This window comes from Enterococcus sp. C63 (assembly GCF_040887215.1).
GTDB lineage: Bacteria > Bacillota > Bacilli > Lactobacillales > Enterococcaceae > Enterococcus_B > Enterococcus_B hirae.
Map to the genome: position 1 here is coordinate 115,344 of NZ_JBFOFI010000001.1, position 57,671 is coordinate 173,014.

Here is a 57,671-nt window from a genome sequence, read left to right on the forward strand (position 1 = left end):
TGATCACCTTGATGGAATATTAAACGATTTTTTGCTTAATAAACATTAAAAATAAATGTAAAAAGAAGTGGGACGTTAATCAGATTTTTTCTGACTAATTGTCCCACTCTCTTTTTTGTCAAGCAATCCCAAGTACGCTTGCTCACTATTTTTAGTTTGTGCAGGTGTATTTTTAAAAGTAGTCAATTGTTTTTTGATGGGGGGAACAATCGACTACTTTTTTGTGCATGAGCCGTTTTCTGACTCTTACATATGTGTTTTTTTTTATTTCGTTATTCAGGATTCTTTATGGGTCAAGATCAAGAGTGTCTCGATCGATAATAGGAGTCTGGATAAAAAGTGTCATCATGAATCCGACGCCGTTCAGACTGACGGTATTTCTTTTCATCCCACAACATAAACCATAAAGCAAACAACGGAACAAAGATCAACAATGCTGTACGCATACCAAAATTACCAATAATAATGCCTAAAAATAATACCATTAATACTAAGCCAAGACGTCTCATTGATTTCATGATTTCTCACCTCATTATTTTATGCGAACAAAAGTTCGTATAATTAGTATACGAACTTTTGTTCGTTTTGTAAAGAGGAAAGAACAAAAAAGATCGAAATCTATGTGTGTAATACTCAGAATTTTTTTAAACCAGCACGGGTCATTTGCTTATTCACCGTATTCAAAGTAGTTAGCGGTATTTGATCTAAATCATGCCACAGATCATGGTAGGTAAATGACGATTGTAGTGGTACCAAATGAAAAAAATCGAAATGGAAATACGACAAAGATCGACAAAAAAGTAGGAAATCGGTGCATTTTATTTAAGGAGTGAGGAAAGCACAAGAGAAAAAAATCAGGCCGTTTATGGACACTTAATCACCGTTTATCCATCTTAATGCCCATTAAAGAACCCGAGACACTTTGCCCCGGGTTTTTCAGTCTTTATTGATAGATATAGCAGTTACTGCAAATAAATGAGTATGCGAGTAAGACCTTCACTTAAGTCTAGTCAAAAAAATCGTCTTTAATAGATATGACTGCGGTAGAGCCCAACGACTCGACCTAAAATAGAGACTTGATCTAAAATGATCGGTTCAAGAAGATCGTTTTCCGGTTGTAAACGAAAATGATTTTTTTCTTTATAGAATCGTTTACAAGTCGCTTCATCTTCTGCGGTCATTGCAATCACGATATCCCCGTTTTGGGCAGTTTCTTGTTTACGGACAATTACATTATCTCCGTCTAAAATCCCTGCATTGATCATACTTTCTCCGCGGATCGTCAACATGAACAAGCTTCCATCTTCAGAAGAAAGGTTAGGAGGGATCGGAAAGAAATCGGACGCATCTTCAACTGCTAAAATCGGTTCACCTGCAGTGACCACACCAAGCACTGGAATCGTGGAAGGTTTTACCCCTATTTTGGCTAATCCTTGTTTTGTTAATTCGATTGCACGTGGTTTCGTAGGGTCACGTTGAATAAATCCTTTTTTTTCCAATCGTGCAAGATGACCGTGAACTGTGGAGGTAGAAGAAAGCTGAACCGCTTCTCCGATCTCCCGAACAGTTGGTGGGTAGCCTTTTTGGGAAACTTGCTCGTGGATATATCGTAAGACTTCGATTTGTCTGGTTTCGGTTTGTCGGGCCACAGAGTACACCTTCTTTCAATTAATAATTAAATAGTACCACATAAAACTACTTCTTTCAAACAAATGTTCGTATTTAAAATATTTTATACTAGTTGTTTTTTTCGTGATTTTTATATAATATGAAGTAGAGTAAAAAGGAGGACTTGCTATGTTATCACCGGAAAAAATTACCCGCATCAACGAACTGGCCCAAAAAAAGAAAACAGAAGGCTTAACAGCTGACGAAGAAAAAGAACAATTGGCGTTAAGAGAAGAGTATCTGTCTGCTTTTCGTTCTGGGATGCGACACCATATCGAAGGGATGAAAATCGTTGATCCAGAAGGTAACGATGTCACTCCAGAAAAATTGAAAGAAATCCAACGTGAAAAAGGCTTACATCGTCGAGGAAATAAGTTTCAGTAATAATTACTAAAAAACATTGCTTTTTCTAGACGTATCTAATAAAATTAGTAAGTAAGAAATAAAGGTAAAAAAAACCTAAATTAATAGGAGGGGTTATTTTGTTCGACAAAATCGACCAACTTGGCGTTAACACGATCCGTACATTAAGTATTGAAGCAGTTCAAAAGGCAAATTCTGGACACCCAGGGTTACCAATGGGGGCAGCCCCAATGGCATATGCACTCTGGACGAAACATTTGAAAGTGAACCCAACGACTTCAAAAAATTGGGTTGACCGTGACCGTTTTGTCTTATCCGCAGGACATGGTTCGGCAATGTTATACAGCTTACTACATTTATCAGGTTATCAAGTCACAATCGATGACTTAAAACAATTCCGTCAATGGGATTCAAAAACACCTGGACATCCAGAGGTCAATCATACTGACGGAGTAGAAGCAACAACTGGACCGTTAGGACAAGGAATCGCTATGGCTGTAGGTATGGCAATGGCAGAAGCTCACTTGGCAGCAACCTATAACAGAGAAAACTTCAAAGTGGTAGATCACTATACTTATTCTCTTTGTGGCGACGGCGACTTGATGGAAGGCGTTTCGCAAGAAGCAAGTTCAATGGCTGCTCACATGAAATTAGGTAAATTGATCGTATTGTATGATTCAAATGATATTTCATTAGATGGTCCTACTTCAAAAGCTTTCACTGAAAATGTAGGAGCTCGTTATGAAGCTTATGGCTGGCAACATATTTTGGTTAAAGATGGAAATGATTTAGAAGCCATCAATCAAGCGATCGAAGAAGCAAAAGCTGAAACTGAAAAACCAACATTGATCGAAGTCAAAACAGTGATCGGCTACGGAGCTCCTAAAGAAGGAACTTCTGCTGTCCATGGGGCACCAATTGGCGATGATGGAATTAAAATGGCTAAAGGAGTGTATGGTTGGGAGTATCCTGATTTCACAGTTCCAGAAGAAGTAGCTGAAAGATTCCACCAAACAATGGTTGAAGAAGGGCAAAAAGCTGAAAATGAATGGAAAGAAATGTTTGAAAACTATAAACATGCTTATCCAGAATTAGCTCAACAATTTGAAGATGCGTTTGCTGGAAAACTTCCAGCTGACTGGGATGCTGAATTACCTTCTTATGAAGTAGGCGAAAGTCAAGCTAGCCGGGTTTCAAGCAAAGAAGTGATTCAAGAGTTATCAAAAGCAATCCCAAGTTTCTGGGGCGGATCAGCGGACTTATCAGGTTCGAATAATACGATGGTCACTGCGGACAAAGACTTTACTCCAGAACATTATGAAGGTCGTAATATTTGGTTTGGCGTTCGTGAGTTTGCGATGGCAGCTGCGATGAACGGTATCCAGCTTCATGGCGGAACTCGTATCTATGGCGGCACATTCTTTGTTTTCGTTGATTACTTACGTCCAGCAGTCCGTTTAGCAGCTATTCAAAATACACCGGTCATCTACGTGTTGACACATGATTCAGTGGCGGTTGGTGAAGATGGACCAACGCATGAGCCAATCGAACAATTAGCGTCTGTAAGATGTATGCCAGGTGTTCACGTGATTCGTCCAGCCGATGGGAATGAAACACGCGCTGCTTGGAAAGTAGCAATGGAATCGACTGATACACCAACGATCTTGGTTTTAAGTCGTCAAAATCTTCCAGTTCTGCCATCAACGAAAGAAGTGGCAGACGAAATGGTGAAAAAAGGAGCTTATGTACTATCACCAGCTCAAGGAGAAACACCAGAAGGTATCTTGATCGCGACTGGTTCTGAAGTGGATCTAGCAGTCAAAGCACAAAAAGAATTGGCAGCAGCTGGAAAAGATGTTTCAGTCGTTTCAATGCCAAGTTTCGATTTATTTGAAAAACAATCTGCAGAATACAAAGAAAGCGTCTTACCAAAAGCCGTAACAAAACGAGTAGCTATTGAAGCAGCAGCTTCATTTGGTTGGGAACGCTATGTTGGGACAGAAGGAACAACTATCACGATCGATCATTTTGGTGCTTCTGCTCCAGGAAATAAAATTCTTGAAGAATTTGGTTTCACTGTGGAAAATGTTGTAGCAACTTTCAACCAATTATAAAATGAGTTAAAGAAGTTTTACGACAAACGTTTAAGAACATCTGAAAAAGGAGACTATTTTCAGATGTTCTTTTTTTGTAGTAGAAAATTAGAATAATGATTCGTGTTTAATATTACTTAATGTTTCTTTAACATTACGTTCGTGTTACAAAAAGAAAAATAGTAAAGATTGATTTGAGTTTCCCATAAATTAAAAGTATAATTTAATTAATTAAGATTGTTTAAAGATGGAAACTTTATCAAGAGTTTTTTATTTTTTTGAGGAGGAATTCGAATGCAAGAGCTGAAAACCCGCAGTGCCCGACACCAAAAGAATAAAAGAACCATGGTGATCAATAAAAAAGCGATTGCTCCTTTGATGGGGACAACTCTTTTAGTGGGGCCAATGATGGTTACAGCAGCACCGCAAAATGTACGAGCAGATGAGCAGGTCACACAAACGACTGCAGATCCACAAGCTTTCATCAATCAAATCGGTTGGGCAGCTTCTGAAGTGGCTGCAAACAATGATTTATATGCATCGGTCATGATTGCCCAAGCTTTATTAGAAAGTGCTTATGGCACATCTAGCCTGGCAAGTGCGCCAAACTATAATTTATTCGGAGTTAAAGGAAGTTATAGTGGTCAAGTCGTTTATATGGCTACAAAGGAATATCTTAATGGACAATGGGTCACGATGAATGAACCTTTCCGTAAATATTCTTCTTATTGGGAATCTCTGCAAGATCATGCCAACGTTTTGCGTTCAACTAGTTTTTCAACTGGAGACTATCATTATGCTGGTGTCTGGAAAAGTAATACCACGAGTTTTTATGATGCGACAGCATATCTAACTGGTCGTTATGCAACAGATCCGGGTTACGGAGCAAAATTGAACTCATTGATTAATACGTATAATTTAACCCGATTTGATACGCCTTCTTCTGGTACCACAACGACGACAAGTACTACCACAACGACTACTACGTCAACTACCTCTTCATCAAGTGGTAGCCAGACCTATAAAGTGGTTTCAGGCGATACTTTATGGGATATCGCACAGAAATTTGGTTTGTCAGTTGACGACTTAATGGCTAAAAATGGGATGACGATGTCTAACTATTCCTTATTAGTCGGACAAGAAATAAACGTTTAGTTAAATTAAGTGATAAAAACGGGAAAGGCTCTTCGCAGCTTTCCTGTTTTTTTACGTTGAAAAGGCGAATTATTCGCCAGAAGTTTCTTAGTTGTATTATCATTGAATAGAAGAAAATATTAAGGAGGAACTTAAAATGACACAAATTTATCATTCGATTACAGAATTGATTGGTCAGACACCGATCGTTAAGCTTAATCATTTGGTTCCAGAAGATTCAGCGGAAGTTTATGTGAAATTGGAATTTTTTAATCCTGGTGGTAGCGTAAAAGACCGGATTGCATTAAGTATGATTGAAAAAGCAGAACGGGATGGCCTTCTTAAGCCAGGAGACACAATCATCGAGCCGACTTCGGGAAATACAGGGATCGGATTAGCCATGGTTGGGGTAGCTAAAGGGTATAAAGTGATCATCGTGATGCCAGAAACGATGAGTATCGAACGACGCTTATTGATGAAAGGTTATGGTGCTGAATTACTGCTCACGCCAGGTAAGGATGGAATCAGTGGCTCAATCAAAGAAGCGAAACGTTTAGCAGCGGAAAATGACTACTTCTTGCCGCTTCAGTTTGAAAATCCAGCCAATCCTTCTATCCATGAGAAAACAACTGGACATGAGATTCAAGAGGCGTTTGGTGTGAATGGGTTAGATGCTTTTGTAGCAGGGATTGGCACTGGAGGAACGATTTCTGGTGCTGGTAAAGAGTTGAAGCGAGTCTATCCAGCAATTGAAATCATTGGAGTTGAACCAGCCGAATCAGCGATTTTAGAAGGGAAAGAAGCAGGACCACATAAAATTCAAGGAATTGGGACAGGGTTTGTGCCAGATACTTTGGATACGAGCGTCTATGATCGGGTAGTTTCTGTAACAGGGGATCAAGCGTTAGCCACTGCTAGAGAAGTTGGAAAAAAAGAAGGAATCTTAGTAGGCATTTCATCAGGCGCAGCGATTGCTGCTGCTTTGGCAGAGGCGAAAGTGTTAGGTAAAGGGAAAAAAGTCTTAGCGGTTGTCCCAGATAACGGAGAACGTTATTTGTCAACAGCGCTTTATCAAGAAATGTAAAGAATTCTTACCACAACATTTAGACGTAATTAAGGAGATTTTTTCCTTAATTGCGTCTTTTTTCGCAATATTATGATTAATTTGAAATTTCTTTTCATGAAAAGTAGATTTTAAAAAGTAAAAATAGTATGATAGGACGAGAATAACAACGCGGGGTGTTAAAAATGGAGAATAAACTATTAGTTGAAGAAACAATCGAAAAATTGAAAAAGGAAAATATACGGATCACACCTCAGAGGTATGCAGTTTTAGAGTATCTGATTGAACATCATTCACATCCAACTGCTGACGAAATTTATCGTGCTCTGGAAGATCGTTTTCCAAATATGAGTGTGGCAACAGTTTATAACAATTTAAGATTGTTTACTTCAATTGGCTTTGTACAAGAGATGAAATTTGGGGATTCATCTAGTCGATTCGATTTTAGTTCAAAACGTCACTATCATGTGATATGCGAAAATTGTGGAAAGATCGTCGATTTTCATTATCCTGATTTAGCGGACATCGAAATGGCAGCTGGTCGATTGACGAACTTTGAGATCAATGAGCATCGTTTGGAATTACATGGTCGCTGTCCTGAGTGTCAAAAAGAACAAGCGATTTAGTTTGCTGAAATTATTGATAAAAATATAAAAAAATAAAAAATTAGTCAGTTTGATAAACAAATCACTGACTTTTTTTTATTTTTTTCTCTTTCTTTCACAAAGGTTATAGTGTATGTTTTTGTTTTCACAAGTAAAGCGTGGAGTAATCAGCAATTGCGCAGGAGAATGAACAGAAAACAACAAGGTTGAATTTGTGAATTCACAAGCATTAAACTGTTGTATCCGTTTTATTTTTGCTATATTTAAACTTGTCGAAGGACAAATCGTTAATCGGAGGGATTCACATATGAAAGTTGTAGTAATTGGCTGCACGCATGCGGGTACAGCAGCTGTTAAAAGTATCTTAAAAAATCACCCAGAAGCGGATGTTACTGTGTACGAGCGAAATGATAATATTTCCTTTTTATCATGTGGGATCGCATTATACGTGGGTGGTGTAGTAAAAGACCCAGCCGGTTTATTCTATTCTAATCCTGAAGAACTACATTCTTTAGGTGCAACTGTAAAAATGGAACATGATGTAACTGACGTGGATACTGAAAAGAAAACTGTGACAGCCAAAGATCTAAAAACTGGTGAAGTTGAAACAGTTTCTTATGATAAATTGGTAATGACTACTGGCTCTTGGCCAATCATTCCGCCAATCAAAGGAATTGAATCAAAAAATATTTTGTTATGTAAAAACTATAACCAAGCAAATGAAATTATTGCACAAGCAGAAGATGCCAAACGGGTGGTCATCGTAGGTGGCGGTTATATCGGTATCGAATTAGTCGAAGCTTTTGTTGAATCTGGTAAACAAGTTACATTGATTGATGGTTTAGATCGTATTTTAAATAAATATCTTGATAAACCATTCACAGATGTATTAGAAAAAGAACTTGTCGACCGTGGAGTTACTCTAGCATTAGGTGAAAATGTTTCTGAGTTTATTGCGGATGAAGAGGGTAAAGTGAAACAAGTAGCAACTGCTAAAGAAACTTTTGACGCGGACATGGTCATCTTATGTGTTGGTTTTAGACCAAATACGACATTAGTTGATGGAAAAGTTGATACGTTACCTAATGGAGCCATCAAAGTTAATGAATACATGCAAACAAGTGATCCAGATATCTTTGCTGCAGGGGATTCTGCTGTAGTAAGTTATAACCCAAGTGGTACCCAAAATTATATTCCTTTGGCAACTAACGCAGTTCGTCAAGGATTGTTAGTAGGAAATAACTTGACTGAACATAAAATGGCGTATCGTGGAACGCAAGGGACGTCTGGACTTTACCTATTTGGTTGGACGATTGGTTCAACAGGGGTGACAAAAGAGAGCGCACCTATGAATAATTTAGAAGTCCAAGCAACGGTCTTTGAAGACAATTATCGTCCAGAATTCATGCCGACAAATGAAAAAGTGATGATGGAATTGGTTTATGAAAAAGGGACAAACCGCATTGTCGGTGCCCAATTCATGTCGAAATATGATATCACTCAATCAGCAAATACGATGTCACTGGCTGTTCAAAATAAAATGACCGTTGAAGATCTAGCGCTATCTGATTTCTTCTTCCAACCTCATTTTGACCGTCCATGGAACTACTTGAACCTATTGGCACAAGCTGCATTGGGCGAAATCGAAACTGCGCAATAAGCAATCAGCGAATAGTTAAACATTGTTTATTCGCTTTATAGCTATCAACGAGTCTAAGACGAATTTTCGTCTTGGACTCTTTTTTTTACATAAAGGTATCAACGGGTATTATCGAAACAAAAGAATCTTTTTTTCTAATAATAAGAAAAAGAGATTCTTTTGTTTCTTTTTTATATGATAAAATTCAACTATTCTAATCAGGAGTGATGTTATGAACTTGTTTGAACGATCTTATATGTTGTTGGCACTCGCTTATGGGTTGGCTGATGCAGGAGATTTTAAAGCAGTCGGTGAAGAAGGAAAAAAAAATTATCAATTGTTATTCTCAACTTTTATTAAAATGCTTGAAAATGATGAACAGGAAGCATTGATTGACCGAGAGAAAAAACCAGCAATCATTGATTCCTTGAAAAGAACGATTAAATTTTATGAAATGAAAAATCCCAAAGAGTTACAGCAAATGATGGAAAACATGAAAAAAGATGATCCAACAGATTTTATAATTTTTCCAGCATATATCACTAAAAAAATTCAGGATCATGTATTTGGATTAATCCTTTATAGAAAAGAAGGACATTATTTAGTAGCGATGATTGATAAATTGGAAGATACGAACAGTGATCGTCCATCAGGTGTATTCACAACGATTCTTCCAGAAAAATTAAGTACTTTAAGTAAAATCATTTTCCAGACAAAATTTGAACATCACAAAGATAGTCGTTGCAATACAGCAAAAGTTATTCAGCAATTAGGCGAAGAAAAAATAGACCCTACATACCTCAACCTTAGTATGAGGGGATATAATGGAATGGCAAATTGTACGGTTAAAGAACTTTTTGGGACTTTTAGAGTCGTTCTCTACAACAGTCAGAAATCTATTTTTCAAGAGACAATAGCTACTGGGTTAAAAAAACTACCAGTAGAATTAAAAAGTAGAACAATTAAGCCAAAGGTAGGAAATACCAGAGATAATCGTAAGATGTTACTTGAAGCTTTTATAAAAGAAGCGAGATTTAATAAAAAACAAGTCAGTGCGTTGACTCATCTATATAACGTTTATTTAGAGCTTAAAGAACAACGAGAAAAAAGAATTGCTGAAAACCCCTATTATTTTTTGGAATATTCTCAGGGAGAATTTACAGCAAGTTTTACCAATAGTATAATCAACGACTCAAGTTCGCCGCTTACTTTCAAAAAAAGTCAATCGTTTGATAATTTTAAGGTGTTCACCTCGTCAAAAAGGCAATTACCAAACTTGGGGGAGATTTTAAAAGGAATACTTGATGAAGAAAATATCCGTAAGAATCTTCATCATTTAACAAGAAATGCTAGTATAAATGCTAGTGTGAAAAATGAATTACATACAAGAAAACAACTGACATCAGATGATAAAAATCTGAGCGTCAGTAATAACAAAAAAAACGATTGTATTGATTATTACAGTAAAATGGATGTCAAATCCAAGTGAAAGTATATAGATAGTCAAGTCTATCAATTGAATGAAATAATTTGAAAAATTACTGTTTTCTATATTTAAAAAATAGCGTCTTTTTAATATGCCTAGGTTTGTAAGGGGATAAGTGAGGAAGTAGTTTGAAAAAATTTAGGTCTAAATAAGCACATAGATAACAAAGTAGACAAAATTTAATATTATTTTGAGATAAAGTATTCTTTTAATTCTTAGACATAAAAGCTATAAGTTGTCTTTCAATTCGTTTTCTGACAAAATAAATATAGGATGATGAAAATCATGTCAAACGATAACGAAGGAGCAATCAAATAATGGAAAAAGAATATTTTGTACAACAAGCAGCATTTCTGGATGATTATAAAAAAGAAGCAAAAGATGAAACGATCAATGTCGATCAATTAGCTGATCAAGTAATCAACCAATTGAATGAAACACAAGAGGATTATTATCTAATGAGTGGGGAAGTAGCGAAAGATGGCAATTCCCATCGTTTCCCATTCAGTCGTCGCGTTTATTCAGATGAAAACGATGGAACAATCAATACGGAGTATACTTATGAAGGAGAACCTTACGTCTTGCAAACGGAAGAAGATAAATAAGCAGTTCTCTAATCATTTAAAAAAAGTTCAGGTTTTTCAATCGCCTGATGATTGGGAAACCTGGCTTTTTTGCGACGGCACATGTTCCTTGATAGAGCGAATAGCTTATTTATTCCGAAAAGTGAAAAAGTGAAACAAAAAATAAAAAACATATAGAAGTAAAGGAAAGCTACCTTGCCTCGAACAAGCTTTTTCCGTATACTGGATTTGAAGTGAGGGAAAAATCATGTTGAACTTAGAAAATTACTTAAAAGCAGGACAAACAACGATATCGAACTTGTTGTTAAAAAATTATCATCGTATCGGATTACAAGCAGAAGAGTTTTTATTTATTTTGCAATTGCAAAGGGCGCAACTCGAAGGAGACTTTTTCCCAGATTTACACTCGATTGCGTTGGATATGGGTGTCAAACAAGAGCGTATCTATCAAATTTTAAATCACTTGATCAGTAATGGGTTTATTAAAATTGAAACAGCAACAATTGATGGTAAGCAAGCTGATCGTTACAATCTATATCCTATATATGAAATTTTAGGGAATTTTTTGGAAAGTCAAAATCAAAAACAAGCTGATTTAAGTCAAGAAAAAATGGTGCAGTCTGTTTATCAGTTATTTGAACAGGAATTTGGTCGCCCATTGTCAGCCATCGAATTTCAACGGATCGGTCAATGGTTAGAAGAAGATCATTATCAACCGGAAATTCTGAAACTTGCTTTACGTGAGGCTGTTTTGAATCAAGCGTATAGTTTTAACTATGTGGATCGAATCTTGTTGTCTTGGGAACGTAAAAATTTAAAGACGAAGCAACAAGTAGAAGAAGATCAAAAAAGACGAAAACAACAAATGTTACAAAAAGAAGTGGAAACCACTAACGCACAACCAGAAGCCTTGCCAAAAGTTACGTTGAAAAATTGGCTGGAGGAATAATATGTTAAGTAAACAAAAAACAATGGAAGCCTTGACAAAAATGTACGACATGTTCCCAGAAGCACATGGTGAATTAAAACATCGAAACCCTTATGAACTGTTGATTGCTGTCATACTCAGTGCTCAAGCAACCGATGTCTCAGTTAATAAAGCGACCCCAGCTCTTTTTGAAGCTTTTCCAACTCCTGAAAAGTTGGCTGCGGCTCCGATTGATGACATTATCCCTAAGATCAAAACGATTGGTCTTTACCGCAATAAAGCAAAAAATATCAAAGCATGTGCCCAACAATTGATGGATCGCTTTTCAGGTCAAGTTCCTCAAACTAGAGAAGAATTGATTTCTCTTCCAGGAGTTGGACGAAAGACAGCGAATGTCGTTTTAGGTGATGCTTTTGGTATACCAGCAATTGCTGTGGATACTCATGTCGAGAGAGTAACAAAACGTTTAAGGATTTGTAAGTTGAATGCCTCAGTGTTGGAAGTAGAAGAAACGCTGATGCGCAAAGTACCAAAAGAATTATGGGTCAAGACTCACCACACTTTAATATTTTTTGGTCGTTATCATTGCACGGCAAGAAGTCCACGGTGTGAAGTTTGCCCCTTGTTAGACATGTGTCAAGATGGAAAAAACAGAATGAAAGAAAAAACATTGAACGTAAAACAAAAGATAAAAAAAGGAAGTTGAGGTTTTTCTCAACTTCCTTTTTTGTTATGTGCCAGAAGACGTTGAACGACTAGAGGACTGTCCGGACTGTGCATTGTTCTCCGGAGGTGTTTGCGCTGGTGGTGTCGTGGATGACTCAGGAGTTGCCGAAGATGAAGAGCTTTGACTACTGCTGCTATTTTCTGGCGTTTCAGCTGAACTACTTGAATCATTTTTGTCACTTGAACTATCTACCGATGTCGAAGATTCGGCAGATGACTCAGTTGTTGAAGTTTCTGTCGATTCCGACGAAGAAGATACCGGTGTCGAACTTTCAGGTACCAGTGTCACTGATGAAGATGGCACCGTTGTTGAAGGGATCGTCGTACTTGGTGTTTTCTTGAGTTGATCGGTAAAGTATAATTCACCGCCAGATCTTACCAGTCCGCTAGGCATTTGCCAATCGCTATTTGTGACGCTGGATGATACATATTTCATTAATTCTCGATAAACATCAGAAGCAACATGAGACGAAGCAGAGGTGACAGGTGTCATTTTGTTGTTATAACCGGTCCATACTGAGATGGCGTAGTTTGGTGTATAACCAGCAAATAAAATATCAGGATACACACCGCTAGAAGTTCCTAATTTTGCGTACTCATCATCCGTATAGTTGGAAGTCCCGGTTTTTCCAGCTTGGTATAATCCAGGAATCAACGCATTCGTCCCAGTTCCTTTTGTTAATGTATCTTTTAAAATATCTGTGACCATATAGGCTGTTTCTGGAGACATAGCTGTATTACCATCGGGATCGAACGTTTCTTCTGTGCCGTCTTGGAAGACGATCTTATTGACATATTGTGGTTTATAATACGTTCCTCCGTTAGCGAAAGCAGCATAGGCAGCCGCCATTTTCAAGGAAGAAGCGCCATATTTTGTGCCGTCTTGTTTTTCTGTGTTACTTGAAATCGCATTTGATTGATGGATCGTACTATATTCGATTCCAAGATCTTTTAAAAAGGTGCTGACTTTATCTGCGCCGACTTCATTGAACAATTTGACAGCTGGAACGTTCCTGGAAAGATACAAGGCTTGTCTTAAGGTGATCGTCCCCATAAAACGGTTATCCCAGTTGCCTACTGGTGTTGAGGTTCCTTCATAGTTATAAGGAGCATCACTGATCGTTTTTCCTGTAGAGTATTTTAGATATTCAAAAGCTGGGCCATAATCTGTGACTGGTTTCATTGTCGAACCGAAGTCACGAGAAGTATTAACAGCTAAGTTCATACCTAGTGTGACATCTTCTGCAATATGGCGACCGCCAATTTGTGCTTTTACTTGACCAGTATTGACATCGATCAACGTAGAAGCAACTTGCATTTCATCATCAGGATAGTTGACATAGTCATCAGTGTTGACAATATCATAAAGATGTTTTTGTGCGTCTAGATCTAAGTTAGTATAGATATCCAATCCATCAGTAAATACATTTTTATCCGTTTTTTCTTGAACTTCATTGATGACTTCTTTGACATAATTATCAACGATTTTTGAATTATCATCTTCTTTTTTCATCTCTTGAAGACCATCATCGATTGGTGTATTCACTGCAGCATCATATTCTGATTGAGAGATTTTCTTGTTTTGTAACATGGTATATAAAACAGTATCTCGCCGTTTTTTGGCTTGTTCTGGATATTGGTATGGGTCATAGGCAGAAGGCGCTTGTGGCATTCCAGCTAACAAAGCAGTCTGTGGTAATGAAAGTTCTGGTAATCTTTTACCAAAATAATTTTCTGCTGCCGTTTCCATTCCGTATAATCCGTTGGACATATAGACTTTGTTCACATAGTAAGTCAATATTTCTTGTTTTGATTTTTGTTGTTCTAATTTTACAGCTAACCAAGCTTCTTGTGCTTTTCGTTTCAAGGTTTGATCTGAAGCGTTGGTAGAGAAGTAGGAGAGCTTAATCAATTGTTGGGTCAATGTACTACCACCTTGAAGTCCTCCAGAAGTAAAGTTAGAAAGTGCAGAGCCGACGATCCGAACTGGGTCGATCCCGATATGTTTATAGAAACGACGATCTTCAACAGAAACGATGGCGTTTTCTAACGTTTTCGGCAATTCGTTTGCGGTAATCTTTTCTCTTTTTTCTGCTCCTAAATCTTCAAATAATTCGCCATTTTGTGTGTAAAGTTTAGAAGAAACAGTCGCATCTAATGCAGTGTCCGTTAATTTTGGAGCATCTTTTGCATAAAACCAAAATAATCCGACACCGGCTAGGAAAGCGATACAAATCAAAGAAAATAAAATCAAGATGATACGGATGAAAAGCCCACGCTTCTTATGCCCGGAACCTTTGCCAGAAGTTTTATTTCTTGTTTGACTCGTCTTTTTAGAAGAAGAGGGACTGTTTCGTCTGGAAGTTCTTGTTTGCTCATTTGCCATTCTTGCGATCTCCTTCGATAGTTAATGTTGATAAGTATTGATCTACCGCTTTTAGATAAGGGATACGTGGCGAAAAACCTGTTTGGATCTCGATCCCTATTTTTTCGATCAATGAAAGCGGAAGCGACTTTTTCCCCTGATCATTTTGCGCATGCCAATAATCGATCAGATAAGTACTATCTAAATAAAAGCAACGCTTCAACGTAGAAAACCATAATAGGACAAAACAAATTCCTTGTTGCTTTAGACAAGCTTCCATATGGTCAATTTGATGCGCATGGAAATTTTTGAAGGGAAAAGATGTCTTATTCTTTGTTTCTTTCGCTTCAAAATCCAAATAGAAACCTCGATATACACCGTTATAATCTGTTGTGGAGGCCTGTGAGAAATAAGCTTCCTTAATAACAGCGGCGCTACGTCGAGGATAATCTACTTTAACAATTTGAATGGGGGTTGGTTTTTTATGGATAACAGCTACTTGGTGCGCTAAGTAATACTGGTTACTTTCGTTAATTGCTTCTTCAAAACGCATCCCTCGATTGCCAAATTCAATGGCTGATTCTCTTTTTTCTTGAACTTTTTCCTTTAAAGAGGCATTCTTATGATAGGGTTGGCCGTTTGGATAGCGTAAAACCATTTTAATCACACTCCTAGCCAACATTATAGCAAAAAAGAATCAAGAAAGAAAAGGAAACTCAAATGGACCGATTAAAAGTGATGTATATTTCCGGTTATCGAAGTTTTGAACTTGGGGTTTTTAAGGAAAATGACCCTAAAATAACGGTTATTAAAAAAGTCTTAAAAAAAGAGATACAGCAATTAGTCGAAGAAGGACTTGAATGGGTTCTTACTAGTGGAAACTTGGGTATAGAAACATGGGTCACGGAAGTAGTTGCTGAATTAAAGCAGGAATACCCTGAGTTAAAGTTGGGGATCATCTATCCATTCAAAGAGTTTGGAAATAATTGGAATGAGAATAATCAAGAAAAGTTAAGAATGGCAGAACAGTTAGCAGACTACGTTGAAGCAGTTAGCCATCAAGCCTATCAGTCGCCTAGCCAATTAAGAAACCACACGCGTTTTTTACTTGACCATACCGATGGCTGTCTATTAATTTATGATCCTGAGTTTCCAGGGAAAACCCAGTATTTTCTGAAAGAGGCGCAAACCTATCAACAGGATCATTCTTATGAAATTCGGCTAGTCAGTATGGATGATTTACAAAATTTCAGTGAATAATTCAGATAGTGTTTGATTTATCAAGTTATTTCCGATACAATGATATAGGTAGAAACTGTTATTATGTAAATGAAAACTAGAGGTGTAAATATGGCGGAATTGGTTTATAGTCCTAAAGACATTTTACAACAAGAATTCAAAACAAAGATGCGTGGCTATGATCCCATCGAAGTGGATGAATTCTTAGACAATATCATCAAAGATTATGAAACTTACAGCAAAAAACTCCTTGCTTTACAAGAAGAAAATGATAAATTAAGTGCCAAAGTAGCACAATTATCAAAAACACAAGGAGCAGCACAAACGCGTGTTCAACAAGTTGAAACACCGAAAAGTGCAGCAGTCACAAATTTCGATATCTTGAAACGTTTGTCAAATCTTGAACGTGAAGTATTTGGAAAAAAATTGGATCAACAATCATCAACAGTGAATGTTTCCCAACCTAACCCAAACAACTACACAAATGCAAGTGACGATGGTAACGAAAAGACACGTCAATTCTAAGATTGATGATACATTGCGGTTTTTGGGTAATCGCGGTCTGACATGATCAGGCTGAGGAAAGTCCATGCTCGCACAGGCTGTGATGCCTGTAGTGTTCGTGCTTAGCGAAACAATAAGCTAAGGTGCTCTATTAGAGTAACGGCAGGAAAACAAGCTAAGGTTTTTAACTATGCTTAAGTATCCTTGAAAGTGCCACAGTGACGAAGCGGATAGGGAAACTTATTCGGTGGAACGCGGTAAACCCCTCGAGCGAGCAACCCAAACAATGGTAGGGGCGCTTTTTGTTGGGAATTAAGAACGAGACAAAAAGGCAGGTTAACTGCAGATAGATGGTTACCACATTGCTTTTTCTCCCTGGAAAAGTAGTGTACAGAACATGGCTTACAGAAAACCGCAATATAACAGGGAATACCTTCCAACCATGTTGTGAAGGTTTTTTTTAACATTAGAGTGTCACCACTGATTTATACCATTCAATAAATGGCTTGTTTGTTCAGGAACACAAAAATGAACGAGTGAAGAATGGCAATTTAGAGACAAGTATGAAAAAAATACTGATTTATTTTTCGGTTTGATTTTGCAAAAAGCTGGACGACCACGTTCAGCTTTTCTTATAAGGAGATAAGTATGGATACGACTAGAGAATTTAATCTTGTGGCAACGGCTGCAAGTGGGTTAGAAGCCCTTGTTGGAAAAGAACTACGTGACTTAGGCATTGATTGTCAAGTTGAAAATGGACGGGCACGTTTCAAAGGAACGATGGAAACGATCGCTACAGCAAATTTATGGTTACGAACAGCTGACAGGGTAAAGATCGTTGTTGGGGAATTTGATGCGTTTACCTTTGATGAACTATTTGAGAAAGTTAAAGCATTACCTTGGGAAGACTTTCTACCTTTAGATGCTGAATTTCCGGTTGCAGGAAAATCAATCAAGTCTAAGCTTTATAGTACACCTGATTGTCAGGCAATCACTAAAAAAGCGATCGTTGAACGATTGCGTAAGTATTATCACCGTCCAGCATCTGTTCCATTAACGGAGACAGGCGCACATTTTCAATTAGAAGTCGCTTTACTAAAAGATCATGTCATGATCACACTAGACACAACTGGTCCTAGTTTGTTCAAACGGGGATATCGTTTGGAAAAAGGTGGCGCACCGTTGAAAGAAAACATGGCAGCCGCTTTAGTGATGTTGACAAATTGGCGAAAAGATCGTCCGTTTTATGATCCAGTGTGTGGTTCTGGTACGATCTGCATCGAAGCTGCCTTGATTGGACACAACATTGCACCAGGATTTAATCGTGAATTTGCTTGTGAATCATGGGATTGGTTTAGTAAAGATGTTATGGAAAATGTTCGAGCATTGGCAGAAGAGCAAGCAGACTATGATATTGAACTCGATATCACAGGTTCTGATATCAATGGGCGGATGATCGAAATTGCTAAAGCGAATGCGGAAGAAATTGGCTTAGGCTCTTCAATCACGTTTAAACAACAAGCAGTCAAAGATTTCAAAACGGATAAAGAATACGGCGTAATCGTCGCGAATCCGCCTTATGGAGAGCGTTTAGGTGAAGAAGAAACGGTTCGTCGCTTGTATGAAGAAATGGGCGATGTTTTCCGTCCATTAAAGACATGGAGTAAATACATTTTGACAAGTGATCTTACTTTTGAAGAGTATTATGGGCAAAAAGCTACTAAAAAACGTAAACTGTATAACGGAGCTTTACGGACTGATCTCTTCCAATACTGGGGAACGCGGCCACCAAGAAAAGACAAAACGATTTAAAATTATATGGGATGGATGGAGGAATAAATGATGAATGAAAAAGAATTTATGAAAGAACTAAAAGAAATCAATCTCTTGCAACAAACCTTGGGCATTTTAGATTGGGATATCCAAACAGGTATGCCAGAAAAAGCGAGTGAGGATCGTAGTGAAGTCAATAGTTATCTTTATAGTCTTTATTTCTCAAAGAAAATTGGACCTAAGATCAAAGAAGCCATCCAATATTTTTCTGAACATCCCAATGAATTATCTGAAACGGGAAAAATCGTGTTCGAGAAGGTCAAAGAAGACTATGAACTTGAATATAAAGTTCCTGAAGAATTGATGACTGCATTGACAGCAGCAACTTCTACCGCACAGGTGCAATGGCAGCAATCTCGTGAAACGAAAAATTTTGCGGATTTTCAAGAAGCATTGACTAAAAATATTGAGTTAACAAAACAGTTGATCCCCTATTGGAAAAAAGACGAAGCAACTGATTATGATGTGTTACTCAACCAATATGAACCAGGGATGTCTGTTGAAATCTTAGATCGTGTTTTCCAACAAGTAAAAGAAGGGATCATGGAAATTAGAAAAACCTTAGCAGAAAAAGGTCATGAACCAGATACCTCTTTTCTTTCTCGAAAAATGACTAAAGCCCAACAAAAAAGGTTTGTCACAGGCGTGATTGAACAGTTAGGTTATGATTTCTCAAGAGGACGTTTAGATGACACAATCCATCCTTTTATGATCGGGATCAATCATAATGATGCACGTATTACGACTCGTTGGAATGAACATGACTTTAAAATGGCAGTCTTTGGCGTGATCCATGAAGCTGGTCATGGAATGTATGAGCAAGATATTGACGAAAAATTTGCTTATACTCCGATTTACCAAGGTACTTCGATGGGAATCCACGAATCTCAATCACTGTTCAATGAGATCATCATTGGTAGCAATCGAAGTTTCTGGGAAAAACAATATCCATTTTTCCAACAATGTGCAGAAGGAACATTCGATGATATTTCATTTACTGACTTTTATCGCTCGCTGAAACAAACCCAAGCAAGCTTGATTCGAATTGAAGCAGATAGTTTAACCTATCCATTGCATATCATTATTCGTTATGAAATTGAGAAAATGATTTTCAATGAAGGCGTAGACGTGGCTCAGTTACCAACTATTTGGAATCAAAAGTATGAAGAATATCTAGGAGTACGACCTGCGAATGATTTAGAAGGAATCTTGCAAGATGTCCACTGGTCAGGAGCTAGTTTTGGTTACTTCCCATCTTATGCTTTAGGATATATGTATGCTGCGCAACTGCTTCACGCATTAGAAAAAGAGCTTTCGATCGATGAAGTGTTAGCATCCGATGATTATCGACCAATCAAAGAATGGATGAAAGAAAAGATCCATCAATATGGTGCATCTAGAAAACCAACGCAATTGATTCAGGATGCAACCGGTGAGGTGCTAAATCCGCAATATTTGATCGATTACATGAAAAAAATCTATTTTTCGGTCTATCAAGTAGCTGAATTCAGTAGCGAGAAAGAAGGAAAATAAATGGAGAAACTGCAGGAAATTGCTGATTACAGTTTCAAGCAATTAGCAATGGATCAAACTGGACACGGGATTGATCATACGGTACGAGTCGTTAAATTAGCAGAGAAAATTTTAGCAACTGAACCGCAAGCTGATCCATTGATTACCCTTGCTTCTGCTTATTTGCATGATACGATCGATGATAAAGTAGTAGCCGATGAAACGAAAGCAAAAGCAGAGTTACATCAATTTTTGCAACATTTAGAGTTATCAGATGCAACCATTGAATCAATCTTTTTGATTATTGATAACCTGTCTTTTTCAAAAGGATTGTCAGGTGAAGGGATGGCATTACCTATTGAAGGAAAAATTGTTCAAGATGCAGATCGTCTTGAAGCCTTAGGAGCAATTGGTATTTTACGTACGGCTTATTTTGGTGGTGGACATGGTCATCCCATTTTTGATGAAAGTCGGCAACCAATCACTTATCAAAATAAAAAAGATTATCGCAAAGGGTCCACTGTGATCAATCATTTTTACGAAAAATTGTTCTTATTACCAGATAGGATGAACACCCCATACGGTATAAAGGAAGCAAAACGACGAGAAGCCTTTATGCGGGAATTTATTGATGAATTCTTCAATGAATGGTCAGTAGGAGACCCTGATTTTACTCCCGAAAGCTGGTTGGCAACAGGAGGTTGAGACAAAAGTGTGTAGCATCAAGAAATAAGAAGGAATTTCCGAAAATTGACAAGAAACACAAAAACTAGTTTTTGATGTTGATTGTTACCTACTTGGTGCTTCTCAAATTTTTGGTAAATTTCGGCAAATTTTCCGAAGATGCTACTTTTGTCTCACCGTGAACAAGAGGTCGTGAAAAGAGTGTTTTGACCTGAGCGCTCACCAAGTAAAAACTGCGACGAGTAATCGCAGGAGCATTAAGGATGAAAATCTCGAAACAGCTCCCCATGTTTTGAGATTTTTTGACTTATCGCCGAAGGTCAGCTCTTTGAACACCGTTTAGCAAGAGGCTGTGAAAGAAGCGTTTAGCTCCGAGCGAATAAGAGAGGATTTTTTAAAATAGCTCCTCATATTTTAGAAAATCATCGCTTATTGTTGAGGAGTTGCTTCTTGAACGCCGTTTATCCGTTTTTAGAGAGACCAGAAGAGACTGAGGCAAGGTTTGTCTCAGTCTCTTCTTGTGGTCATGAGTAGTAACTGACGACTATAGGGAACGTTTTTTGTGTTGGGAGAAAGACTTCTTAAAATAGCTACAGGTAAGCGCCTTGGACCAAGTAATATATAGCTAGAGAAGCAAACATTAAAAGAATTTAATATACAAATAGAATATTCGTTTTTTTATTTCATAACAAAAAACAAGAATAACTAATGGCGGAAAATTCAGAATATATGGAATATTTATTGGAAAGTTGATTAAGTTAAGGGTTGATATTAGCTAGAGGTGATCCTCTTAAAAATAACGACAGTTACTAAAATAAGTAAAAAAATATTTCGTTAGTGGAGTACCGATTGATTTGTTATGTAAGAAAATACTCAGTTAAATAACTCTCATAATTTGTGTAAGCGTTATCAGAAAAGGTATACTTATAAACAGGAATGAAAGGCTGCATATTCGTTCCTCAACCTTGAAGGTTAGAAAAATGGGGGTGGAGACATGTCTTCTGAAGTATTGTCAACTTATTTAGAACAGGAACTGGCTTTATTGAAGGAAAAGGGACTATACAACACGATTGATATCCTTGAAGGTGCAAATGATGCAATCATTGAGGTAGCAGGGAAAAATTTGATCAATCTAGCATCGAATAATTATTTGGGGTTTGCTGATCGAGTGGAGCTGAAACAAGCGTGTATCGACGCAACGAATCGCTATGGTGTCGGCGCAGGTGCTGTCCGAACAATTAATGGCACATTACGTATCCATCAAGAATTAGAGAATAAAATTGCAGAATTTAAAGGTACAGAAGCAGCGATTGCTTTTCAATCAGGCTTCAATTGTAATATGGGAGCTATTTCAGCCATTATGACTAAGGAGGATGCGATCTTATCAGATGAATTGAATCATGCGTCGATCATCGATGGATGTCGCCTCTCTGGTGCCAAAATCATTCGTGTTAAGCATCAAGATATGAACGATCTAGAAGAAAAAGCAAAAGAAGCGGTAAATAGTGGGAAATATAACAAAATCATGTATATCACAGATGGTGTTTTTTCAATGGATGGCGATGTAGCTAATTTACCCGATATGATCCCAATTGCCGAAAAATACGGGTTGATTACTTATGTGGATGATGCCCATGGTTCTGGAGTGATGGGAAAAGGAGCCGGCACAGTGAAGCATTTTGGTCTCCAACAGAAAATTGACATGCAAATGGGTACATTGTCTAAAGCAATCGGTGTCGTTGGTGGCTATGTCGCAGGATCTAAATCGTTGATCGACTGGTTAAAATCACGAGGACGTCCTTTCTTGTTTTCAACATCACTTACACCAGGTGCTGCTGGCGCTGCTCTAGCATCGATTCAACTGATGCAAGATCATCCAGAATTAGTCGAAAAAGTTTGGGAAAATGCCATTTATTTCAAAGAAGAACTGAAAAAAATCGGGTATGACATCGGCGTGTCGGAAACACCAATCACTCCAGTGATACTTGGCGATGAGAGTCTAACACAACAATTTTCTAAAAAGTTGATTGAAAATGGACTATATGTGAAACCAATCGTTTATCCAACCGTACCATTGGGAACAGGTCGTGTTCGTAATATGCCAACTGCAGCTCATACCAAAGAAATGCTTGATCATGCTGTAGCGATTTACCAAAAAGTCGGAAATGAAATGGGCATCATTTGATTTAGTAGAAACGATCTCGCCTGAAATCTAAGAGAAAGACGATCACAGGATAGAGCGTTTCGGTTGTATTTCTGTGAAAATCAAAAAATTTACTTTTTTTTATATTTTGATCGTCGAGGAATGGTCGATGGAATGTAGGTAGCATTTATTTTTAATAGATAGTGAAAATGAACTAAAAAGGAGAGTTTGTATGAAAAAAGTATTAGTTACTGGCTGCCTTGGACAAATCGGATCGGAATTAGTTTTACGTTTAAGGAAAGATTTGGGTAATGAAAATGTTATCGCAACGGATATTCGTATGCCTGAAAAGCTAGAAGATGGGGAACTATTTGAAATTTTAGACGTCATGGATTACGAAAAAATGCGAGCGTTAGTCGAAAAATATCAAGTAGATACTTTGATTCATTTAGCAGCGCTTTTATCAGCTGTCGCTGAAGCAAAACCAAAGTTCGCTTGGGACCTCAATATGGTTGGGTTAGTCAATGCGCTGGAAGTCGCAAGAGAATTTAAGTTAAAATTCTTCACGCCAAGTTCAATCGGCGCTTTTGGACCTAATACACCAAAAGATGAGACTCCTCAAGATACACTCCAACGACCAACAACAATGTATGGCGTGACAAAAGTCGCAGGCGAGCTTTTGTGTGACTACTATTATACAAAGTATGGCGTAGATACACGAGGTGTACGCTTCCCAGGATTGATTTCTTATAAAACTTTACCTGGTGGTGGGACGACGGACTATGCAGTGGATATTTATTATTCAGCTATCAAAGAAGGAAAATACACGTGCTTTATTGATCGTGGTACAGCTATGGACATGATGTACATGCCAGATGCCATTGAGGCGATTGTTCAGTTGATGAATGCTGATCCTAAAAATTTAGTTCATCGCAATGCATTCAATATCTCTGCGATGTCTTTTGAACCAGAAGAAATCAAAGCGTCAATCAAAAAAGTGTTTCCTGATTTTGAAATGGACTATGCAGTTGATCCAGTGCGACAATCGATCGCAGACTCTTGGCCAAATTCATTAGATATTAGTTGTGCGCAAAAAGAATGGGGCTTTCAACCACGTTACGACCTAGATAAAATGACTCAAGATATGTTGACCAAGTTGCAAGAGAAATTGACAGCAACAGTCTAATTACTATAGTTTATCGTAAACTTCCGATCGAGTGGTGGGGAGTTTACGATAAAGGGAGGATAAGCGATGGAACGTAACCAAGTATCGGTTGAAAAAAACAAAGTCGAACTAAAGCGAACGATGGGCTTTTTTACTGCTTTATCGACTGTGATGGGAACAGTGATTGGAGCGGGAGTATTCTTTAAAGCAGCGAGTGTCGCAGAAGTTACAGGATCAGTTAGTTTACATATGCTTTCTTGGTTTTTGGGAGGTATCATCTCCGTCTGTGCAGGTTTAACTGGTGCAGAACTTGCCGCAGCGATCCCCGAAACAGGTGGTATGGTCAAATATATCGAACGAACCTATGGTCAAACGGCTGCTTTTTTGTTAGGTTGGGCACAAGTTGTGATTTACTTTCCTGCAAATGTAGCGGCACTATCAATCATCTTTGGGACACAATTTGTGAACTTATTTGCCTTAGAACAGCAATGGATTGTCCCTATCGCTATTATAGCCGCTGTGACGATCATGCTGATCAATTTTTTAGGATCAAAAGTTGGTGGAACTTTTCAATCCATTACCTTAATCTGTAAATTGATCCCACTGGCAGTCATCGTCTTGTTTGGCTTATTTCGCAGCGGTGGAGTAGAGTTTCAGCTGTTTCCCATAGAATCAGGAAAAGATCTGCCATTGTTTTCAGCATTAGGTGCGGGCTTGTTAGCGACAATGTTTGCTTATGATGGTTGGATTCACGTTGGAAACATTGCAGGAGAATTAAAAAAACCGGCAAAAGATTTACCGAAAACTATTTCTATAGGAATCATCGGGATTATGGTTGTTTATTTATTCGTTAATACCGTCTTTTTAAAAACAGCTTCGATTGGAGGAATCAGTGGCAACAGTAATGCTGCTAGCGAAGTGGCTACCATGATTTTTGGTGGCGTAGGTGGGAAACTTGTAACTGTCGGGATTTTGATTTCAGTCTATGGAACAATCAATGGCTATACACTTACTGGGATGCGCCTGCCCTATGTGATGGCCCAAGAAAAACGGTTACCTTTCAGTCACCACTTAGGAAAATTGAACGATCGAACGAAGATTCCAGTGGTTGCTGGTGTTTTGGAACTAGTGATTGCGATCGGTATGATGATGGTCGGTGGATTTGATATGCTGACGGATATGCTTGTTTTTGTGATTTGGATTTTTTATACGATGGTATTTGTAGGTGTAATTATATTGAGAAAAACAGCTCCAAAACTTGAAAGGCCTTATAAAGTTCCGCTATACCCAATCATTCCGCTAATCGCCATTCTTGGTGGTGCTTTTATCGTGGTTAGTACGTTACTGACACAAACACTTTTAGCATTTAGCGGAATCGCTTTGACATTAGTCGGAATCCCTGTTTATTTATATTTGAAAAATAAATATCCTGTAGTTTAACATATAAATGATAGTTAAACATGCATTCTGTTGTAGCGTGTCAAGTTAAGCAATGCTAACTTTTCCAACCAGCTACAAGAGAATGCACGTTTTTATCCTGTTTTTTTTCTTAACTGTTTTAGTCGGCGCCAAGCACGAAAAAGGTTTAATAAGACGAGAAAACCAGCAACAGTAATGGGAATCCAAATCAAGTAGATCGGATAACCTAATTGATCTGATAAAGATCGAGAGGAAGCTTGCTCCATTTCAAGTAGTGCTTGTTGCCATGTCTGTAAGTTAAACACGAGCATGAAACTAGCAATAATTAACAAGATAAATCCAAGATAGCGGATGGTCGTTTTTTTACGTATATACGCAAAAATGAGATAGAGAATCAATAAAAAAGCGGGTACGCCAAACACAAAATAAATATTAAGCACGCTAATCGCCTCCTTTTGTTAATGATACTTCAATTAATATAAATTTGAAAATAATTACCCCATAACTTGCATAGTTTACAAGAGTACTGATAAGATGAAACCGTTAGTTAAGATGAAAAAGGGGGATGTTTATGGCTAGTTATATTGAACCGATTCGCTTTGCACTTATTGTTTTTCCATTTTTGGCATTAGCGATTTCTTCGGTTTTTTTCATTTATGAATATCGAAAGTATGGAACGTTTATTTTTTCGAGAGCGGTTATCTTATATTCGTTTGTTTTTTATTTGTTATGTGCTTATTTTTTGATCATTTTACCGTTGCCTTCAAAGGAAGCCGTTGCTCAAATGACCGGACCTAAAATGGAATTACATTTATTTGCATCATGGGTCCATTTCCGAGAGAATACCGTCTTGGTTTTATCTGATCCAAGTACGTATTTACCAGCGATGCGACAAAGCGTTTTTTTAGAACCGGTATTTAATGTTTTGCTTTTATTACCTTTCGGGATCTATTTAAGATATTATTTTCGATTATCTTTTGTGAAAACCATCATTGCAAGTTTTTGTCTTTCCTTATTTTTTGAATTGACACAGTTAAGTGGGTTGTATTTTATTTATCCTCGACCTTATCGGCTATTTGATGTCAATGACTTATTGACGAATACGATCGGAGGAACGTTAGGGTACATTATGACACCAATCTTTACCTTCATGTTGCCTACGAGAGCAAGAATGGATGAAGTGTCATACGAAAAAGGGAAAACAGTTTCTCTAACGAGACGATTAGTTGCCTATTTCATTGATTGGGCTTTCTTATCGGTTTTATCCGTGCTGATTGCTGTGACTCTTCAATTGTCTTTGAAAATAGGTGATATCACTTCAAGTAGTTGGTGGGTATTTTTAGAAGTCTTGCTTTATTTCATGGTCATACCATATGTAACAAACGGTCTCACTTTAGGTAAAAAAATCGTACGCATTCGTGTGGTTTCGGATAACGGAAAACGACTTTCTTTTAAAGCCCTGTTTATCCGTTATGGGTATCTTTACTTTTTATTTTATGGGTTAGCTTGGCTTAGTCAGACGATCCAACATATCACTGACCATACGACAGGTGTATTACAGGTAAGCGGGATTTTTATTGTGTTGGGTGTTGCATTTGCACAGTTTATCTTCATGCTGAATCTTTTCTTGTCATTCCTTCGTAAGAAAAGAGTGCTGTTCTATGAAAAAGCCAGTCAAACACATACGATTAGTACCATTCAACCAAAAGGGAACTAGTGGATCGTGAGCGACTTTGAAAAGGATCAAGCAAATTGCTTGAGGATGTGGTATAATGCGAAAGTCGTGTAAAAAAGAAAGAGAAGAGGTGCTTACTTAAATGAGTAATTTTGAACAATTTCATTTTAAACCATATATAAATGAGGCGTTAGCAGAAAAAGGTTTTGCTCAACCAACTGAAGTACAAGAGCGTTTGATTCCTTTGATCGCTAAAGGAAAAAATATCATTGGTCAATCACAAACTGGTTCGGGCAAAACGCATACATTTTTATTGCCTTTATTTCAAAAAATCAATGCGGAAAAAGCCGAAGTACAAGTAGTAATCACTGCACCAAGTCGTGAACTAGCTACTCAAATTTATGATGCTGCTAGTCAGATCGCTAAATTTTCCGATCCAGAGATCCGAGTGACGAATTTTGTAGGTGGAACGGATAAGCAACGCCAATTGAGCCGCTTGAAACATCAACAACCACAGATCGTAGTGGGAACGCCAGGTAGAATCTTGGATATGATGAATGAACAAGCATTAAAAATCCATACAGCATTTGCATTTGTTGTAGATGAAGCAGATATGACACTGGACATGGGCTTCTTGCATGAAGTGGATCAAATTGCTAGTCGCTTGCCTGAAAAACTGCAATTTTTAGTTTTCTCAGCGACGATTCCTGAAAAATTACGACCATTTTTACGTAAATACATGGAAAATCCAATCATTGAAGAAATCAAACCGAAAGCAGTTATTTCAGAAGATATCGAGAATTGGCTGATCTCTACTAAAGGGAAAGATAAAAATCGAATGATCTACCAATTGTTAACAATTGGTCATCCTTACCTTGCAATTGTCTTTGCAAATACGAAACAACACGTGGATGAAATTGCTGATTATTTGAAAAATCAAGGCTTAAAAGTAGCCAAAATCCATGGAGATATCACTCCAAGAGAACGAAAACGGGTGATGCGCCAAGTTCAAAACTTAGAATATCAATACGTGGTTGCGACAGATCTAGCGGCACGTGGCATCGATATTGAAGGGGTTTCTCATGTGATCAATGCAGAAATTCCTGAAGACCTTGACTTCTTTATCCATCGAGTAGGTCGGACTGGACGTAATGGTTTAAAAGGAACTGCGATCACTTTGTACTCACCAAGTGATGAACAAACGATTGACAGTATTGAAAAAATTGGTGTCACATTTGAACCGATGGAAATCAAAAATGATGAAATCATCAAGACTTATGACCGCAATCGTCGGACGAAACGGGAAAAATCCAAAGATACACTGGATCCTACATTGATCGGCTTAGTGAAAAAGAAAAAGAAAAAAATCAAACCTGGATATAAAAAGAAAATCGATTGGGCAATTGCTGAAAAGAACAAAAAAGACCGTAAAATCGAACGCAGACAACAAACTAGAACTGCAAGAAAAAATAAGAAAAACTCCAATAAGTAAGTCAATGACCAGACCCTTTAAAAGAGACGTCATGACTTCACGCTCAAAGACCAAAGGATTGCATGTCTTCTGCATTCCTTTGGTCTGTTTTTAAGTGTTCAATTAGCAGATAATCTAGTGATAATAGATCTTAAATCAATTCTTTTTGCATCCCTACGCAGGTAATCCCATCCTCGATAAAAGGATCTGTACAAGTCTCGTAATCTTGTTGCTGATAGAAACTAAGGGCAGTCATTTCTGCTACTAGGTAACTTGATAGCAAGCCTTCTTTTTTCGCTTTCTGTTCAGCTAAGGACAACAGCTGACGACCGAAACCTTGTTGGCGATAATTTTTGGCGACGCAAAAACGATCGGGGTTAAGACAAGTGGACGATTTTTTTTGATAACGTAATGTTGCAATTGGAACATTGTTTTCCATTAACAAAAAGTAGTTATCAGAAGTGTCCGTTTCGTCAAATTCTAATTCTGGCAAAATGCCTTGTTCCAGAACAAATACCTGATAACGAAGATAAAAACTCGCCCCTCTGATCCAGGACTTGTTTCCAAAATAAACTTGCATCATCGATTCTCCTTTTGATTAATAGGCGTAATTCAAGCTTAACAAAAAATATTCTAGAAAGAAATAAGAGTTGAAGGAAAAGAGCGGTTGACAGAATAAAATAGAATACGTATACTTGTAAAGTACGAAAAGGACATGGTTTGTTTAAGTCTGACTTACAGAAAATTCTTTCCAGGCTGAAAAAAGAATAGTCAAAAAAACAAATTGCTCCCTTTTTTATTGATAGAAATATCAACGCTACTCAGCGTTATCGAGTTCAAGAGGTAATGATCGAACATCATTGCAACCAAGGTGGTACCGCGAGTTTTCGTCCTTGGCTGTGAGGGTGTTTTTTTGTCGTTTAAAATAAAGAAAGAAGGTAATAAAATGAAACAATTAAGTAGTGCACAAGTTCGACAAATGTTTTTAGATTTCTTCCAATCAAAAGGACACACGATTGAACCTAGCGCATCATTAATTCCGGTCAACGATCCAACGCTTTTATGGATCAACTCAGGGGTTGCTACGTTAAAAAAATATTTTGACGGCTCTGTCGTACCAGAAAATCCACGCATCACAAACGCTCAAAAATCAATTCGTACGAATGATATTGAAAATGTAGGGAAGACAGCACGTCACCACACAATGTTTGAAATGCTTGGGAATTTTTCTATTGGTGATTATTTCAAAAATGAAGCAATCCATTGGGCATGGGAATTTTTAACAAGTCCTGAATGGATGGCATTTGATCCCGAAAAATTATATGTTACCGTTTATCCAAAAGACACAGAAGCAAAACGAATCTGGCATGAAGAAGTCGGCTTGCCACTTGATCACATTGTAGATGTTGAAGATAATTTCTGGGATATTGGTGCGGGTCCTTGTGGTCCTGATACAGAAATCTTCTATGATCGAGGCGAAGCATACAATGATGTTGCAGAAGATGATCCAGAAAACTATCCTGGTGGAGAAAACGAACGCTATTTAGAAATTTGGAATCTAGTATTTTCTGAGTTCAACCATAAACCAGATCATACATTTGAACCTTTACCACATAAAAACATTGATACGGGCATGGGGCTGGAACGGATGGTTTCGATCGTTCAAGATGCACCAACAAACTTCGAAACAGACTTGTTCTTACCGATCATTCATGCGGTAGAAAAACTAAGTAACCAAGTAAAATATGGGGAAAACCCGACAACCGACATTTCTTATAAAGTAATTGCGGATCATATCCGAGCATTATCTTTTGCGATTGGAGATGGGGCGCTTCCTTCAAATGAAGGTCGTGGCTATGTTCTTCGTCGTTTATTACGCCGAGCAGTGATGCACGGGAAAAAATTAGGGATCGAAAAAGCTTTCTTATATGATCTTGTTCCAGTAGTAGGCGAAATCATGGTTAGCTATTATCCAGAAGTCCTTCAACAAAAAGAATTTATTGAAAAAGTAGTACGTACCGAAGAAGAACGTTTCAATGAAACGATCAATGAAGGTCTTGAAATCTTGAATCAAGTGATCGCTGAAGTTAAAAAAACAAATGGAACAACACTTGCTGGAAAAGATATCTTCAAATTGTATGATACTTACGGTTTCCCAGTGGAGTTGACCGAAGAAGTGGCAGAAGATGAAGGCTTGAAAGTCGATCATGAAGGCTTTGAAAAAGAAATGGAAGCACAAAGACAGCGTGCGCGTGCTGCTCGTAGCACAGAAAAATCAATGGGTGTCCAATCTGCCCTATTAACAGATATCAAAGTGGATAGTAAATTTATTGGCTATGATCAAGTTGAATCAGACAGCAAACTATTGGTGATTATCAAAGATGAAGAACTAGTGAGTGAATTGTCTGCTGGACAAGGTCAATTGATTTTTGATCAAACACCATTTTATGCAGAAATGGGTGGACAAGTGGCTGATCAAGGTTGGATCATCAATGCCTCTGGAGAAACGGTTGCGACAGTTGTTGACGTTCAAAAAGCACCGAATGGACAATTTATGCACACCGTAGAAGTGCTTTCAACATTGACTGAAGGCGAAGTTTACCACTTGTTGATCGATGTACCGATGAGAAATCGCATCATTAAGAACCATACGGCGACTCACTTATTGCATAAAGCTTTAAAAGAAGTTTTAGGGGAACATGCAAACCAAGCTGGTTCTTTAGTTGCTCCTGGACATTTACGCTTTGACTTTACTCATTTTGGACAAATCACAGCTGATGAATTAGTAAAAATGGAACGAATCGTTAATGAGAAGATATGGGAAGCAATCCCAGTAGAAACCATCGAAACAGATATCGATACCGCTAAGAATATGGGGGCTATGGCTTTATTTGGTGAAAAATATGGTCAAGAAGTCCGTGTAGTGAACATTGGTGGATGGTCTATCGAACTTTGTGGTGGAACCCATGTAGCAAATACTGAAAATATTGGAATCTTTAAAATCGTTTCTGAATCAGGAATCGGTGCCGGTGTTCGTCGGATCGAAGCTGTAACAAGTAAAGAAGCTTATGAGTTATTGGAAGCAGAAGAAAAACAATTAAAAGAAGTTGCCACAATTGTCAAATCACCTCAATTAAAAGAGGTTGTATCAAAAACAGAACAATTACAACAACAACTAAAAGAACTACAAAAAGAAAATGAACAATTAGCAAGTAAACTAGCGAACCAACAAGCAGGCGATGTCTTTAAAAATGTGGAAACAGTTAGTGGTCATTCAATGATTACTGCACAAGTAAAAGTAAAAGATATGAACCAATTACGTCAATTAGCAGACCAATGGAAACAAAAAAACATTTCCGATATTCTTGTTTTGGCAAATGAACAAGACGGAAAAGTTAGTTTGTTAGTCGCTATGACGAAAGAAGCAAATGATGCTGGGCTAAAAGCTGGTGACTTGATCAAAGCAATCGCACCAAAAGTTGGTGGTGGCGGTGGTGGTCGCCCTGATATGGCGCAAGCAGGTGGGAAAAACCCTGCTGGTATCCCAGATGCTTTATCAGAAGCTAAAACATGGTTGTCTAATCAATAATCAACTTTAAATACTTTTCCAAATAAAATGGGAGAGCGTCGAATAGCTCAGATGATAATAACCTCCTTTTGAAACGGTATTTTATGTTTGGGAGAGAAAAAACTTATTTCAAGGAGCAAATACTTGACCTTGTTTTAGCAAATAATGGGGAATAGAATGCTTTCATTGAAGCGAGTAAGCGGTCATTTTTTAAACAGCTTTTCATAGTTTAAACACTGATCGCTTATTGCTTAAGGAAGCACCGATAATACTATTTATTTTCATACATGCTAAAGGGCTCAAGAACGACCTTTTTTGTTCAAGGAGTATTGAATCCTCCTATTTGTTAAAGAAAAGTTCTACCGAATTTGTTTGAAACGGAAATCCCGTTGACAAATTCGGTTTATTTTATGAGAACTGAATGCAACCAATCAGCATTTTCTTTGAGAGTAATTAATTGACAAAAAAGCAAAACCTTTTACGATTAGAATAAAAAGGAGGGGGTAAAATTGAATAGTAAAAATAAAACTTTTCGTTTAGTTTTACGAGCGATTTTATTAGCAATCATTATCGTTCAAGCAATGGTTCCATGGTTAGGGTTTATTCCTTTAGGATTTATTAGTTTGACGATTATTCACATAACAGTTATCGTTGCTGCGGTTGTATTAGGACCGAAAGACGGCATGGTCATTGGTTTGTTTTGGGGGATCGCCACGATCATTCGTGCTTACGCCATGCCTACGACCCCATTTGATACCCTCGTCTTTACCAATCCGATCATTTCAGTTGTTCCTAGAGTGTTAGTTGGCTTAGTTGCAGGAATCATTTTTCACTGGATTTATCAACGTTATCATTCTGTAGTCGTTGGCTCGGTTTTAGCAGGAGTATTTGGCTCACTCGTGAATACACTTTTAGTTCTAGGGTTTATGGGACTGTTTTATACTGGGGCAACTGCTGATGCGTATGGCGTAGATGCGGATCTATTATTTAAAACTTTGGCAGGAGTTGCCGCAATCAATGGGATTCCGGAAGCGATAGGTGCCGGAATCATTACGCCACTGATTGCTAAAGCGCTGTTTGCTGCAACGCCACTCAAACCAGAATAAAGAATAAAGGAAGCGAAAAAGTGTCAAAAGAACAAAAAACGATTAGTGGGCAAGAACGTACCAAAAAAGGTATTATAGCTGGAATCTTAGGTCTTATCTCAAATATGTTATTGTTTGTTGCGAAGTTTATGATCGGCCTTTTTTCTGGCAGTGTTTCGATCATGGCGGATGCTATCAATAGTTTATCCGATACAGCTTCATCCATTTTGACGCTTGTTGGGTTTAAGATTGCTGCAAAACCCGCAGACCAAGAACATCCATTTGGACATGAACGATTTGAATATATCAGTGGCTTATTTGTTTCAATCATCATTACGTATGTAGGGTTTCAATTTTTGGACGCTTCTATACGGAAAATTTTTCGGCCGGAACATTTAGTCCTGACACCGATCGTGTTTCTTGTCCTGATATTTTCGATTCTGTTAAAACTTTTACAAGGACGTATGTACACTAGATTTTCAAAAACAATTCAGTCAGAAGCACTAAAAGCGACAGCCAAAGATAGTTACAATGATGTATTCACGACGTTAGCTGTTTTAGTATCTGCAGGTATCGAAAGATTCACTGGCTGGCGTATTGATGGCTATGTTGGTTTTGTCTTAGCCGGGTACATTATTTTTAGTGGAATCATGATGTTACGTGATTTTGTCTATGAATTACTAGGTAGCCGTCCAACAGCTGAAGAAATCAAAACAATGGAAAAACAATTAAGTTCTTATAAATCGATTTTAGGTTTTCATGATCTGTTGGTTCATAATTATGGACCAAATAAAAAGTTTGCTTCTGTTCATATTGAAGTTGACGACAGTTTAAACTTGAATGAAGCACATAAAATCATTGATATTATCGAAAAAGACTTTAAAAAGACTTTGGATGTAGATTTAGTTTGTCATCTAGATCCGGTAGCAATCCATAATGAACAATACCGTAAGATATTGAAACATTTGAGACAAATTATCAAAGAGTTGGGGGAAGAGTTGAGGTTGCACGATTTACGGATCATACGTAAAGGGAAAGAGTTGCAATTCGATATTGTAGTTCCTCAGAATTTCAAGTTACCAGATGATGTTTTAGAAGAAAAGATTCGTCAAGCTATTGAGAAAAAGGTTGGTTCTTTTGAACTCGATATTACTTTTGATCACAATTATCTTCTCTATTAAATCAGAAACTTTAAAAAGACTTTTTAGTAAGTAGCTAAAAAGTCTTTTTTTTTATGGATTTAATTGTTTTTGAAGCGCTTGGCGTGCCAGATTATCCGCCCCTTTATTCTTACTCTCGGGAATCCATTGTAAGATGAGTAAATGGAACTGAGCGAGTAATTGTTGGATCTCATATAGAAGGGAAGAGAAACTTTCGTTGTTCGTGTGGTTTTTGTCGATTGTAGAAACAAGTACTTTGCTATCGGAATAACAGAGAATTGTTTCATTGACCCAGCCTTTTTCCTTTAAAATTTCTAAAGTTTTTAAAAAGACTTCGAATTCAGCTTGATGATTGGAGCCATCCGAAAGTGGGACGGTAAGCTGTTCTTGTTTATTTTCATGGATAATTAAAATGCCTCCACCACTAGGTCCTGGATTGCCTTTTGTGGAAGCATCAATGTATACTTTGATCATAATAAGGAAGCTCTCCTTTTTATAAAAATAGTGTTATGCTATAATTATACCATTACAAATAGATGCGAGGTTAAAGAATGAAAAAAATAATTCGCTGGCAGCCGGAATGGGCGCAGACGATCATCTATTGGTCTTTATCTTTGATCATTTTATTTTTTAGTTTGATTTTATCACTTGAAAACACTAGACCCTATTGGAAAAGTAACTTAGTGATGGGGCTATTTTTAATTTTTCTTTTTCTTGGGTATCGTCGGTCATTTATTTTGAAAAACCATGCAATCAAAATTAAATATGCTGCTTTTTGGAAGGACCAAAATATCCCGCTACAAGATATTGACTCTGTAACACCGGTCAAAAGAGGCGTAAAGATTAAATATGTAGGGAAGGCTGAGCCAACCTTCTATCTGATGCGCAAAAAAAGTCAGACAGCTTTTTTGTCCTACTATTCTGAAGGTAAAGAGCAACAAAGCACTAACAACCAAGTAAATACAACTAGCTGATTGATTTTACTTGTTTAAACCAATTGATTTAGCAGATATAAAATAGCTGCGAGAAAAACATAACTATATATAACCTCTGAGAAAACAAGCCGAAGAATCCGAAGATCATTTTATGATCAGGGTGAGATTCTTCGGCTTGATTGTGTCTTGCTGACGTTTGTATGAACTTGACCTTAGAATAATGGATGATATGATGTTCGACCAGCAACTTTCGATAAAGTAATGGACACCTGTCCATTCAACCAAGGGATATATAACTTAATAACATAAAGGATATTATAAAAAATTTGCACTAAATATTTTTTAAAGGAAAAAAAGAAGTAAGATAACATTTTTTCTTATTTATAATAAAACTTACAGAAAAAGTATAAGGAGAAAAACGGACGTGGAAATAAAAAAAATGTTAGAAGATCTCAACCGAATTTGGAAGATAAAAGAAATACGAAGAAAAAGAGGTGCGAAGCTATCGAGACTATGGCGGAGAAACGGTAGGAAGATAGTGAGACTATGGCGGAGGAACGGTAGAAAGATAAAAGGAATATGGAAAACGAGAGGTACAAAACTACGGAGAATGCACTTGGAAAAGCTAAATAAAAGAAAGGAAAATGGCAAAAGAACACAGATGAAAAAAGCACAGACATCAAGAGTGAAACAAGGTAGTTCGAACAATAAACAAGAAATACGTTCGCTATCTGTCCGTGCAACAAATCAAGCGAGTTGGAAAAATGCGCAAATTTCAAGAAATTTTGCGAATCAGCAGAAGGGCTACTCCAGGAGTCAACAGACATCTATCACCTCAACGAGATGAATCTTTCTATGGGTTCACATAGTTTTAATGTCAATCGTTGGATTCAGTGTTTTGAGCAATTAGGAGTGATAAATGGTTGACAATTTTTAAAAGAAAACAGCAAAACACAGGGTTATAACCTTCAGGACTTAAAAAATATCATGGCTGGGCTTGATTCGCAGGAAATAACTTCAGGAACTAGTTCAAGAAGATACATAAATGAACGAATCATAAATAGTGAAAGTGATTGTTGAAACTAGTTATTAGAAAAGCTCGGTAAAAAAATGGTATAAAAGCAATCAAAAAAGATTATCAACCAAGGCTATATAACAATCAAGCCCTTGCTCGGATTGTCGATTCTTTAAATCCGTTGTCTCGATTTAGAAAGATTCTTTTAAAATGGCAATTAATGTTGAAAAGAAAACAATCTGATGCGAAAGACATCATTCACTCGGAAATAAGTGAGAAGGATGCATAGATACAACGAGAAGAAATAATAGCGAAGAAAAAAGAAAAGAAATTTGTAAAAAATATTAAAGCAAACGCTAGAAATCAAGTTTTCAATACAGTCGAGCAGTTTTTTTCAAATCATCTGATAAATTCGAGATAACCTTCTTTCGATAGGATTAGAAAACAAACAGAAATATGTATCTTTTTATTGAAAAGTGAGATTTTGTAATATTAGTGAACGTTGTACTGTATGGAAGAGACGCAGCATAAGTTGATTTTCTATCGTTCAAGCAATTATAAAATTATAAAAAAGCCGATACTTTGCAAAGAATATTTTGCGGAGTATCGGTCTTTCTTTAAATTGAATATTTTTGATGCAATCTCTTCTGTTTTGAAGAGAAGTTACTCATTGTTGAAACTTTCTTATAAGATCATTTTTTTGACATGAGCGGCTTGTGCCCCACGGTTTCCTTCGATTATTTCAAATTCTACAGATTGATTTTCTTCAAGGGTTTTGAAACCTTCTTCTTCAATTGCAGTAAAATGGACGAATATTTCTTCTGTTTCATCATAACTAATAAATCCATATCCTTTTTTGTTGTCAAACCATTTCACAGTTCCTGTGGTCAAAGCTCTCACGACCTTTCTAAAGTCTGATCATAACTAACATTATAAAGAGTATTTATATATACGTCAATTAAATTAAAAAAGCAATCTTGCCTATTTTGTTTTAAAATAAAAAAAGGTATAATAGATATAACTGAACAAATTCTTTTGTTTTGGGTATAAAGTTCGTGTAAAGGGGTAATTTGATGAAGAGCGATCTACAAATATCACAAGAAACAGAGTTAAAACCGATTATTGAAATTGCGGAAAAATTGGATATCCAACAAGATGACCTGGAGCTTTACGGAAAATATAAAGCGAAAATCAATTTTTCCACCATCAAGAAATTAAAGAAAAAACCAGATGGTCACTTGATTTTAGTTACATCCATCAATCCTACACCAGCTGGAGAAGGTAAATCGACCATCACGGTAGGTCTTGGGGACGCATTGAATCAAATTGGTAAAAAAGCAGTGATTGCGTTAAGAGAACCTTCCCTTGGTCCAGTCATGGGAATCAAGGGTGGTGCTGCCGGCGGAGGCTACGCACAAGTATTACCAATGGAAGATATCAATTTACACTTTACTGGCGATATGCATGCGATTACGTCTGCTAATAATGCATTGTCTGCACTTTTGGACAATCATATCCATCAAGGGAATGAACTGAGAATCGATTCACGTCGTGTGATCTGGAAACGTGTCGTCGATTTGAATGATCGCGAACTGCGAAAAGTGATTGTTGGCTTGGGCGGTCCGATTCAAGGTGTGCCGAGAGAAGATGGCTTTGACATCACCGTAGCAAGTGAAATCATGGCGATTTTATGCTTAGCAACAGACATCGATGATTTAAAAGCTCGTTTAGCTCGAATTGTTGTCGGTTATACCTTTGATCAAAAGCCAGTGACAGCTGGTGATCTCAAAGCAGAAGGCGCATTGGCACTGCTATTAAAAGAAGCAATCAAACCAAACTTAGTACAAACGATTTATGGCACGCCAGCATTTGTTCATGGCGGTCCTTTTGCCAATATTGCTCACGGGTGTAATAGTGTTTTAGCTACCCAAACAGCTCTTAAATTAGGGGAGTATGTGGTGACTGAAGCTGGATTTGGTGCAGATCTAGGTGGAGAAAAATTCCTAGATATCAAAGTTCCGAATTTGAAAAAGGCGCCTGATGCGATCGTGATCGTAGCAACAGTTCGTGCATTGAAAATGCATGGCGGTGCAACTAAAGAAGAGTTGAAAACGGAAAATTTAGCAGCATTGGAAAAAGGATTCAGTAATTTAAAACGTCATATCCACAATATGGAGAAATACCATATCCCAGTAATTATTGCGATCAACGAGTTCGTGACAGATACGGAAGCTGAATTTACTTTGTTAGAACGTCTTTGCGAAAATCAAGGGGTGATCGTAAAACGAGCAAGTGTTTGGGAGCATGGCGCAGACGGTGGAATTGAACTTGCCAAAGCGGTCGTTCGTGCGATTGATAGTCAGCAAGCAGATTATCAGCCTCTGTATCAACCGACAGCGACTATTGAAGAAAAAGTGGCAACGATCGTCCAAGAGATTTATGGTGGAAAAGGTGTCAGTTTTAGTAAAAAAGCAAAAAAACAAATCGATGAGTTTGTCCTTAATGGTTGGGATAAACTGCCAATTTGTATGGCGAAAACCCAATATTCATTTTCTGACGATCCGACACTTCTAGGCGCTCCTGAAGGATTTACGATTACCATCAGAGAGTTCGTTCCCAAATTAGGGGCTGGGTTTATCGTTGCGCTAACAGGTGATGTCATGACTATGCCGGGACTTCCCAAAAAACCAGCTGCATTGAATATGGATGTTACCAGTGATGGGGAAGTACTGGGATTATTCTAAAAAAGAAAGAGGATAGGGTGCTTCATAAAAAAGCCATCTATCAAAAATGTTTAGTGAGAATACACAAAAAACGAGTAAATACCTAAAATTAGGTAAAGGCTCCCTTTCGATCAAAAAAAAGTATAAAGTCAGCTATTGTATATGTTCATACAAGGGCTGACTTGTTTTTATACATATTGTGTTAGTCAACAAGGAAATAATGGCGGTTTCACGGATGATTTTGAGTTCAAAACAGCTTTTTATGATAGCAATCATATGTCTAAAATAAAATGATTTATAATCATTGTGAAGAAAACGTTTTCTTTAATACTAAAATAGGAGTGCAAATTTTTGAAAAAGTATTTATTTAGAACAATTTTGGTGTCTACGTCACTTTTGACTTTAGGAACTGCTGTAACTCCGTGTGTTCCAGTATTAGCCGATGAAACGAATAGTTCTGGCATAGCAATTTGTAGTGATGATGAGTACTATGTATTAGACGAACCATCGATTCAGACAAAAACTTGGTCACAACCTCAAAGTTGGCGTATTTCTAAAGGAAATCGTACATATTCGGGTACAGAAACCCACAATAGAAAAACCACATTATCAATTGGTGCAACGATCTTCGGAATGAATATTAAAATCGGGAACGAATACTCAGTAAACGGAAAATTCAAGAAGTATCGTCAAAATGCAAGAATAACGGTAACTTACCGAGTTTATCGTAAAGTAGACAATAAATATATTCGTACTCAAACTGCTACAGCAAATACACAATATATTGATTATGTAGCAATATGATACATAGGAATACTAAGAAACATTGGAAATTCATTCTTTGCTTGAGTTACTTTATTATTTATTTTATGATCCCAAATATAGGGATCCCAATTAAATATGATTTCATATTTGATTGGATTTCTTGGTTTCCGTTGATTCTAAGTTTTATGTTTTTGGTGTTGTTCCACCAGCTTCTCTATCAATCATTAGTAGAAATACAATGGCTGAAACTCATATTTATAGCAGTCTTTTGTATCGTTAGTATTATTGTCATTAATACTGCTTTGTCTGATACAAATAGCTTACCCCTAAATTCTTTAGCTAATAGTGAATTGAAAAAATATATAATAAGTGCTACAACGTACGGTGTATTTTTAGAAGAAATGATTTTTAGATTTAGTCTAATCAGCTTACATTCTGACAGGAAAACAAAGACTTCTCTCCTCATAATCTCTTCATTCTTGTTTTCAATCGTACACGGAGGAAATTTCAACCTTTTTTTCTGCGGCGTTCTATTTGGATTCGTTTATATAAAAACTTCTAATGTGTGGTACTCCATATTGACCCATGTTTTTTATAATGGTGTGGGTATATTTCTTTTTTTATTCTTTACTTAGTTGTTGCAAAGCAATGAACGATAAAGTAGTTAAAGCAAGTGGAGATTTACAAAAAGTGAGATTGAAAAAAATACTTCTAAACAGTAAAAAAGGATGACACAATTATTCATTACGGATAGTTGTGTCATCCTTTTATTTTCGATCGAACATCTTTAATGGATATATAAGGAGTGAAAACGATGTTACAACAGATTTCTAATAGTTTTGCTGGTTGGCTACTTTTGCTGTACTCGCTGCATTTGAGCAAAAAATGTCTATAAATTAGTTAAATATAGGGAACTCAAACACTTTGAGACATCTACTTTCTTGTTCGGGTATTTTACGGTATACTAAGAAAGCATCAGGAGGAGGGGCGTTATGGACGTACGAGTGACAAGACGAACAGGTTTTTATGGCATGGGTAGTCCGATCCAACTGCGGATCAATGGAAAGAAAAAAGGACAATTGAATCATAATCAATCGGTTTTACTTAAGTTAGAAGCACCTTTTACAATGCAAGTTTCGTTTTATTGGTTAAAAAGTCCAATGTATACAATAACGCATCCGTCCAAAGGATACGTCATTACAATGAATCTCTTATTGTTGCAGATTTATCCCTTGTTATTTTTAGGAAGTGGATTAAGCGCATTGTGGTTACACAATCTAATTTATAGTATGTTCGTGGTACTTGTAATGATTGGCTTCTTTTTTTTCATCAAAAACCAAGCCTATGTAATCAAGGAGGAGAAAGATGGCAAACTCTGATATTTTTTTAAGTAGTTTTAATCGGATCGAAAAATGGATGAGAGATGAAATGGGTAACGCCCGCAATATGGGATTTACTGAGTTAGTTCGGCGACTTGCCCAACGCAAAAAAGCAGTGATTCGTCAATATGAAGAAGATTTGCTTCAGCTGGCGCAGTTACGAAATGCCATTGTTCACGATCGGATTGCTGTGGACTTTGTGATTGCTGAACCCAATGATTGGGCAGTCAATAAGATCCAGCAGATTGAAGAAGACTTGATTCGTCCAGCAAAGGTTTTACCTCGCTTTGCGAAACATGTCACAGGTTTTGAACGAGATCTTCCTTTACTTGATTTGTTAGGAACGGTTGCCAAAAAACGATACTCACAGTTTCCTTTGTATAATAAAGGGAAATTCGTAGCGCTTGTGACATTGCGGGTCATTGGTTTTTGGCTAGCAAAGGAAAGTCAAAAAGGGACCATTGATTTAACAGATAAAAAAGCGGCTGATTTGATTTTTAGTGATGGCAAATATACGAATTATCGTTTTGTAGCTGAACATACTTATGTTTATGAAGTGGAAACAATGTTTCGGGAACAAGGAACTCTAGAAGCAGTCCTGATTACCAAAGATGGTCATCCTGACGGCAACTTACTGGGGATCATTAGACCTAGAGATATTTATCAACAAATAGAAAAGGAATGATTTTTTGTTAGCAATTTATTTTATGATCAGTGGATTATTAGTGGCTCTTGATCAGTGGGTCAAATGGTGGATCGTCAATGATTTATCTTTAGGCGAAACGAAGACATTGATTCCAGGTGTCTTATCGTTGAATCATATACGCAATACTGGGGCAGCTTGGAGTATGCTTGAAGGGAAGATGTGGTTTTTCGTCATAATCACAGTGATTGCTGTCATTGTTGTCGTGACATTGATGGTCAAGAATCGTAAACAGGGCAATCGATGGTTGCTGACAGGGTTAAGTTTTATTTTAGCAGGAGCTATTGGGAATTTTATTGATCGTGTAAGACTGGGATATGTCGTCGATATGTTCCAAACAGATTTTATGAATTTTCCGATCTTCAATGTAGCTGATATGACACTTGTTTGTGGTGTGATTCTTATTTTGATATACATTATTTTAGATGAAAAGGAACAAGGGAAAAAATGACAGAATTAAACGCAACGATTCAAACAGAAACAGGACGGATTGATAAAGTACTCACAGGTTTATTCAACGATTATAGTCGTTCACAAATCCAGCTTTGGCTCAAAGATGGTGCCGTTTCGGTCAACGGACAAGTGGTGAAAGCAAATTATAAAGTGAAGAAAAATGATGAAATCGTGATCGCTGTGCCAGAACCAGAGACCCTTTCAATTGAAGCAGAAGACATTCCATTAGAAATCGTTTATGAAGACGAAGCGGTTGCTGTTGTCAACAAACCACAAGGCATGGTCGTCCATCCTTCAGCAGGTCATCCGAATGGTACGATGGTCAATGCTTTAATGTATCATGTAAAAGACCTTTCGTCGATCAATGGTGTGATCCGTCCAGGGATCGTTCATCGAATCGATAAAGATACTTCAGGTTTGTTGATGGTAGCGAAAAATGATTTAGCACATGAATCTTTGGCCAAGCAATTAAAAGATAAAACTTCTTTACGTAAATACGTAGCGTTAGTCCATGGAGTGATTCCTCATGAAAAAGGAACGATCAATGCACCGATCGGCCGATCAAAAGTGAACCGTAAAATGCAGGCAGTCAGAGAAGATGGCAAACCAGCTGTGACCCATTTTAATGTCTTGGAACGATTCAATGATTTTACGTTGGTGGAGTTGACGTTAGAAACAGGTAGGACCCATCAGATCCGTGTGCATATGAAATATATAGGCTATCCTTTAGCTGGAGACCCAGTTTACGGACCAAGTAAGACATTGAAAGGAAATGGGCAATTTCTTCATGCGAAGCTCTTAGGCTTTACCCATCCAATCACAGGTCAGGAAATGGTCTTTGAAGCACCACTTCCAACAATCTTTGAAAAAACTTTAGAAAAACTAAGGAAAAGTGTTGCATTTTGATTTAGATAACGGTATAGTATTTAACAACGAAAGCATAAAAACTTCATATCAGTTCCTTTAAGTTTAGTCCCGTGAGGCTAAGAAGGGTGTGGGTAAGAGAGCTATGGTGCGCCATAACATCGATTACTCAATGACGTAGTATAACTATCAGTGTATCTAAATGTACACTCAGTCTAGACATTCCTCCTGTCCTCTTAGGGCAGGAGTTTTTTTGTGTATAAAAAAGGAGGAAACAAACATGCAAGCAAAAGAAGTTGTGGATCAAGTAACCATGAAGCGGGCATTGACACGTATCACTTATGAAATCATTGAAAGAAATCAGACGATTCAAGATGTTGTCTTAATTGGGATAAAAACAAGAGGCATTTACATCGCATCAAGAGTTGCCGATCGTTTGAAGCAACTAGAAGGCATCGAAGTTCCGGTCGGAGAGCTGGACATCACATTGTATCGTGATGATAAAAAAGAAACACCAGCTGAAGCAGAACTTCATTCTTCAGATATTCCCGTTTCACTAGAAGGAAAAGAAGTGATTTTGATCGATGACGTCCTTTACACTGGACGAACGATTCGAGCAGCGATGGACGCAGTAATGGACTATGGTCGTCCTAGAAAAATTTCTCTGGCTGTCTTAGTAGACAGGGGACATCGGGAGTTACCGATTCGAGCAGACTATGTTGGGAAAAACATTCCCACAGCAAAAACAGAAGAAATCTTAGTCGAAATGCAAGAACTTGACGGCAAAGATCGAATCATGATTTTGAAAGAGGAAGAATAGAGGAGCAATTGATATGTCAGAACAAAAAAAATTCCATAATCACGATGCGGTTTTAGATATCCACGATCGCCCAAAAACAGGACATTGGATCGGCTTAAGTTTACAACATCTCTTTACGATGTTTGGTGCTACTGTACTTGTGCCGATTTTAGTGGGGATCGATCCAGGGATTGCCTTAGTCAGCTCAGGATTAGGAACATTAGTTTATCTTTTTACTACTAAAGGAAAGATTCCAGCCTACTTAGGTAGTAGCTTTGCCTTTATCGCAGCTATGCAAATGCTGATGAAGACGGATGGATATCCTGCAATCGCTCAAGGAGCAGTAACAACTGGTCTTGTTTACTTGATCGTCGCATGGATCATCAAAAAGATCGGTTCAGCATGGTTGGACAAAATTTTACCACCGATTGTCGTTGGTCCCGTGATCATGGTAATCGGTCTAGGGTTAGCAGCGAATGCTGCAACGAACGCAATGTACAACCAAGGCAACTATGATTTTAAATATATTGCCGTGGCACTGATCACATTAGCCTTGACAATTTTCTTCAATATGTGGCTGAAAGGATTTTTAGGACTTATTCCAATTTTATTAGGGATCATTTGCGGCTACCTCGTTGCTTTACTCTTTGGAATAGTCGATACAAAGCCGATCGTTGATGCTGCTTGGTTCGCTTTACCAAACTTCGAGATTCCATTTGTTCAATATGAGCCGAAGCTTTACTTAGGGGCAATTACGACGATGGCACCTATCGCATTCGTCACAATGACGGAACACATTGGGCACTTGATGGTCTTGAATAAATTAACCAAACGTAATTTCTTTGAAGAGCCAGGTTTACACAAAACCTTGATGGGAGATGGCTTAGCACAGATCGTCGCAGCTTTCGTCGGTGGCCCTCCAGTTACAAGTTATGGAGAAAATATCGGTGTGTTAGCAATCACTCGTGTACACAGCGTATTCGTCATCGGTGGTGCAGCAGTCTTCGCTGTGATTTTAGGATTTGTGGGCAAATTAAGCGCTTTGATCTTAAGTATCCCCGGACCCGTAATTTCCGGAATCAGCTTTATCTTGTTCGGAGTGATCGCAGCGAGTGGAATGAAGATTTTGATCGAAAATAAAATCGATTTTGATAAAAAGAAAAATCTGTTGATTGCTTCAGTGATCTTAGTGGTCGGAATCGGCGGCTTGGTTTTTGAAGTAGGCACCTTCACGTTATCAGCAATGGCTTTAGCAACTGTACTTGGTATCATTCTGAATCTTATCTTACCCGAAACTTCACGTAGCGAAGAAAAATAAGGAGGAACTATCATGATCATCAAATCAGAACGCATTAGTTTAAAACATTTATTGACAGTGGAAGCTTTAACGGATCAAGAAGTCATGGGCTTGATCCGACGAGGTCAAGAGTTTAAACAAGGAGCAAACTGGACACCACAAAAACCGCAATATTTTGCGACGAATCTGTTTTTTGAAAATAGTACTCGTACGCATAAGAGCTTCGATGTAGCCGAAAAGAAACTAGGCTTAGAAGTGATTGAATTTGAAGCGAGTACGAGTTCTGTACAAAAAGGGGAAACCCTTTATGATACGGTCTTGACGATGTCTGCGCTCGGTGTGGATGTTGCAGTAATCCGCCATGGAGATGAAAATTACTATGATGAATTGATCCAAAGTAAAACGATCCAATGCTCGATTATCAATGGTGGTGACGGAAGTGGCCAACATCCAACACAATGCTTACTTGATTTGATGACGATCTACGAAGAATTTGGTTACTTTGAGGGATTGAAAGTAGCGATCGTCGGGGATATCACACACTCACGAGTAGCAAAATCAAACATGCAAATGCTGAAACGATTAGGAGCACAAGTCTTCTTTTCAGGTCCACGCGAATGGTACGATGAAGAATTTGAAGTCTATGGGCACTACCTGCCATTAGATGAATTATTAGAACAAGTGGATGTCATGATGATGCTTCGCGTACAACATGAACGTCATGATGGGAAAGAAAGTTTTTCAAAAGAAGCCTATCACCAAGAGTATGGATTAACAGTCGAACGTGCGAAGAAATTACAAAAGCATGCGATCATCATGCACCCAGCGCCAGTCAATCGTGATGTCGAATTAGCTGACTCCCTTGTGGAAGGACTACAATCACGAATCGTACAGCAAATGAGCAATGGCGTCTTTGTTAGAATGGCGATCTTAGAAGCAGTACTAAACGGAAAAGCGTAAAGCTAGGAGGAAGAAAAGATGAAAACACTCATTAAAAACGGTCAAATCAATACACGAAAGAATGAAACAACACCTGCAGAAATTTGGATCGATAACGGAAAAATCAAAGCAATCGGCGAAGGATTTTCCGAGGCTGAATTTGATGAAGTGTTTGATGCCAAAGGACAACTGATCACACCTGGTTTAGTGGACGTCCATGTCCATTTAAGAGAGCCAGGATTTACATACAAGGAGACGATTGCAGCTGGTACTAAAGCAGCAGCAAGAGGCGGCTTTACAACTGTTTGTGCCATGCCTAATCTGAACCCTGTACCTGATACCCCGGAAAAATTAGAACAGGTCTATGACTTGATCAAACGAGATGCAGTGGTCAAAGTCTTGCAATATGCACCGATCACTGAAAATCTTCGAAGTGAAGTCTTAGTGGATCAAGAAGCGATGATTAAAGCAGGAGCTTTTGCATTTACGAATGATGGCGTGGGTGTTCAGACCGCAGGAACGATGTATCAAGCCATGAAAGAAGCAGCAAAAAATAACAAAGCACTGGTAGCACATACGGAAGATGAATCATTACTATTCGGTGGAGTGATGCATGCTGGTGATAAAGCAAAAGAACTAGGTTTGCCAGGTATTTTAAGTGTAACTGAATCCTCACAAATCGCACGGGATCTCCTTTTAGCTGAAGCAACAGGTGTGCACTATCACGTCTGTCACGTTTCTACCAAGGAAAGCGTGCGGGTCATTCGTGATGCCAAAAAAGCGGGTATCCACGTTACAGCAGAGGTTTCTCCCCATCATTTGATCTTGATTGATGAAGATATCCCCGAAGACTTCGGCTTTTGGAAAATGAATCCCCCATTAAGAGGAAAGGAAGATCGAGAAGCATTGATCGAAGGACTTCTTGATGGAACGATTGATTGTATTGCGACTGACCATGCGCCACACGGATTAGAAGAAAAAAGCAAAAGTTTCTTAGAATCACCATTTGGGATCGTAGGAAGTGAGACAGCTTTCCAACTGATTTATACGCACTTTGTTGAAACCAATCGTTTCACACTCGAACAAGTGATCAACTGGATGGCTACCAAGCCAGCGGAAATCTTCCAGTTAGAGGTTGGGACATTGACAGTTGGGGCACCAGCTGACGTAGCTATTTTCGATATTGAACACTCAAGTACAATCGATAAGAAAGATTTCTTATCAAAAGGCGAAAACACACCTTTTATTGGATGGAACGTCAAGGGCGAAACATTAGGAACATTCGTTGATGGAAAATTGGCGTGGCACAAAGGGGAGTGAAGCAAATGGAACGATTATTGATTTTAGAAGATGGGACAGTTTTTAAAGGAAAAGCATTTGGAGCGAATAATAATGTGTTTGGCGAGATCGTGTTTACTACCAGCATGACAGGCTATCAAGAAACGATCACAGACCAAAGTTTCAATGGGCAAATCATTACCTTTACGTATCCGATGGTGGGAAATTACGGTGTCAACCGTGATGATTATGAATCCATCGCACCAACTTGCAAGGGCGTAGTCGTCAAAGAACATGCGAGAGTGGCTTCTAATTGGCGGAGTCAAATGACATTGGACGAGTTTTTGAAACGAAAAGGTATCCCTGGAATTTCAGGGGTTGATACTCGGGCATTGACACGAAAAATTCGTCAAGTTGGAACGATGAAAGCGAGTATCGTGGATGCTGGTGATTCCTTTGAACATGCTTATGACCAATTGAAAGCGACCGTTTTAGCTACAAACCAAGTGCAACAAGTCTCAACGAGTAAACCATATCCAAGTCCTGGAACTGGAAAAAATGTGGCTGTCATTGATTTTGGTTTGAAACATAGTATTTTGCGTGAACTAAGTAAAAGAAACTGCAATTTAACCGTATTACCTTATAATACGGATGCAAAAACAATTCTTTCCCTATCACCAGATGGCGTCATGCTGACGAATGGACCAGGAGATCCAAAAGACGTACCAGAAGCTATTGAAATGATTCGAGAAATCCAAGGGAAAATACCAATTTTCGGGATCTGTTTAGGGCATCAATTGTTTGCCTTAGCTAATGGTGCGGATACCTATAAAATGAAATTTGGTCATCGTGGCTTGAATCATCCTGTCCGAGAAATCGCGACTGGAAGGATCGATTTTACTTCTCAAAATCACGGCTATGCTGTGGATGAAAAAACAGTTGATCCAGATCAGTTGCTGATCACCCATGTAGAAGTAAATGATGGGACTGTGGAAGGAATTAGACATCGCCATTATCCAGCGTTTAGCGTCCAATTCCATCCTGATGCAGCTCCCGGTCCACATGATGCGCTTCATTTATTTGATGAATTTATGGAAATGATGGATGCAGGAGAGGAGAAATAAACATGCCAAAACGTACAGATATCAAAAAAATTATGGTGATTGGATCAGGTCCGATCATCATTGGTCAAGCGGCGGAATTTGACTATGCCGGAACCCAAGCTTGCCTTGCTTTGAAAGAAGAAGGATATGAGGTCGTTTTAGTAAATTCCAATCCCGCAACGATCATGACTGATCAAGAAATTGCCGATCAAGTGTATATCGAACCGATCACACTAGAATTTGTTTCAAGGATCTTGCGAAAAGAACGTCCTGATGCTTTGTTACCGACTTTAGGCGGACAAACGGGATTGAACATGGCAATGGAACTAGCAGAATCTGGTATTTTAGATGAACTAGGCATTGAGCTGTTAGGAACAAAATTATCTGCTATCGATCAAGCAGAGGATCGTGATTTATTTAAAAAGTTGATGGAAGAACTGAATCAACCAATCCCCGAATCTGAAATCGTCACAACTGTTGAAGAAGCAGTCGAATTTGCTAATAAAATTGGCTATCCAATCATCGTTCGTCCCGCTTTCACATTAGGTGGAACGGGTGGTGGAATGTGTAAAAATGAAGAAGAACTTCGAGTGATCGCAGAAAATGGTCTGAGCCTTTCTCCAGTGACCCAATGTTTGATCGAACGTAGTATTGCAGGATTCAAAGAAATTGAATACGAAGTTATGCGTGACTCGGCTGATAATGCCATTGTTGTTTGTAACATGGAAAATTTTGACCCAGTGGGTATCCACACAGGCGATTCGATCGTCTTCGCCCCAAGTCAGACCCTTTCAGATCATGAATACCAGCTGTTGCGTGATGCATCATTAGCGATTATTCGTGCATTGAAAATCGAAGGCGGCTGCAATGTCCAACTTGCACTTGATCCACATAGCTTCAATTATTATGTGATCGAAGTTAACCCACGTGTTTCACGCTCTTCTGCTTTAGCAAGTAAAGCAACTGGTTACCCGATTGCAAAATTAGCGGCTAAGATCGCTTTAGGTCTAACACTTGATGAAATGAAGAATCCGGTAACTGGAACGACTTATGCAGAATTTGAACCAGCTTTGGACTACGTCGTTGCTAAGATTCCTCGTTGGCCATTCGATAAATTTGAGAATGGGGAACGAGTTTTAGGAACTCAAATGAAAGCAACTGGCGAAGTAATGGCGATTGGTCGTAACATTGAAGAATCCCTATTAAAAGCTGTCCGCTCTTTAGAGATCGGGACACACCATTTGGAACTACCAGAACTAAACATGATCGATGATAGTGAACTGATCGAAAAAGTCGTCCGTGCCCAAGATGATCGCTTATTCTATGTCGCAGAGGCGATTCGCCGCGGCTATCCAATTGAAGAATTGGCGGAGTTGACAAAGATCGATTTGTTCTTTTTAGACAAGTTGCTCCATATCGTTGAACTAGAAACTGAACTGTTGGAACACCCGCAGGATGAAAACGTCTTACGCACTGTGAAACAAAACGGGTTTACGGATCAAAAGATTGCTGAACTGTGGAAAACTGAAGCAAAGCAGATCAGAGAGCTCCGTGAAAAATCCGACATCAAACCCGTATACAAAATGGTCGATACGTGTGCGGCTGAATTTGCTTCACAGACGCCTTATTTTTACAGCTCATACGAAGTTGAAAATGAAAGTGAACGATCCGAAAAAGATTCTGTTCTTGTCTTAGGCTCTGGACCCATTCGAATCGGTCAAGGGGTCGAGTTTGACTATGCAACGGTCCATTCAGTTAAAGCGATCCAACAAGCAGGTTATGAAGCCATTATCATGAATAGCAATCCAGAAACAGTTTCAACCGATTTCTCGATCTCTGATAAACTGTACTTTGAACCATTGACTTTTGAAGATGTGATGAATGTCATTGAACTTGAACAACCGATTGGGGTAATCGTCCAGTTTGGTGGTCAGACAGCTATCAATTTAGCGGAGCCGTTAGTTCAAGCGGGCGTCAAAATTTTAGGTACTACAATTGAAGATCTAGATCGAGCTGAAAACCGTGATTTATTTGAACAAGCGTTAAGAAGCCTGGAAGTACCTCAACCACTAGGTGATACTGCAACTAGTAAAGAAGAAGCAGTAGGAATCGCTTCAAAAATCGGTTATCCTGTTCTTGTCAGACCAAGTTATGTCTTGGGCGGTCGAGCAATGGAAATCGTTGAAAATCAACAAGATTTGGAAGATTATATGGAACATGCAGTGAAAGCTTCCCCAGAACATCCTGTTTTGATTGACCGTTATTTGCTTGGAAGTGAATGTGAAGTAGATGCCATTTGTGATGGGGAAACAGTTCTAATCCCTGGAATCATGGAACACATTGAACGTGCAGGGGTCCATTCGGGGGATTCCATGGCTGTTTATCCGCCACAAGCACTCTCAGCAGAGATCAAACAAACCATTGAAGACTATACGATTCGCTTAGCTCGTGGTTTAAACTGTATCGGTATGATGAATATCCAATTCGTGATCCACGACAATCAAGTTTACGTGATCGAAGTCAATCCTCGTGCAAGTCGAACGGTTCCGTTTTTAAGTAAAGTTACAGGAATACCGATGGCTCAAATCGCCACAAAAGCGATCTTAGGTGAAAAGTTAAGTGACTTAGGCTTTACGAATGGCTTATATCCAGAATCAAACGCTGTCCATGTGAAAGCTCCTGTGTTCTCGTTTACTAAATTGCAACAAGTGGATACCTACTTAGGTCCTGAAATGAAATCTACTGGAGAAGTCATGGGCTCTGATCAAAACTTAGATAAAGCATTATACAAAGCGTTTGAAGCATCAGGTCTACGCCTGCCAGATTATGGTGCCGTCTTGTTCACGATCGCTGATGAAAATAAAGAAGAAGCGTTAGCGCTAGCTAAACGTTTTTCAGAAATTGGTTACAGCCTATTAGCTACCAAGCATACGGCAGCTTATTTTGAAAAAAATGGGCTGATCGTCACGCCTGTTGCTAAAATCTCTGAAAAAGCAACGGAAAAAAATGTTGTTGAGTTGATTCGAGAAGGAAAAGCACAGGTCGTTGTTAATACCATCGATAAAGATCGAGGAAATGCCTCGAAAGACGGATTTATCATTCGCCGAGAAGCAGTTGAACATGGTATTCCTTTATTTACTTCATTAGATACAGCGGATGCGATCATTCGGGTAATGGAGTCTCGAGCTTTTTCGACACAAGCGATTTGATCAGCATGTTCTAAAGTGACAGTTCCTATAACGATTAAGTAATAGTTAAAATAGCTTGTAGGCACCTAAACAGAGATAAAAGTGATCATTTTCGTTCGCCTTGTTACTGACATCGGTTGAAAGGATCACTTTTGTCGAGATGTTTGGCAATGAAAAATCCCAAAGAGGAGAGCAGATATGAAGCAAGAAGTCATGACAATCATTCAACAAACACAACTAGCACCACGTATTTATGAATTGACTTTAAAAGGAGAATTGGTCAAAGAAATGTTAATACCTGGGCAGTTTTTGCATATTCGAGTACCTAGAGCAGATTTGCTTTTACGCCGCCCCATCAGTATCCATTCGATTGATCAACAAAACTACACTTGCCAGATCATCTATCGAATCGAAGGTGAAGGAACGAAAGAATTTTCTACGTTGAAGGCTGGCGATTCTTTAGACGTTTTAGGGCCATTAGGCAATGGTTTTGACCTAACTGGATTGTCCGCAGGAGAGGAAGTGTTCATCGTAGGGGGAGGTATTGGTATTCCGCCTTTATATGAATTAGCCAAACAACTGACTACACGTGGCATAAAAGTGAATAATTTTTTAGGATTTGCATCAAAAGAAGTCATGTACCATGAAGCAAAGTTTCATGAATTAGGTGAAACCAGAGTAGCGACGGATGATGGTACTTATGGGATCCATGGAAACGTCGGGAATCTGCTAATGAGTACTCATAAGCAACCAAAAGCTGTCTTTGCTTGTGGTGCAAATGGTCTCTTAAAAACAGTCGAACAACTTTTTGTGGATCATCCAAATGTCCAATTGTCCTTAGAATCACGAATGGCTTGCGGTATCGGTGCTTGTTATGCGTGCGTTTGTCATCGACCGGATGATGAAACTGGAACAAAAAGTGTCAAGGTTTGTGACGAGGGGCCAATTTTTAAAGTAGGAGAGGTTGTCTTATGAGTAATCCCTTAGCAGTTAAGCTCCCAGGTTTGGAATTGAAAAATCCGATCATGCCAGCCAGTGGATGCTTTGGATTTGGAAAAGAATATGGGAAATATTACGATTTGAATCAATTAGGGTCGATCATGGTCAAGGCGACAACGCCGCATGCAAGGTTTGGTAATCCCACCCCACGTGTGGCGGAAACACCCTCCGGTATGTTGAATGCGATCGGATTGCAAAATCCCGGTCTGGAAGTTGTCATGAATGAACTGTTACCAGAATTAGCTGTCTATCCAGATTTACCTATCATTGCGAATGTCGCTGGTGCCTGTGAAGAAGACTATGTCGAGGTTTGTCGTAAAATTGGAGAAGCGCCGAATGTCAAAGCGATCGAGTTGAATATTTCTTGCCCGAATGTCAAACATGGCGGCATTGCCTTTGGGACAGACCCAGACGTTGCCTTTCAATTGACACAAGCTGTCAAAAAGGTTGCAAGTGTACCAGTTTATGTGAAACTTTCCCCTAATGTGACGGATATTGTACCTATCGCACAAGCAATCGAAAGCGGTGGGGCAGATGGCTTTACGATGATCAATACACTACTTGGTATGCGGATTGATCTGAAAACACGTCAACCTATTTTAGCCAACCAGACAGGCGGTCTTTCTGGTCCTGCGATCAAACCAGTGGCGATTCGCTTGATCCATCAAGTCGCCGCTGTTTCCGAGTTACCGATCATTGGTATGGGCGGTGTCCAAACCGTTGACGATGTCTTAGAGATGTTCATGGCAGGAGCCAGTGCCGTGGCAGTAGGAACAGCTAATTTTACGGATCCGTACATTTGTCCGAAACTGATTGAAGAACTACCTGTACGAATGGCAGAATTAGGGATCGAATCCCTCCAACAACTAATCAAAGAAGTAAGAGAGGAACGAATGAAATGAACCAACGACCAATTATTGCTTTAGACTTTTCGACGTGGCAAGAAGTGGAACAATTTATGCAACTATTCCCTGAAGAGGAAAAATTATTTGTAAAAATCGGAATGGAATTATTTTATCAGGAAGGACCGATTATTGTTCGTTGGTTGAAAGATGCCGGACATGAAGTATTTTTAGACTTGAAACTTCATGATATCCCTAATACGGTGGAAAAAGCCATGCGTGGGTTAGCAAAACTAGGCGTGGATATCACTTGTGTCCATGCAGCTGGCGGAATCAAAATGATGCAAGCGGCACTACGTGGGCTAGAAGAAGGAACGCCTGTTGGCAAAAAACGCCCATTGTTGTTAGCGATCACTCAGCTTACTTCAACGAGTGAAGCGGATATGCATCATGATCAATTGATCCAAGTTCCCTTAGAAGAAAGTGTGATCCATTATGCGAAATGTGCCGAAGCTGCTGGACTGGATGGCGTTGTTTCTTCTGCCTTAGAAGTGAGTGGCATCAAAGCAGCCACCCGTCAAGATTTCATTTGTCTTTCTCCGGGTATCAGACCAGAAGGAAGCGTCGCAGGTGATCAAACGAGGATCGTCACGCCTGCCCAAGCTCGAGGAATTGGTTCAACGTTTATCGTGGTTGGACGACCAATCACTCAAGCGAAAGATCCCTACCAAGCCTATCAAACAATCAAAGAAGAATGGAGTCGATCAATTTGAATACGATTGAAAAGAACATTGCCAAAGATTTGTTAGCTATTGAAGCGGTTTTCTTAAGCCCAAATGAACCATTCACGTGGGCAAGTGGACTAAAAAGCCCGATTTATTGTGACAACCGCATCACGATGAGTTATCCAAAAGTCAGAAAAGCAATTGCTCAAGGGTTAGCAGAAAAAATCAAACAAGCATTCCCTGACGTGGAAGTCATTGCTGGTACAGCAACAGCAGGAATCCCCCATGCGGCATGGGTGGCAGAAATCTTGGACTTGCCTATGGTTTATATCCGTAGTAAAGCGAAAGATCACGGTAAAGGCAATCAAATCGAAGGACGGATTTTTGAAGGTCAAAAAATGGTTGTGATCGAAGACTTGATCTCGACAGGCCAAAGCGTTTTAGAAGCAACGGAAGCAGCCAAAAGAGAAGGCGCTAATGTATTAGGTGTAGCAGCGATCTTTACGTATGAACTACCAGCAGGTGAAGAAAATTTTGCCAAAGCAGAGTTACCACTATTTACTCTCACGAATTATTCTGTCTTGATCGAAACAGCGTTAGCCGAAAAATATATTGATGAAGCGGAATTAGCCTTGTTAAAAGAATGGAAAAAGAATCCAGCGGACTGGTTAAAACAGTAACGAAGAAAACGAAGATGGAACAAAAACAAAGGACTCATGAAAAAGGGCTTTCGTTGAACAAAATCCATGGTATACTAGGATCAAACAAAACAACTGAATGAAACAAAGGAAGCATCCAAGACGAAAGTTTTGCTATGGACGAGTAGCGCGATTACGAAATTTCGTAAGAAAAAAATTTCTGCGAGGTTTTAGAGCTATGTTGTTTTGAATGTTTCTGAACTAATAGTTGCTGTGCTTCGCTTGTCGTTTTTAAGGCGAGGAGCTTACACAGAGTTGGTTTTGAATCTTATGATTATTTTGATGGAAACTAGAGTTGTTTTTCTGGTTTCTATTTTTTTATAGCAAGAATGGCATGATTCTCATCAAAAAAATTAATTTTTCGTTGATTTACAAACGGGATGTTTGCGAAAGATAGTTATTTAATGATAAAATCATCGGAAAAGTAAAAGGGAGGCTATTTTATGGGATTGAATGAATTTATTTTAGGTTTGAATAATTTGGAAAAAATTACACGAGCGCCAGGGTTCTTTAAATTTACTGAACATACGGTAGCCGCTCATTCTTATCGAGTGGCTTCGATTGCTCAAGTCTTAGGTGACATTGAAGAGGTTCATGGTCAAGCGATCGATTGGAAATTACTTTATGAAAAAGCGTTAAATCACGATTACACAGAACGTTTTATCGGGGATATCAAAACACCGGTCAAGTATGCAAATAAAGAGTTACGGGGAATGTTACAAACAGTTGAAGAAAAGATGACGGATGAGTTCATCAACCAAGAGATTCCGGAAGAGTTTCAAGAAGTATACCGCCGGCGATTGTTTGAAGGAAAAGATGACACAGTGGAAGGTGAGTTATTAGCAATCTCTGATAAAGTCGATCTATTGTATGAATCATTTGAAGAGATCATCAAGAACAATCCAGAAAAAGTATATAAAGAGATGTTTATTGAAGCGGTAACTACGATCAAAGGGTTTGAGCATCGTCCTTCTGTCAAGTATTTCTTCAACGAGATTTTCCCTGAATTACTGAATCAAGAATTTTATGGGAAAGAAGACTTTTTAGCGACTGTTTCCACGATCGTTAAAAACAGTCAACAATAGAAAATTTTGCAAAGATGCAGGAGGAATAAAAGTGAAAAAGAATATGGATGTTGAATGGGGATATACGGGAGAAAGAGGACCAGAACATTGGGCTGAATTATGCGACTGGTTTGCTAAAGGTGCGGCGTTTGAATTGCAGTCGCCCATTCCATTGACCACTTGTGAACCAGCGAAGGATCAATCAGATACCATTGCTTTTCATTATCAGAAGCAACGGTTTACAGATAAAGAATTTAAAAATACGATCCACTTGGTTCCTTATGATCAGCTTAGTTATGTCGAATTTAAAGGTCAGAAATATTATCTCACAGATATCCATTTTCATATGCCTTCTGAACATCTGATCAATGGGAATCAAGAAGATATCGAGTTCCACTTTGTTCATATGAATGCCAAAAAAGAAAATTTAGTTGTTGGTGTGATGTTTCAGCTAACGACGGATGAAGGTTGGTTGTATGATCGGGACAACGGCGATAGTTGGGATGTAGAAAAACATGAACATTGGACCAATCCATTGGTTCTTTTTCCTGAACAAAAAAGCCATTACCATTATGTCGGCTCTTTAACTACGCCACCAACGAGTGGACCAATCCAATGGTTTGTCATGGATCAAGTGCAAAAACTAAATAAAGATTTCTTGATTCCTTTTAAAGGACAGTATGCACAACCAAACAACCGTCCGCTCCAACCGTTGAAAAATCGTCCAATCAGTTATTTTGTGAGGGATCATCAGTGAACTTCCAACAATTAAAATATGTAATTGCTGTAGCGAACAATGGGAGTTTCAGAGAAGCAGCTAAAAAACTCTATGTCGCACAACCAAGTCTTTCCGCAGGAATCAAAGAATTAGAAACCGAGTTAGGGATCACGCTGTTCACTCGAACGAATCGAGGGGCGTATCTGACCGAGGAAGGACAAGAGTTTTTAAAAAGAGCGGAACGGATTCTCTTACAGTTAGAGTCATTAGAAAATTATTATTTGACGAATGAGAAGCGTGAAAGCTTTTCAATTGCTTCGCAACATTATGATTTCTTAGGTCCTTTAACAGCAAAGTTGATCTCTTCTTTCAAAAGTGAGATCAAACAGTTTCGAATCATTGAAACAACGACTGCTAATGTGATTGAAGAAGTGAAGGATCAACATAGTGAGATTGGGATTCTTTATATGAATGAACACAATCAAGCGGGGATCAAGCGCTACTTAGAGCAAGGGGAGCTAGTTGCCCATTCATTAGGAGAATTTCAAACGCACATTTTTTTACGTCAAGGACATCCGCTTAGTGAAAAGAAAGAAATCTTTAAAGAAGAATTACTTCCTTATCCGCAAGTGAGATTTACACAAGATGGCAATAATTTTCCTTATTTTTATGAAGACTTGATTGAAAGTCCTGATCAAGAAACGGTGATCTATACGAGTGATCGGGGAACATTGATGAATATCTTGTTAGAAACAGATGCTTATGCTTCAGGTTCTGGGCTGGTCATTGGTGAGATCAAAGAGTATTTACGTTTGATTCCATTGGCAAATAGTCCCCAAAATGAATTGTATGTGATTTATTCTGCTAAGCGCCAATTAAGCGAAATTGCACAAAAATTCATGGAAAGTCTAACCGTTTTACTAAGTCAGATCAAAACAAATTGAAAAAGCTCTTTGTCAATAAGGGCTGATGAGTGGTGTAAAATCAAATCTGGGTCAGAATGAACCTCATTCTGTCTCAGATTTTTTTTGTGTTTTGAAAGACAATGAGACAAAATAAATACCAAATAATA

Annotated in this window: 54 protein-coding genes and 1 other RNA gene (1 of these 55 only partly in view); 47 read left to right on the plus strand and 8 right to left on the minus strand. The window is 38.3% G+C overall.

What is annotated here, in order from left to right; translation table 11 throughout:
- On the plus strand, positions 1-23 hold the 3' end of the coding sequence (locus AB3H90_RS00490) for an adenine phosphoribosyltransferase (RefSeq protein WP_010719261.1). It extends 490 nt beyond the left edge of the window; only the last 23 of its 513 coding nucleotides appear in the window; the start codon falls outside the window, past its left edge; the stop codon is at positions 21-23.
- A 276-nt stretch (positions 24-299) separates the two neighbouring features.
- Here the strand turns inward: AB3H90_RS00490 and AB3H90_RS00495 are convergent, their stop codons facing one another.
- Positions 300-518 (minus strand): hypothetical protein, encoded by a 219-nt coding sequence (locus tag AB3H90_RS00495; protein WP_010719260.1) that lies wholly within the window; start codon positions 516-518, stop codon positions 300-302.
- 507 nt (positions 519-1,025) lie between these two features.
- A complete protein-coding gene (gene lexA, locus AB3H90_RS00500) occupies positions 1,026-1,649 on the minus strand; it encodes a transcriptional repressor LexA (RefSeq protein WP_010719259.1) in 624 nt (207 codons plus the stop codon).
- Between the two features lie 148 nt (positions 1,650-1,797).
- On the opposite strand from lexA, the gene AB3H90_RS00505 reads away from it, so the two are divergent.
- The 10 genes from AB3H90_RS00505 to nth all read left to right on the plus strand — a co-directional run bounded on the left by AB3H90_RS00505 (position 1,798) and on the right by nth (position 12,269).
- Entirely contained in the window at positions 1,798-2,052 is a 255-nt protein-coding gene (locus AB3H90_RS00505; protein ID WP_010719258.1) for a DUF896 family protein, read from the plus strand.
- A 98-nt stretch (positions 2,053-2,150) separates the two neighbouring features.
- A complete protein-coding gene (gene tkt / locus AB3H90_RS00510) occupies positions 2,151-4,145 on the plus strand; it encodes a transketolase (RefSeq protein ID WP_010737506.1) in 1,995 nt (664 codons plus the stop codon).
- A gap of 273 nt (positions 4,146-4,418) precedes the next feature.
- Positions 4,419-5,279 (plus strand): glucosaminidase domain-containing protein, encoded by an 861-nt coding sequence (locus AB3H90_RS00515; RefSeq protein WP_096710389.1) that lies wholly within the window; start codon positions 4,419-4,421, stop codon positions 5,277-5,279.
- Positions 5,280-5,415: 136 nt separating this feature from the next.
- Positions 5,416-6,342, plus strand: coding sequence for a cysteine synthase A (cysK, locus tag AB3H90_RS00520; RefSeq protein ID WP_010719255.1), 927 nt, complete (start codon positions 5,416-5,418; stop codon positions 6,340-6,342).
- A gap of 164 nt (positions 6,343-6,506) precedes the next feature.
- Positions 6,507-6,947 (plus strand): Fur family transcriptional regulator, encoded by a 441-nt coding sequence (locus tag AB3H90_RS00525; RefSeq protein WP_368015932.1) that lies wholly within the window; start codon positions 6,507-6,509, stop codon positions 6,945-6,947.
- Positions 6,948-7,233: 286 nt separating this feature from the next.
- Positions 7,234-8,586 (plus strand): NADH oxidase, encoded by a 1,353-nt coding sequence (locus tag AB3H90_RS00530; RefSeq protein WP_010737508.1) that lies wholly within the window; start codon positions 7,234-7,236, stop codon positions 8,584-8,586.
- 211 nt (positions 8,587-8,797) lie between these two features.
- On the plus strand, positions 8,798-10,054 hold the full coding sequence (locus AB3H90_RS00535) for a hypothetical protein (RefSeq protein WP_053766071.1): 1,257 nt from the start codon (positions 8,798-8,800) through the stop codon (positions 10,052-10,054).
- Between the two features lie 314 nt (positions 10,055-10,368).
- Complete coding sequence (locus tag AB3H90_RS00540) at positions 10,369-10,656, plus strand: DUF5960 family protein (RefSeq protein ID WP_014834686.1); 288 nt, start codon at positions 10,369-10,371, stop codon at positions 10,654-10,656.
- 226 nt (positions 10,657-10,882) lie between these two features.
- On the plus strand, positions 10,883-11,584 hold the full coding sequence (locus tag AB3H90_RS00545) for a DnaD domain protein (RefSeq protein WP_010737511.1): 702 nt from the start codon (positions 10,883-10,885) through the stop codon (positions 11,582-11,584).
- 1 nt (position 11,585) lies between these two features.
- Positions 11,586-12,269: an endonuclease III gene (gene nth / locus AB3H90_RS00550; protein ID WP_088775161.1), complete on the plus strand. Its 684-nt coding sequence runs from the start codon at positions 11,586-11,588 to the stop codon at positions 12,267-12,269.
- A gap of 24 nt (positions 12,270-12,293) precedes the next feature.
- Here nth and AB3H90_RS00555 read toward each other — a convergent pair whose 3' ends face one another.
- Together AB3H90_RS00555 and recU are read right to left on the minus strand one after the other, a co-directional pair.
- Positions 12,294-14,675, minus strand: a complete 2,382-nt coding sequence (locus AB3H90_RS00555) for a PBP1A family penicillin-binding protein (RefSeq protein WP_034866626.1) — start codon at positions 14,673-14,675, stop codon at positions 12,294-12,296.
- Positions 14,665-15,312, minus strand: a complete 648-nt coding sequence (gene recU / locus AB3H90_RS00560; protein ID WP_010719245.1) for a Holliday junction resolvase RecU — start codon at positions 15,310-15,312, stop codon at positions 14,665-14,667. The genes AB3H90_RS00555 and recU overlap by 11 nt, the downstream gene beginning before the upstream one ends.
- Positions 15,313-15,374: 62 nt before the next feature.
- Between recU and AB3H90_RS00565 the strand changes: the two genes are divergently transcribed.
- From AB3H90_RS00565 to AB3H90_RS00605, 9 genes are all read left to right on the plus strand, one after another.
- A complete protein-coding gene (locus AB3H90_RS00565; protein WP_063627065.1) occupies positions 15,375-15,914 on the plus strand; it encodes a DUF1273 domain-containing protein in 540 nt (179 codons plus the stop codon).
- A gap of 90 nt (positions 15,915-16,004) precedes the next feature.
- Positions 16,005-16,418, plus strand: coding sequence for a cell division regulator GpsB (gene gpsB, locus AB3H90_RS00570; RefSeq protein ID WP_368015933.1), 414 nt, complete (start codon positions 16,005-16,007; stop codon positions 16,416-16,418).
- An 18-nt stretch (positions 16,419-16,436) separates the two neighbouring features.
- Positions 16,437-16,807, plus strand: an RNA gene (gene rnpB / locus AB3H90_RS00575) — RNase P RNA component class B.
- Positions 16,808-17,045: 238 nt separating this feature from the next.
- Positions 17,046-18,209, plus strand: coding sequence for a class I SAM-dependent RNA methyltransferase (locus AB3H90_RS00580; RefSeq protein WP_010737516.1), 1,164 nt, complete (start codon positions 17,046-17,048; stop codon positions 18,207-18,209).
- 30 nt (positions 18,210-18,239) lie between these two features.
- Positions 18,240-19,763, plus strand: coding sequence for a carboxypeptidase M32 (locus tag AB3H90_RS00585; RefSeq protein WP_207432252.1), 1,524 nt, complete (start codon positions 18,240-18,242; stop codon positions 19,761-19,763).
- A complete protein-coding gene (locus AB3H90_RS00590; RefSeq protein WP_368015934.1) occupies positions 19,764-20,447 on the plus strand; it encodes an HD domain-containing protein in 684 nt (227 codons plus the stop codon). It begins immediately after the preceding gene.
- A gap of 973 nt (positions 20,448-21,420) precedes the next feature.
- On the plus strand, positions 21,421-22,611 hold the full coding sequence (locus AB3H90_RS00595) for a glycine C-acetyltransferase (RefSeq protein WP_368015935.1): 1,191 nt from the start codon (positions 21,421-21,423) through the stop codon (positions 22,609-22,611).
- Between the two features lie 190 nt (positions 22,612-22,801).
- The gene (locus AB3H90_RS00600) at positions 22,802-23,755 is read left to right on the plus strand and encodes an L-threonine 3-dehydrogenase (protein WP_368015936.1); all 954 of its coding nucleotides are present in this window, start codon (positions 22,802-22,804) and stop codon (positions 23,753-23,755) included.
- Between the two features lie 66 nt (positions 23,756-23,821).
- Positions 23,822-25,174 (plus strand): APC family permease, encoded by a 1,353-nt coding sequence (locus AB3H90_RS00605; protein WP_368015937.1) that lies wholly within the window; start codon positions 23,822-23,824, stop codon positions 25,172-25,174.
- Positions 25,175-25,266: 92 nt separating this feature from the next.
- Here the strand turns inward: AB3H90_RS00605 and AB3H90_RS00610 are convergent, their stop codons facing one another.
- On the minus strand, positions 25,267-25,593 hold the full coding sequence (locus tag AB3H90_RS00610; RefSeq protein ID WP_010719236.1) for a hypothetical protein: 327 nt from the start codon (positions 25,591-25,593) through the stop codon (positions 25,267-25,269).
- A 131-nt stretch (positions 25,594-25,724) separates the two neighbouring features.
- Between AB3H90_RS00610 and AB3H90_RS00615 the strand changes: the two genes are divergently transcribed.
- Both AB3H90_RS00615 and AB3H90_RS00620 read left to right on the plus strand, forming a co-directional pair.
- Positions 25,725-26,870: a VanZ family protein gene (locus tag AB3H90_RS00615; RefSeq protein WP_010719235.1), complete on the plus strand. Its 1,146-nt coding sequence runs from the start codon at positions 25,725-25,727 to the stop codon at positions 26,868-26,870.
- 100 nt (positions 26,871-26,970) lie between these two features.
- A complete protein-coding gene (locus AB3H90_RS00620; RefSeq protein ID WP_123874800.1) occupies positions 26,971-28,320 on the plus strand; it encodes a DEAD/DEAH box helicase in 1,350 nt (449 codons plus the stop codon).
- 130 nt (positions 28,321-28,450) lie between these two features.
- Here the strand turns inward: AB3H90_RS00620 and AB3H90_RS00625 are convergent, their stop codons facing one another.
- Positions 28,451-28,882, minus strand: a complete 432-nt coding sequence (locus AB3H90_RS00625) for a GNAT family N-acetyltransferase (RefSeq protein ID WP_135981787.1) — start codon at positions 28,880-28,882, stop codon at positions 28,451-28,453.
- A gap of 363 nt (positions 28,883-29,245) precedes the next feature.
- Between AB3H90_RS00625 and alaS the strand changes: the two genes are divergently transcribed.
- The 3 genes from alaS (at position 29,246) to AB3H90_RS00640 (ending at position 34,133) form a co-directional block, all read left to right on the plus strand.
- Entirely contained in the window at positions 29,246-31,888 is a 2,643-nt protein-coding gene (gene alaS, locus AB3H90_RS00630) for an alanine--tRNA ligase (protein WP_368015938.1), read from the plus strand.
- A gap of 488 nt (positions 31,889-32,376) precedes the next feature.
- Positions 32,377-32,973: an ECF transporter S component gene (locus tag AB3H90_RS00635; RefSeq protein WP_010737525.1), complete on the plus strand. Its 597-nt coding sequence runs from the start codon at positions 32,377-32,379 to the stop codon at positions 32,971-32,973.
- 20 nt (positions 32,974-32,993) lie between these two features.
- Positions 32,994-34,133, plus strand: a complete 1,140-nt coding sequence (locus AB3H90_RS00640) for a cation diffusion facilitator family transporter (protein WP_088762416.1) — start codon at positions 32,994-32,996, stop codon at positions 34,131-34,133.
- A gap of 51 nt (positions 34,134-34,184) precedes the next feature.
- On the opposite strand, the gene AB3H90_RS00645 is transcribed toward AB3H90_RS00640, so the two are convergent.
- Positions 34,185-34,586, minus strand: coding sequence for a ribonuclease HI family protein (locus AB3H90_RS00645; protein ID WP_010719229.1), 402 nt, complete (start codon positions 34,584-34,586; stop codon positions 34,185-34,187).
- 77 nt (positions 34,587-34,663) lie between these two features.
- Here AB3H90_RS00645 and AB3H90_RS00650 point away from each other — a divergent pair, with 77 nt between their 5' ends.
- Positions 34,664-35,086 carry an EbsA family protein gene (locus tag AB3H90_RS00650; RefSeq protein WP_034697854.1) on the plus strand — a complete coding sequence of 141 codons (423 nt, stop codon included), beginning with the start codon at positions 34,664-34,666 and terminating at the stop codon, positions 35,084-35,086.
- 577 nt (positions 35,087-35,663) lie between these two features.
- Positions 35,664-35,894 (plus strand): hypothetical protein, encoded by a 231-nt coding sequence (locus AB3H90_RS00655; protein WP_128448498.1) that lies wholly within the window; start codon positions 35,664-35,666, stop codon positions 35,892-35,894.
- A gap of 852 nt (positions 35,895-36,746) precedes the next feature.
- Here the strand turns inward: AB3H90_RS00655 and AB3H90_RS00660 are convergent.
- Positions 36,747-36,953, minus strand: coding sequence for a cold-shock protein (locus AB3H90_RS00660; protein ID WP_010719225.1), 207 nt, complete (start codon positions 36,951-36,953; stop codon positions 36,747-36,749).
- A gap of 182 nt (positions 36,954-37,135) precedes the next feature.
- Here AB3H90_RS00660 and AB3H90_RS00665 point away from each other — a divergent pair, with 182 nt between their 5' ends.
- The 20 genes from AB3H90_RS00665 (at position 37,136) to AB3H90_RS00760 (ending at position 57,543) form a co-directional block, all read left to right on the plus strand.
- Positions 37,136-38,806 carry a formate--tetrahydrofolate ligase gene (locus AB3H90_RS00665; RefSeq protein WP_368015939.1) on the plus strand — a complete coding sequence of 557 codons (1,671 nt, stop codon included), beginning with the start codon at positions 37,136-37,138 and terminating at the stop codon, positions 38,804-38,806.
- 330 nt (positions 38,807-39,136) lie between these two features.
- Positions 39,137-39,589, plus strand: coding sequence for an LMxysn_1693 family intestinal colonization protein (locus AB3H90_RS00670; RefSeq protein ID WP_081129041.1), 453 nt, complete (start codon positions 39,137-39,139; stop codon positions 39,587-39,589).
- Positions 39,590-39,951: 362 nt separating this feature from the next.
- Positions 39,952-40,185, plus strand: a complete 234-nt coding sequence (locus AB3H90_RS00675) for a CPBP family glutamic-type intramembrane protease (RefSeq protein ID WP_368016119.1) — start codon at positions 39,952-39,954, stop codon at positions 40,183-40,185.
- A gap of 357 nt (positions 40,186-40,542) precedes the next feature.
- Positions 40,543-40,929 (plus strand): hypothetical protein, encoded by a 387-nt coding sequence (locus AB3H90_RS00680; RefSeq protein ID WP_368015940.1) that lies wholly within the window; start codon positions 40,543-40,545, stop codon positions 40,927-40,929.
- Positions 40,916-41,614 (plus strand): CBS domain-containing protein, encoded by a 699-nt coding sequence (locus AB3H90_RS00685; protein ID WP_010719220.1) that lies wholly within the window; start codon positions 40,916-40,918, stop codon positions 41,612-41,614. Before AB3H90_RS00680 ends, AB3H90_RS00685 begins: the two co-directional genes overlap by 14 nt.
- 4 nt (positions 41,615-41,618) lie before the next feature.
- A complete protein-coding gene (gene lspA, locus AB3H90_RS00690) occupies positions 41,619-42,083 on the plus strand; it encodes a signal peptidase II (protein ID WP_010737534.1) in 465 nt (154 codons plus the stop codon).
- The gene (locus tag AB3H90_RS00695) at positions 42,080-42,991 is read left to right on the plus strand and encodes an RluA family pseudouridine synthase (protein WP_010719218.1); all 912 of its coding nucleotides are present in this window, start codon (positions 42,080-42,082) and stop codon (positions 42,989-42,991) included. The genes lspA and AB3H90_RS00695 overlap by 4 nt, the downstream gene beginning before the upstream one ends.
- Before the next feature lie 238 nt (positions 42,992-43,229).
- Positions 43,230-43,769: a bifunctional pyr operon transcriptional regulator/uracil phosphoribosyltransferase PyrR gene (pyrR, locus tag AB3H90_RS00700; RefSeq protein ID WP_010719217.1), complete on the plus strand. Its 540-nt coding sequence runs from the start codon at positions 43,230-43,232 to the stop codon at positions 43,767-43,769.
- A gap of 13 nt (positions 43,770-43,782) precedes the next feature.
- Positions 43,783-45,066 carry a solute carrier family 23 protein gene (locus AB3H90_RS00705; RefSeq protein ID WP_368015941.1) on the plus strand — a complete coding sequence of 428 codons (1,284 nt, stop codon included), beginning with the start codon at positions 43,783-43,785 and terminating at the stop codon, positions 45,064-45,066.
- A gap of 12 nt (positions 45,067-45,078) precedes the next feature.
- Positions 45,079-46,005, plus strand: a complete 927-nt coding sequence (locus AB3H90_RS00710) for an aspartate carbamoyltransferase catalytic subunit (protein ID WP_010719215.1) — start codon at positions 45,079-45,081, stop codon at positions 46,003-46,005.
- 18 nt (positions 46,006-46,023) lie between these two features.
- A complete protein-coding gene (locus AB3H90_RS00715) occupies positions 46,024-47,304 on the plus strand; it encodes a dihydroorotase (RefSeq protein ID WP_368015942.1) in 1,281 nt (426 codons plus the stop codon).
- Positions 47,305-47,309: 5 nt separating this feature from the next.
- Positions 47,310-48,386 carry a carbamoyl phosphate synthase small subunit gene (locus AB3H90_RS00720; protein WP_368015943.1) on the plus strand — a complete coding sequence of 359 codons (1,077 nt, stop codon included), beginning with the start codon at positions 47,310-47,312 and terminating at the stop codon, positions 48,384-48,386.
- Positions 48,387-48,388: 2 nt separating this feature from the next.
- Positions 48,389-51,574 (plus strand): carbamoyl-phosphate synthase large subunit, encoded by a 3,186-nt coding sequence (gene carB, locus AB3H90_RS00725; protein ID WP_368015944.1) that lies wholly within the window; start codon positions 48,389-48,391, stop codon positions 51,572-51,574.
- 177 nt (positions 51,575-51,751) lie between these two features.
- Positions 51,752-52,528: a dihydroorotate dehydrogenase electron transfer subunit gene (locus AB3H90_RS00730; RefSeq protein WP_096710369.1), complete on the plus strand. Its 777-nt coding sequence runs from the start codon at positions 51,752-51,754 to the stop codon at positions 52,526-52,528.
- Positions 52,525-53,454: a dihydroorotate dehydrogenase gene (locus tag AB3H90_RS00735; protein WP_034697879.1), complete on the plus strand. Its 930-nt coding sequence runs from the start codon at positions 52,525-52,527 to the stop codon at positions 53,452-53,454. The genes AB3H90_RS00730 and AB3H90_RS00735 overlap by 4 nt, the downstream gene beginning before the upstream one ends.
- Positions 53,451-54,167, plus strand: coding sequence for an orotidine-5'-phosphate decarboxylase (gene pyrF / locus AB3H90_RS00740; protein WP_160231745.1), 717 nt, complete (start codon positions 53,451-53,453; stop codon positions 54,165-54,167). The genes AB3H90_RS00735 and pyrF overlap by 4 nt, the downstream gene beginning before the upstream one ends.
- Positions 54,149-54,799 (plus strand): orotate phosphoribosyltransferase, encoded by a 651-nt coding sequence (gene pyrE / locus AB3H90_RS00745; RefSeq protein ID WP_164445105.1) that lies wholly within the window; start codon positions 54,149-54,151, stop codon positions 54,797-54,799. The genes pyrF and pyrE overlap by 19 nt, the downstream gene beginning before the upstream one ends.
- Before the next feature lie 461 nt (positions 54,800-55,260).
- On the plus strand, positions 55,261-55,902 hold the full coding sequence (locus AB3H90_RS00750; RefSeq protein ID WP_010719207.1) for a YfbR-like 5'-deoxynucleotidase: 642 nt from the start codon (positions 55,261-55,263) through the stop codon (positions 55,900-55,902).
- 31 nt (positions 55,903-55,933) lie between these two features.
- Positions 55,934-56,638 carry a carbonic anhydrase family protein gene (locus tag AB3H90_RS00755; RefSeq protein WP_053766052.1) on the plus strand — a complete coding sequence of 235 codons (705 nt, stop codon included), beginning with the start codon at positions 55,934-55,936 and terminating at the stop codon, positions 56,636-56,638.
- Complete coding sequence (locus tag AB3H90_RS00760; protein ID WP_368015945.1) at positions 56,635-57,543, plus strand: LysR family transcriptional regulator; 909 nt, start codon at positions 56,635-56,637, stop codon at positions 57,541-57,543. Before AB3H90_RS00755 ends, AB3H90_RS00760 begins: the two co-directional genes overlap by 4 nt.
- Positions 57,544-57,671 lie beyond the last annotated feature (128 nt).

What these genes read in the sequence shown, in the direction of transcription:
- AB3H90_RS00495 (WP_010719260.1), bottom strand. Translation starts at nt 518, where the DNA reads ATGAAATCAATGAGACGTCTTGGCTTAGTATTAATGGTATTATTTTTA.
- AB3H90_RS00505 (WP_010719258.1), top strand. Translation starts at nt 1,798, where the DNA reads ATGTTATCACCGGAAAAAATTACCCGCATCAACGAACTGGCCCAAAAA.
- AB3H90_RS00515 (WP_096710389.1), top strand. Translation starts at nt 4,419, where the DNA reads ATGCAAGAGCTGAAAACCCGCAGTGCCCGACACCAAAAGAATAAAAGA.
- cysK (WP_010719255.1), top strand. Translation starts at nt 5,416, where the DNA reads ATGACACAAATTTATCATTCGATTACAGAATTGATTGGTCAGACACCG.
- AB3H90_RS00525 (WP_368015932.1), top strand. Translation starts at nt 6,507, where the DNA reads ATGGAGAATAAACTATTAGTTGAAGAAACAATCGAAAAATTGAAAAAG.
- AB3H90_RS00530 (WP_010737508.1), top strand. Translation starts at nt 7,234, where the DNA reads ATGAAAGTTGTAGTAATTGGCTGCACGCATGCGGGTACAGCAGCTGTT.
- AB3H90_RS00535 (WP_053766071.1), top strand. Translation starts at nt 8,798, where the DNA reads ATGAACTTGTTTGAACGATCTTATATGTTGTTGGCACTCGCTTATGGG.
- AB3H90_RS00540 (WP_014834686.1), top strand. Translation starts at nt 10,369, where the DNA reads ATGGAAAAAGAATATTTTGTACAACAAGCAGCATTTCTGGATGATTAT.
- AB3H90_RS00545 (WP_010737511.1), top strand. Translation starts at nt 10,883, where the DNA reads ATGTTGAACTTAGAAAATTACTTAAAAGCAGGACAAACAACGATATCG.
- nth (WP_088775161.1), top strand. Translation starts at nt 11,586, where the DNA reads ATGTTAAGTAAACAAAAAACAATGGAAGCCTTGACAAAAATGTACGAC.
- AB3H90_RS00555 (WP_034866626.1), bottom strand. Translation starts at nt 14,675, where the DNA reads ATGGCAAATGAGCAAACAAGAACTTCCAGACGAAACAGTCCCTCTTCT.
- recU (WP_010719245.1), bottom strand. Translation starts at nt 15,312, where the DNA reads ATGGTTTTACGCTATCCAAACGGCCAACCCTATCATAAGAATGCCTCT.
- AB3H90_RS00565 (WP_063627065.1), top strand. Translation starts at nt 15,375, where the DNA reads ATGGACCGATTAAAAGTGATGTATATTTCCGGTTATCGAAGTTTTGAA.
- gpsB (WP_368015933.1), top strand. Translation starts at nt 16,005, where the DNA reads ATGGCGGAATTGGTTTATAGTCCTAAAGACATTTTACAACAAGAATTC.
- AB3H90_RS00580 (WP_010737516.1), top strand. Translation starts at nt 17,046, where the DNA reads ATGGATACGACTAGAGAATTTAATCTTGTGGCAACGGCTGCAAGTGGG.
- AB3H90_RS00585 (WP_207432252.1), top strand. Translation starts at nt 18,240, where the DNA reads ATGAATGAAAAAGAATTTATGAAAGAACTAAAAGAAATCAATCTCTTG.
- AB3H90_RS00590 (WP_368015934.1), top strand. Translation starts at nt 19,764, where the DNA reads ATGGAGAAACTGCAGGAAATTGCTGATTACAGTTTCAAGCAATTAGCA.
- AB3H90_RS00595 (WP_368015935.1), top strand. Translation starts at nt 21,421, where the DNA reads ATGTCTTCTGAAGTATTGTCAACTTATTTAGAACAGGAACTGGCTTTA.
- AB3H90_RS00600 (WP_368015936.1), top strand. Translation starts at nt 22,802, where the DNA reads ATGAAAAAAGTATTAGTTACTGGCTGCCTTGGACAAATCGGATCGGAA.
- AB3H90_RS00605 (WP_368015937.1), top strand. Translation starts at nt 23,822, where the DNA reads ATGGAACGTAACCAAGTATCGGTTGAAAAAAACAAAGTCGAACTAAAG.
- AB3H90_RS00615 (WP_010719235.1), top strand. Translation starts at nt 25,725, where the DNA reads ATGGCTAGTTATATTGAACCGATTCGCTTTGCACTTATTGTTTTTCCA.
- AB3H90_RS00620 (WP_123874800.1), top strand. Translation starts at nt 26,971, where the DNA reads ATGAGTAATTTTGAACAATTTCATTTTAAACCATATATAAATGAGGCG.
- AB3H90_RS00625 (WP_135981787.1), bottom strand. Translation starts at nt 28,882, where the DNA reads ATGATGCAAGTTTATTTTGGAAACAAGTCCTGGATCAGAGGGGCGAGT.
- alaS (WP_368015938.1), top strand. Translation starts at nt 29,246, where the DNA reads ATGAAACAATTAAGTAGTGCACAAGTTCGACAAATGTTTTTAGATTTC.
- AB3H90_RS00645 (WP_010719229.1), bottom strand. Translation starts at nt 34,586, where the DNA reads ATGATCAAAGTATACATTGATGCTTCCACAAAAGGCAATCCAGGACCT.
- AB3H90_RS00650 (WP_034697854.1), top strand. Translation starts at nt 34,664, where the DNA reads ATGAAAAAAATAATTCGCTGGCAGCCGGAATGGGCGCAGACGATCATC.
- AB3H90_RS00665 (WP_368015939.1), top strand. Translation starts at nt 37,136, where the DNA reads ATGAAGAGCGATCTACAAATATCACAAGAAACAGAGTTAAAACCGATT.
- AB3H90_RS00675 (WP_368016119.1), top strand. Translation starts at nt 39,952, where the DNA reads ATGATTTTTAGATTTAGTCTAATCAGCTTACATTCTGACAGGAAAACA.
- AB3H90_RS00680 (WP_368015940.1), top strand. Translation starts at nt 40,543, where the DNA reads ATGGACGTACGAGTGACAAGACGAACAGGTTTTTATGGCATGGGTAGT.
- AB3H90_RS00685 (WP_010719220.1), top strand. Translation starts at nt 40,916, where the DNA reads ATGGCAAACTCTGATATTTTTTTAAGTAGTTTTAATCGGATCGAAAAA.
- AB3H90_RS00695 (WP_010719218.1), top strand. Translation starts at nt 42,080, where the DNA reads ATGACAGAATTAAACGCAACGATTCAAACAGAAACAGGACGGATTGAT.
- pyrR (WP_010719217.1), top strand. Translation starts at nt 43,230, where the DNA reads ATGCAAGCAAAAGAAGTTGTGGATCAAGTAACCATGAAGCGGGCATTG.
- AB3H90_RS00705 (WP_368015941.1), top strand. Translation starts at nt 43,783, where the DNA reads ATGTCAGAACAAAAAAAATTCCATAATCACGATGCGGTTTTAGATATC.
- AB3H90_RS00710 (WP_010719215.1), top strand. Translation starts at nt 45,079, where the DNA reads ATGATCATCAAATCAGAACGCATTAGTTTAAAACATTTATTGACAGTG.
- AB3H90_RS00715 (WP_368015942.1), top strand. Translation starts at nt 46,024, where the DNA reads ATGAAAACACTCATTAAAAACGGTCAAATCAATACACGAAAGAATGAA.
- AB3H90_RS00720 (WP_368015943.1), top strand. Translation starts at nt 47,310, where the DNA reads ATGGAACGATTATTGATTTTAGAAGATGGGACAGTTTTTAAAGGAAAA.
- carB (WP_368015944.1), top strand. Translation starts at nt 48,389, where the DNA reads ATGCCAAAACGTACAGATATCAAAAAAATTATGGTGATTGGATCAGGT.
- AB3H90_RS00730 (WP_096710369.1), top strand. Translation starts at nt 51,752, where the DNA reads ATGAAGCAAGAAGTCATGACAATCATTCAACAAACACAACTAGCACCA.
- AB3H90_RS00735 (WP_034697879.1), top strand. Translation starts at nt 52,525, where the DNA reads ATGAGTAATCCCTTAGCAGTTAAGCTCCCAGGTTTGGAATTGAAAAAT.
- pyrF (WP_160231745.1), top strand. Translation starts at nt 53,451, where the DNA reads ATGAACCAACGACCAATTATTGCTTTAGACTTTTCGACGTGGCAAGAA.
- pyrE (WP_164445105.1), top strand. Translation starts at nt 54,149, where the DNA reads ATGGAGTCGATCAATTTGAATACGATTGAAAAGAACATTGCCAAAGAT.
- AB3H90_RS00750 (WP_010719207.1), top strand. Translation starts at nt 55,261, where the DNA reads ATGGGATTGAATGAATTTATTTTAGGTTTGAATAATTTGGAAAAAATT.